This is a genomic window from Stenotrophomonas sp. 115C5, assembly GCF_056861055.1.
The window spans coordinates 54915-112585 of record NZ_JBSPUQ010000012.1 but is presented as its reverse complement, the minus strand read 5'-3'; the positions used below and the strand labels follow the sequence as shown (position 1 = coordinate 112585).

The following is a 57671-nucleotide window of genomic DNA, read 5'->3' as shown; positions in this document are numbered from 1 at the left end:
ACCCGTTGTCGTCTTCCCCGAGCCCATTTCACCCGTAAACAGGGTGAGTCCACGCGAGTCAGGTGCCAGGACGTGCGCAAGCACATCCGGAGGCAACCCAAGGCTCTCGATGGGGAAGATCTTGTCAGCGATCCGCCGAAGGAAATACAGCGGCTTCTCAACGAGGTCGAACATTCGCGTGACACGGTAGTTCACGCCTTCGTGCTCAACGGTGCACTCGCTCCCACTCTCACCGAGGCGATTGTCAATCAACTGCACCAGGGCGGTGACTTCGCCCTGTGCACTATCGGGAACCGGCTCCCGCTTGGAATGGGCGCCCGGCTCAGCCTTCAGGTCTGCATACCCTGAGCCGATGTAAAGGTCCACGAACTGAAGGTCTTTCAGGGCCACGTGATTGCCTTAGCTGACGGCGCCGAAGACCAGGGTGTTCGCAGTCGCGTTCGCACAGCCAGCGGTGGCGACGGCGTTGGTAACCTCGCCCGTCACGACCGCGCCGGTACCTGCCTTGGTCGTCACGGCACCACCCTTGGAAATCTTCGTGGCAAGCTCGACGCAAGCAGCTTTGGGCACGTTCGTATACGTGAGGTTGTACCCCGGACCGGTGCTCACGAGCGTCACCGACCCGCCCCACGCATTGGACAGCGTGCCACCCGAGTACGACATGGAGTTGGGAATGCCATCGATCGCGTCCAGAGACGCGAGCAGACTGCTCCCCGACGTCCCGTAGCCGGCAACCGACTTGAGGTTCTTCGTCTTGGTGTACATGTCCATGATGTTGCTGGTCTCGGTGCTCACTTCGCTCGCCCCGAACAACTTGCCCGATCGCGATGCGGCCAGCGCAAGGCCCACCACAATGATGATCAGGACCACGGAAAGTTCGAGGAAGCTGAAGCCACGCTGGCTCTTGGCGAACTTGGGGGTGCGGCGCTGCATGCTGTTTTTCATTGCAAATCTCCAGGTGGTTGATTGGTTACACGTACATCTTTCTTGAAGCCAGGCCGAACCGAGCGACCATCTCTGAACTACTGGTTCATGCTTGCGTTTACGGCGTCCTGGATATCCTGGCCGCCCATGAGGATCGTGATGAATATCACGCCTACGAAAAGCAGCACGATCGTGCCCATGACGACGAACGTTCGGATGACATTCTTGACGCATTTGTCGATCCACTTCGTGGCGTATCGTGAGAGGTTGATCTCAAATCCATCTCCAGTTCCGAAGCCCTTGATTAGCCGAATGGCGTGTCGATCCGGGAAATCATGCCCAGCGATCAAAAGCGACTGACCCAGAGTTTTACCGCCGGTCGAGCCGGTAATCGCACCATCGATCCGCTCTGCCAGGTACGGGTTTGCACTATCGCGAAGCCTGATCAAGGCATCGTGCAGTTTGACGCCGTTGCGGATTAGAACCGCAACGTTCAATAGGAAGATGGAGCCTTGCATCAGACGGTAGGTGGAGTATCCGGGCAGCTTGTCCAGCCGATCACGCAAGGGACCAGTCAACCTGGGCAGGCTGTATACAAAGAAGCACACGCCCAACACCATCGCCACCGCGAATGGGATACCCGCGCCGGTAGTGAACTCGGAGATGTAGTAGAGCGCCTTCGCGAAACCGCCCCAGTATTTGGGGTCAGCAGCAGACTTCAGGGCCGGCACGAGCTTGAAGGAGATGACGCAGAACATGATGACGACCATGGCGATGAGAACCAATGGGTAGAACATCGCACCCATTGCCTTGAACATGCTTCCCTTCGCATCGGCAACACGGGTTGCGTCCTCGAACGCCTGAGCCAAGTTCCCCGCCTGTTCGCCCGCGAGTAGTGTCTGGTACTCCTCAGTCGAGATGTAGGGCCCGAGCGCCTCCGCGAAGGAGGAACCATTTGTGACCTGGTCGCGAACGTGCTGCAGTACCACCGCCATCGTCGCCTTGGGGCGAGCCCCATCGTCGCTATGAATCTCATACAGGTCGCCCACTGCATCGCGAAGCAACTTGCCCGTGCTCATCTGGAACAGCAGGGACTCGTAAAGCTCCTTTCGGGTCTCAGCCGTGAACTGAAGCTTGTAGGTGAGCTTGCTTCCCCATTCGTTGATTGCATCGAGAGCGCTCAATGGTCGTCCTCCGCATCCAGGCGATCAACCATCGACTCACCGATGGCCGGGTCAATCACGCCGTCGTTGATCTTGGTGATCATGTGCCCGAGCTTTGTCATCCCCTTCATGGTTTTCCGCCAGTACGCTCTCGCCGCGCTTGGGCCAGACTGACCATAGACCTCCATGAATCGCTCATCCGGCGTGCACACCTCCGCGCAGATGGTCAACCCACGGATGCCTCCGTTGCAGCGCTCACAGCCCGTACCGCGCACGCGTACGCCACCAAGATCGCAATGGCTTTCAACCCGTGCCACGAAGGCTGCGTCCATCGCCACCTTGTCAGCCGATGTCCACGGTACGCTGCAGTCGGGACAGAGCTTTCTCACCAACGTCTGGTTGAAAAGCCCGGTAACCGTCTTGTGATCGAGAATGACGTCGCGATCAAGCCCCCACAGCAGCAGCCGCTGAATGATGGCGACAGCGTCATTGGAATGAAGTGTGGTCCAGACACCGTGACCGGTCAGCGACGCCTGGACACCGATCATCGCCGAAGCCGCATCTCGCATTTCGCCGATGAGAAGCACGTCAGGGTCGACGCGCAGCAGCGCCTTGAGCATCCGCGGCCAATCATCATGGTGAACTGGCACCTGGCTTGCGCCACGGATGCGCTGCTCCGGCGGGTTCTCCGCGGTGTAGACCTTGAGCTCGTTCTGGAAGTTCGCGATCAACCGCTCCATCATGACCTTCAACGAGCTGCTCTTGCCAGATCCGGTCGGACCTGAGAAGAAGTTCAATCCCGTCTGCTTGGTTGTGAGCCGCCGAATCGTTTCGGCCTGGGTGTGGTGCCACCCGAGGCCCTCCAGGGTCTTTTCCTCGTTCGAGCGTTCCAGCAAGCGAAGCACCATGTCGAAGCCCTGGTCGGTCGGGATGGTTGCGAGACGGCAACCATCCATACCGACAAGATCAAGGAATTCGAGCTTGATGCGTCCATCCTGCGGCTTTGAGGGCTCGAACACCGGCGACGCTACGTCGGTCATGGACTGATACGCCGTGCGACATAGCGTCGTGCCCTGATCGGATTTCATCCGCCGCATGATGCGAAGAGCCTTATCCACGCGCATGAGAACTGTGCACTCGCCGCGCGTGATCACGAAATGGATGTCCGTGGCGCCCAGCTTCATCCCGGTACCCAACAGCGCCAGAATTTCTTGCTGTCGAAGACTGGTCTCTTCACTATCGACGGTTGCAGACGCAGCGGCCTCTGGCAAGCCGTGAGCTGCGATCTCGTGAAATTCAGAGGGTCTCAGATCGTCAACCACCACGTACCGATAGCCCGCCTTATCGAGCTCGGCCATGAATTCCAGCACGTCGTGTGCAAACCGGTGCTCCTGCAGCACCAGGAGCTCGTGGTTCTCAAGCAAACAGAGCTTGTGTGACAGCTCCTCGCTGACGGCGAACACGCCCTCAGCCCCCACGCCCGTGAGTACCCGCACGTCGCGCCTACGTGGCACCACTGCGGTGGGCAGGCTTGCATCGAGTTCGTCGCCGCTCATTTGGGCGGGCTTGGACTGAGCTGGAAATGAAAGGACCTGGCTCACAGTTGACCTCAGTTGGTCATCGCCGGCGGCGCCGGCATGGTGGGCAACGTAGGCAGCGGACGGCTGCCGGCCGAGGGAACCCCCACCCTTGCCGAATCATTCGCATCCCCACCAGCACCGGGCATTCGCAGCGTCCAACGCCTTCCCCCCTTGCTCAGAACTACATCGTTGATGCTCAACTGTTCGACCCGATACCCGCCGAAGAACGACTCTCCTTTGCGCACGTCAATTCCGGAGGAACCGTCCACCGAGAACCTCGCATAGATCTTGTCGTGGGAGCCAAAGACCCCGAGCAAGGTCGGCGGCCCTGAGCTCTCCAAGGTTCCCTTGGACGCTCCGGCACCCGAGGCCTCCTGGAGCTCACCCAGTGCTTTTTCACGCTCTGCGCGTGCGCGAAGCATGATGGTCTCTCCCTGCACACTGCCCAGGTCAGCGACCGACTGCGCCATTGCCGGCGTCGCCGTGAGCAGCACCAGGATCGACGCAAGCATTTTCCGGCGCGTGTTATCAGCGACCATAAATTTCACCTTTGAGAGTCCAGACAAGCTGGGCAGGATTGGTTGACAGCCGGGCATCGAGGTTCGTCACATAAAGGCCCGTCGCATCAAGGCCAGCGATCAGCTCGGACGGCGGCAAGCTCGTAGTCACGCTGAAGCTGCTTGTGCGCCAGTCCGGCTTTGGCTTGCCAGAACCCGCCTCTGAGAGGTCCAGAGCGACCTCCTCGAACTGAAACGAAACCTGCGCGGCGCGTGGAAGGCCCTGCAAACGGCTAGTGAGTTCAACCAAGATCGGGTTGGTCTCTCGAAGCTGTTCGGGAGGATTCATGGCCACATCCAGCACCAGGTTGATCGTTGCCGACTCGCCAGATTGCTCGATGGTGGGCGGTTGACCGAACTGCGCGTTAGCGGCGCCTGCAAAGTCTGCGACCGTAGCGCCTAGGCTGGCGTCTCGCCGGTACGTGGCACTGATGCCCGACGGTGAGCAGTTGTACTTCTCAAACGTCCAACCAGCAATCGCCAAAGGAAGTTTGCGCTCCGCATTCGCACACGCCGCAACTACATCAATGCCGGCCGGACTCGTAAGCCAGGGCCGGACGAGTTGCTGGACTTCTTCGGTAGCCAAAGCGGCCTCGCGCGCCTTTGCTGCCTCCTGGAGCTGCTTTGCATGAAGGACTTCGGCTGCGAAGGCAGCCGCGGCGGCCGCCTTCTTCTGATGGTTCTCCCACACATACCAACTGGTGCAACCGATGACCAGCGCCGCTACAGCAGCCATGCGGAGCAGGCTTGATCGCGCCATGCCGATGCTGATGGGGCGAAGCTTGAAGTCGCGCTTGAGGGCCTTGGGCCTAAGCAGCTTGCCGAGGTCCTGTTCCAACCCACCAAGACCAAAATCGTCCGGGGCGTAGAGACGACCATCGGAATCAACGAACGCTTTGCTGTTACGCAGGGTCGAGTACTGCGTGCGAACTTTCTTGATGGCTTCGTCTTTCGACAGCACCAGGTCCATGCCGGGCATGATCGAGCCGTCAGCGAGTACCGCGATGACCGCGTAGGTTTCATCTTCAAGCTCAAAGGCACCCACCCAGGCGACGCCAAGCAGCGACGCCAAGGTGATGGCAAGCGAATAGTTGCCCTTCAGCCCTTTCAAACCCTTAGGAGCGAACCCACCCTGCGTGATGGTGCCATGGTGACGTACTGCCACCATGTCGCTATGCAACTGCCGCCCGAGCTTGATTGATTCCTGCTTCTGCCTGCCCTTGGGACCATCGAACATCTTCCACTGCAGTCCAGAGGCGAACCTATGGCCATTGATGGTTGCGATCGTGATGCTGCCGGTGCGTATGACGCTCGTCATGTCAGTTCGTCAGAATCGGAGTGATCAGCACAACAAGGATTTCCCTGGTCTTCTTCGAGTTCGCTCCGCCACCGAAAAGCCAGTTCTTCGGCGTGCCAACACCGCTGCGACCTACGTTATCCATGTTCTGCTCAAAGCCACTCAGAACAAGTGTCTCGCCAGTCTTGATGCGCACCTTCTGCGAGAAGATGCGGTTGTCGATCTCAGGCAGGTCGATTGCAGACCCGTTGGTCTCGTAACGCTGGATGCCCTTCAGCGAGCTCAGGTTCAAGCTGTACTGCATCAGGATTGTCTGGTTGTCCGGCAGGATGTAGGGCAGGACCATCATGTTGAAACCGGTCGTGATTGTTCCGCCTTGCAGCGACGAGGTGGCGCCTACGTCCGACGTCAGCGTGGTCTGGGAACTTTCGATGTATCGCGTCTGCGTGGCAACCTGCACCGGCGTCGGGTCCAGGTTCAACGACGGCACACTCAGCTGTGTGAGCATCCGCACGTTGCCTTGTTGAGATAGCGCATCGATGATCAGCTTGGTGCCGGAGAAGGGACTGCCCTCAAGGATGTTCACCGTCCCCGTAATCGCCTCACCACTCGACGCCAGACTGTTGCTCAGATTGACGCCAAATTTCTGCGAGAGACTCTTCCACACCACTGCCCAGTTGATACCGAACGAATCACTGTCGTTCAAGTTGACGCTCATGACTTTGAAGTTGAGCAGCACCTGTTTCATCTGGAAGTCGTTTTTGACTCCGATGAGGTCACCGATCGAGTCCAAGACCTCGGGGCGGTCGGTAACGACGAAACCGCCGGCAGAAGCCTGCACGCGACCAAGCTTCGGCGTGAGCATGCTCTCAATGGCCTTGGTCAGGTCACCGTACGAATCAAAATTCAGGGTCGTCTCTGAAGACTGGTTGCTTGTTCCATTCCCCATGCCGCCACCGCTACTACCTCCGCCGCTGGAGCCGCTTCCCGTGGAAGTGGTGCCGTACGACATGCTGCTACCTGAGCTGACCTGGGCAGCCATCTTCGTCTGGCTTGGGAGCTGCCAGCTCTCGAAGAAGCGGGTTTCCATGAAGAAGATCGTGACCGCACCATCGCGATACCGCCAGGCTAAGCCCAGACGTGCTGTCACTGCATCGAGCAGGCCGGAATAGTCTCCGCTGTATCGAAGATCGATGGTCGCCGGCGCCGGCGGCGCCAACGACACGCCGAGTGGGACTGACCCACCCTGGCCGGGTAGTGCGGGCAGCGCAGGCAGCACGTTCGATGAAGACAGAGGAGGCTGCACCTGCCCACCGTCACGTAGAAGCGACGCACCGAACAAGCCGTCGTTGAGTGCGGTGAGCGCATCTTGGGAGACGCGCACGGGCACTCCGCACTCGCTGCTGACATGCTGCGCGAAGGCAAGCAGTTGCATGGGCTTGGTCGGCGCAAAGATGATCGGGCAGCTGCGTGGCAGTGTTTTGCCGCGGTCGATCGGCTTGGGCGCGCTTGCGGCGAAGTACCCATCCTGGATCACACTTACCGTGGGCCGGGGGACGCTGCTCTGTCCATCCCTCGCCCTTGCAAGCAGCTCCGACGCGGCCTCGGCATCGCCACGCACGCGCTGTTCGCCGTCGCGGATGTTTCGCGAGGTAGTGCAACCCGCCACCAAGGTGACGGCGAGTATTGCAGACATCAGGCGCATCGGTTTACTCCGTGATTTGAATCAGCTTCTGGCTGACGTAGGCGTTGCCGTAAAGCGGCGTTTTTGACTTCTTGTAGACCTCAAGAAGTTGAGCGACGGAATCCGTGAACCCGCCCCGGAAGCTCATGATGGCTTCCACCGGATAGTCGACCTGGGCATCCCACACGACGATCCAGTTCTCCTTTGCGGCCCACTCTTCCACCACACGCCTCAGCGACGGGCCACTGCGGGCAACCCAAGCGGAATTCGTGCTTGCGACAGGGACCGACTTGCTTATCGGAGCCTGCTCAGATGCCGCAGGTGCTGGGGAGCTGCTGCCCGCCAGGGGCGATGAGGCGACAGCCTGCTTCGGCGCAGTAAAAGTGACTTTGTGCCGGTCCCAGTCCACGTCTGCGTAGATGCTCTCTTGCACCGCAAGGTCGCCGAGAACTTCCGTCCACGACTTTCCACCCTTCCACGAGACGAATTTGCTCTCGGAGACCGACTCTGCAATGACCGTTTCCCATCCCTGCGGAACGATCTGCTTTACGACTAGCGAAAGGGGAAGCTCCTTACCGAAACCCTGGCGGACCTCGGCGACGTCTGACTGTCCGTACTGCTGCACAGCCGGGCGGCCCTTCGAGAAGCCGCCGACCTGGCTTGGGGAAGTGATCGACGCCGCTGGTTTCGTCTCAGACACGACACGAAAGCCGGCAAAGGCGGTGTATGGCGCCGATGCCAGTATCAGAAGCGCAGCAAGTCGAGTTGGAATCATCATCACCGCGTATTCCCTTGTCCCAGCAAACCGGTCACCAGTCTTTGCCCGAGCCCCACGCCGCCAGGAGCAGCCGAGGTACTTGAAGAATGTGCGACAGCCTGCCCCTGATCATTACTTTCAGCGCCATTACGGGGCAAACTTTCATTGTTGGATGATAACTCGTTATCCGCACTTTGTGTATCTGGTATCGCATCGTGTTCGCCACCTGCCGGCGCATCCTCAGCTGAACGACAGACTTTGTCCTGAGCAGCCACCTTTGGAACGTGCTGCAGATTACGTTCGCTTAGGGCATCGCGATCCTGTGCGGCATGAAGAAGGCCAATGGCGTCTGGTTGCGATTGCCAGCTACGAATGAGCTCGCTATGTCCAGCGAGAATGCAACGTCGGAGAAAATCCCCAGCACCGTTGGTGCCGACAGATTGCAGGAGCTCGTCGTAAGTCGTCAGAAATGCCCGGTCGCAATGGAACCCTGACATCATCCGTACCGTCAGTCGTCGACGCTCACTCGCAGGCGATGTACGCCGTCCGTTCATGCCCCCCGCGTCATCGGGGTCTACTGCACTCATAGCCCCTCCTTCCACACAAGCACGGCGAACTTCGCCATCCCACGTGCGTTCGCATGCTCTGGCGTCTCAGGGACGCGTACGGTCAAACCCTTGCCGGCGAGAAGCTCGGCAATCGGCTTAGCACCGATTCCTACAACCACGACTTGCGCCGTTGGCGCCCTCTCCGATATCAGAGCGAGCACCCACTCGGCATGGGTGGCGAGCAGTGGCTGCAGCGCGCCGGTGATGGAGAAGGAGCGCCCCCGATAGCGATAGATCCCGTCAGCCATCGCCTGAAGCAGTGCATTGCCTGGCGGCGTCTCCACACCGTGGGCCGAGCTTAGGAGCCTCGCTGCTTCCGCGAGCGGCTGAGCCAAACCATCTGCGTGTGTTTCCATCAAACCGTGGTCGATCGCATGGCTGGTCGCATCAAATGCCACTACGCTGGTTGCAGCCATTCCGACGTCGACTATGACCAGCTGCTTCACATCACCGGCGTCCCTGGGCATGCCTTGGTCGTCGAACGCCCAGTCCATGAAAGCGCCAACCGTGCGTGGCACCAGCTTGAACCTGGAGATGTTCATCGCCGTTGGTGCTGGGTGGCGGGTAACAGCCTCGGCCAACTTGAGCTCCATATCTTGCACTGCTTCCGACGCCTGACCTTCAGCCTGGAAGTAGTCCTTTAACGGAATGCTGGCGACCAACACCGACGCCTGCGGCCCAGCAGCTCCAATTCGCAACGCGGCGTCAACCTGTCTCACCCGGCGTGCTGCGACGTCCATATCCACTTCACTGGAAATGGACGTTTGTGCTCGTACCACAAAGCGGCGTCGATCTGTCTCATACACTGTGACCCCCGGCGGATTCGGCACCCGCAGTTCAATGGCACTGCTTGCCTCAAGGACTGAGCGCGACGAATGCTCGCCGTGGGCGATACAGGAAAGAACGGGGCCGTCCAGATCGATGGCGATCAAGAGGGGTCTAGAGGACTGGCTCATCGCAACCTCTCCTGGTGCTTACGCCACCAGGCGTGGCCGTGCCTCACAGGGCCAGCCATCGCGCTCCGCAATCGGCGCAAAGCCACCCTCACGCCGAAACCAAGCTTTTCAAGTATTCCAAACAGCAGGAATGCCAGAAAAGCAACCGCGATTGTCCAAGCCCGGATATGGGCCAAGGTCAGGATGAGTGGGATGCCAGACAGCGCATCGAAGAACCAAAGCCGCGTTGTCTCGGCGCTCGATCGCCACACGTTAGGCCGCGGCATCCAGCACCTCCGCTCGGGTCTTATCTGCCATACCGGCGAGAAGGCTCTTGATCTCCGGCAACTCTCCTTCGTCGGCCGTCGCTAGTCGTCGGTGCAGGTAGTTCTGCATGGCTTGATTCTGCGCAAGGATCTGGTCGTAGGTGAATCGGGCGGCCGTGGTGCTCGCCCCTGCTTCGGCCTTCATGAGATCGACATAGACGGCATCAAGCCGCCCCTGCTCGGCAAGGGCTTCCGCATGTCGCCACATAGGCGTTCCCGCCTCCCGCACGATCCCGGTCAGCGCATTGGGTAGTTCAGACAGACTTCTGGAAGCGGCAAGAAGAATCTCCTTCCGGATGTCTTGATCCAGAATCAGCGACTCGCGGACAGCAACGCGCCGGCCGTCGGTGGACCGCAACAGCTTCTGGCAGATGATCAGGCGGCTTGCCTCGATAACGCTGCCAAGCTCGGAAGCTACTTCCTCACTGGGTAACGACTGCATCAGACGGAGGAACACACCTGGTACTGAGTTGGCGTGAACGGTGGAATACAGCGCATGGCCGGTCTGCGCGGCGAGCGTTGATGCTTTGATAGTGGCCGCGTCACGCGACTCACCAATGATGATTCGATCAGGGTCGCAACGGAGGAAGTTCGGGATAGCGGCCGCGAACGACGGCAGGTGCCCGGGCACAGATGACTGGGATATGGTCGAGGTGCAGTTCGGATTCGCCAGGATCTTCGTATAGACGAACTCGATAGGCGAGGACGCTTCAAGAATGTTCTCGTGCGCGTCCGGGTCTTCGAGGCGGTTCCGGATCATGCCGGCGAGCAGCGTGCTCTTGCCGGAGCCGGTCGCGCCGCAAACGAGTATCAGCCCCTCGTCCGGGTAGAGAGCGTTGACGATCGCCGTCCCGAGCTCGCCCTTTTGAAGCTCCGGCGGGATTTCCGGGAGTTCACGCAAGGTGAACTTTATTCCGAACCCGCCACGGATCTCGCAACCGGTCGCGTTCCAGCGGAAGCGCAACGATGAGTCTCGATTCACCTTAAGACTGTAGGCGTTGTCCAGCGGCTTGCCGGTGCGCAGCTGCAGCTCGCCATTGTCGCCGTCGTACAACACACGGCAAATTTCGCTCATCTCCGAATCGTCGATGCGGCGCCTGGTGATGGGCTGCATGTCACCCTGCACCCGCATCAGAATTCTGCTGCCGGTTTGAACATGGATGTCCGATGCATTGATCTGCTTCGCGTACATCAGGAGACTATTGAACTCGTCCCGGCCGAATCGGGCCGGCTCCTGGCTCACAAAAAAATCGTCAGAGGAGCTCATGGCAGGTCACCACCCGGGTTCGAGGCCGGCCCGTTCTCGGGGGCCGCCGGAAGTAATGGCGCATTCCACCGCTCCGACCGAACATCCAATTCCGGTAGCGCGGTGATTCTCAGAACTCGGTCATTGATCGACATGCTGTTGGCGTCACCGGTGACGCCGAGATTGGACTGGGCGACGTACGGGAGGCTGACCATCTTTCGAGTCAGCAGATGTCGGTACAGGACCATGCCCTTGTAGTCCTGGTTGAGCCGGGCCAGGTCGGCGGCAAAGACTTGGTCGGCCTGTTGGACACCGAGCGTCCAGCCTTCTTGAACCTGAGCTTTCCAGTACCTCTCTTCGGCATCGTTTCGCGGCACCAGCCCTGAATCCGTTTTCCCGGCGCCATTGATGGTCACCGACCGGAGCAAGTACTCCTGCCAGGTTGGCGGCTTGACCGAGAACCGGGCCTGCTTGATGACCTGGTAGGTCCTGTCGGCCAACCTGATGGCGGTGTCGCCATTCGCTTGATATGTGTCCCGCGCCTCCTGGAGTACCGGCGGCACGACGTTGCGTTCCAGCAGCAGACCCTGAAAGTTGTAGATCTGGTCCAGCTGCTTGGCCTTCGCTTTTGTGACCTCAGCGATCTCGTAGGTGCGCCGCTGAAACCCGGCCTGCGTGCCAAACGAAAGCGCTCCCGATTTGAGAGCATCCAGGCGCAGCTGATTGATGTCCTGCTCCAGACGGTACTCGACCGCCGCCTTGTCCTGCCCCGCAAGGACCTGTTCAAGGGTCGGTGGGGTATCAGAGACCGGCATCGGAATAGCCCAGTTCGACGACTTTCGTGTCCGGATAGACAACCACGTCTGCCCTTGAGCCAGCTTGCAGACCCACATTCCGGAGATGGTCAGACACAGTGGCCGGCGCATCGGTCAGTCTCACCAATACCGGAATGACCGGCGGACGACCGACCACTTTGAGTGCATAGCCCGCTTCGCTGGCCAAGCGCCGCGCCGCCGCTTCGATAGGCCCGTCCCAGGGCATCGCGACGACCTGGTTCATATCGGCCACTTGCGTGTAGACCCGCGGTCGCCCGGGCATCTGCTTGAAGCGGTCGTACTGCTCGACTTCTGCCAGGGTGGTGATGGACCGGCTTACCTCGGCTGCAGAGCGCTCAAGCGCCAAGGCCGCCGGGTCCGGTGATTGAACCTGTGGTCCGGACGCGCAACCACCTGCACAGAGCATCAGGAGTAGGGGAACATATCGGGGCATCGTCATACCTGTCGCGAGGAAGAGCCAATGTGGCCGGCGTCGCGATTGTATAACGAAAGTATGGCCCGGTGTCAGCTACGTGGCGTCGTCTGTTATAGAGGTGACAGTTCACGGCGATGTGGCAACGAGCGTCAGTCAAGCTCTCCCTGGGCTCCTTCCAGGGCTCGCGGCCAGGCATCAGTCGCGGTCAAGCAACGCATATATATAAGGAGTCGGCACAGCTCCGAAACATCACCCAACACCATCAGCTCGGGAGCTCTTTTTTCTTTGCCGTGAGCTGCCGACAGACGCGCCGTGCCTGGCGGATCGGGTTGATCCCGACAGCAGCGGTGTCCCGGCAGGAATTTATAGGCCCCCTTTTATGGGGAGGTAGCCGCCGGGGTGGTCCAGAAGAGCCCCATTATTTGGGGCGTATTCATCACACAGCACATCACGTGATGTGCTGTGTGATGCCTGCCCGCATGGTGACAACGTAGCGAACACCTCACCAGCTGGGGGCCTGTGGCTACTCGAACAGCCGCAATCACGAACACCCTGGTGCGATCGACCCCACGTTATGGGACCATTCCCGGCACATCACATCACGTGATATGTACGGTGTCCAGCGTGCTCGGGTCAGGGCGAGACCGTTGCCAAAATAACCGCCGCGCAGCGTTCGTTCTCCAAATACCCATATTGGTGCCTAAACACCCTTCCTGGCATCGGAGAAGGCGAAAAACATTAGTTCCAAGCGCTTTTTGATTGGAACTAATGTACGGTTACCAAATACCCCGCTTGTTCGATGCCCCCCAAATGCCCACTCGCGAGAACCAGACAGGTCGTACGGCAAAAACAGAAGCGTTCTACGTCAAAACGTATGAGCAGTTGCGGCGACGAGCTGGGATTGCTTCTGGCGCCCAAAACCCCGAACTCGTTGCCCCAATCACCATCGCCGAGCACCTGATTGGCCTGAAATCAGGCCTCTCAAAGCGGACATGGCAACTGTATAAGAGCGCCGTTGTCGCCCAGTTTGAGGTCGCGATCGCTGAAGCTCCCGATCGCATGGCCATCCAAGAGATTGAGTACGGGCTCGAACGCCTACTGTCTGAGCGCCAAACAGGGGCGTTGACGGTCGCCAAAAGGACCTCGGCGCTCAAGGCGAAGAACTTGACGCCGGCGGACTTCCAGCTCCTGAGCCAGTACATCCAGGCCAACGTCGGCAACCACAAGCGTGCACGCTCGTTGCTGGTTTACTGCAACGCGACCGCCCTACTCGGCCTGCGCCCGTCAGAGTGGGAATCCGCCAACCCGATGGACCAAGCCGGCCGGCCGGTCTTGGTCGTGCGCAATGCCAAGAACACCCATGGCCGGGGTAATGGCGAGTTCCGCACCCTAGATCTTTCAGGGCTGGACCAGGATCAGATGCTATGGGTGACAGAGATGCTGGAGCTGGTCGACGGCCACCGCGAACCAGGTGCCTATGAAGACCTGCAGAAGAAGCTCGGCCAGTACATCTGCTGGGCGGCACGCAAGGCGCTCCCCCGCCGGCGAAAGTATCCGAGCCTCTACACCTTCCGGCACATGTTCGCGTCCGACGCGAAGGTCACCTCAATGGAAGCTGGCCAAGACAAAGCCTGGGTGGGTGCCCTGATGGGGCACGCCTCCGACGCCACCGCAGAGCGGAGCTATGGATTGGCCCGCTTCGGCCGGGGAAGCCTGGCAGTCCGACCAGTCGCGGCGCAGGTCGCGTCCGTACGGCGCCGCGCATCCCCGGCCACCCGAACGCCCCAAAAATAACATCACGTGATGTTACCTTTTTGGGCCGTTATGCCCCATCTTTTGGGACCTGTGCCGCCACTACGCTAGCACCGCCTTTCAGGCCACCCTTTCAAGCAATCGCGCCCGGTGGCGTTAGCGTAGATACCACCATCGCCGCAGACACAATGGCGCTTATTAAGTTGACACGTGTCAAAAGAACCAGCATTACAACAGCGCTTACGCGGCCTTTTTTTTGACACGTGTCAAAACCACTTGCCCCCGCGACCGCTCTGCGCCATGATTTATTGACACGTGTCAAATGGCAGGACCATGAGCAGACCCGATCAGAGGAAGCCCACGCGGCGCAGCAAAGCTATCGAGCTCGCGCCACAACAGGTCCTAAGCCCAGGGGCGGGGAGCGGGCGGACGGGCGGGGCAGGCGTCATCGTGGCGTGCGGGGAACCTCCCCTGCCCTACCACCTCGCGTTCGGGGCCCGCGCACTGGGACAGGCGGTACGACTTCAACGCTCCACGATCACCGCGTGGATCGTCCCGGAGGACTCGCTCGACTCCCTCCAGGCCGCTGACAGCCCCGAGGCAACCTGGACCCAACTGGCCATCGCCGTTGGGGTTCTCCGGGATGCAGGTGTCCCCTCCGTGGCGATCGCCCATCTGCTGCAGCTGCATGCAGCAGACATCACCCGGCTGGCTCGCCTCAACATTGCCTGCGAAAAGCTCAAGCACTTGGTTGCCGTAGGCAAGCTCAGTCCGGGGCATGCCAGGCAGATCGCGACGTTTCCTCACGCAGAGCAGATCTCTTGGTGCGAGTGGTGCCTGGCGCGCAAAGCGTCGGTCCGGCAACTTGAGATCGCGATCAGCGATGCTCGTCGAGGGAAGGTCGATCGAGAGGCCCCTGATCTTGGGCCGTTCCTTCGCCAGCTCTCTGAAGCGTTGGGTACGGAGGTTCATCTTGAAAATGGGGAACTCCGCTTGGCCTTCTACAGTGCCGACGAGGCGAAGGGACTCATGACTCGGTTGGCCGCGGGACCTTCTGGTGCCTGCCCCCCAAGCACTACGCCTTCCTGGCTTCGCATCCCGGTGCTCAACAATGATGACCTGCACGAACTGACCGGACACCTGGTACAGCTCTAACATCACGTGATGTCACGTGACTTTGGCTGGTTGTAAGCCTGTGCGCCAATGCATAGCCCGTTGCTCGATGTCAGGGGATGGGATCAGAAGACTCCAGGCGACGACGTGGCGCCGGATCGATTCCGGGTTCAGTTGTCGATTCACGTGATGTGATGTGGATCGTTTCAGCATTCTGCTGACGCAGGCTTCGGGTCCTCATCGCCCATCCGGGCCGCCGCGGGATTCCTTGCTCCCGCGTTCCTCCTACCTCGCTCCGAATCCGGCTGCCGTCTCACACATCAGGTGATGTGATGAGAGCCTGCGAGCCTGGGCTTGCATGCGCCTCAAGCCGGGGTCGGTGTGGGCACATCACATCACGTGGCCACGCCCGGCGCGATCACGGACGAGGCCCCTTACGTGGGGATGCCAACGAGCCGCCCCATCACGTGATGTGATTTTACCGGCGCTTGGAAGCCGGCGCGGCCGTGATGCAGGTCGCTCCGCTCTCAGTTTGAATTCACGTGACATCACGTGGTTGGCGCTCCGTTGCTCGCCCAGCGGGGGCGACAACCGGTAGCCCTCAGGACGCAGGCCCACACATCAAGTGATGTGAAGTGAGCCTTCGAGTCTGGTCTAGCCTACGCCTTAAGCGGAGGCTGGTGTGGGCATTTCACATCACGTGACCGTGCAAGCCGACCCCGCAGCGTGATCGCAACCGAGGCCCCTGGACGCGGGGGTGCCAACGAGCCACCGCATCACGTGATGTGACACCCTTCTTGGGGCCGGCGCGGCCATCATGCAGGTCGCTCCGCTCTCCGCGTCGATTCACGAGGTCCTGGACCAGGATGCCCGCGACTGCCGATGCCTGCTCGCGGCTTCCGGACTACACATCATGTGATGTGACGCGAGCCTTCGAGCCTGGTCTAGCCTGCGCCTCAAGCGAAGGGTGGTGTGGGCACTTCACATCGCGTGACCGGGCCTGCTGACGGCGCAGCGTGATCGCAGCAAAGGCCCCTGACCGTGGGGATTCCAGGCCACCGCATCACGTGATGTGATTTGACCGTGCGCGGGGAGCCGGCGCGGCCGTCATGCAGCTCGCTCCGTCCCCGCTTCAAATCACGTGACATCACGCGATTTGTTTTTCGATGCTCGACCAGCGGCGGCCACAACCGGGGCTCCCCAATCTGGATACCCCTTAGTCACGTCACGTCACGTGACCACGCCAACGGCCCCCAGCTATCGCGGGCGATAACCCTGTATGTGGGATGCCAACGAGCGAGTGCATCACGTGATGTGATTTGATTCGCAACTGGAGCCGCTCCCGCCAGCAAGCACGTCGCTTCGTTATCGTTTGAAATCACGTGACATCACGTGATTTGGCGGGCAGCCGCCCATCGTCATCACGGGCTCCTTCGCACACGATCGCGTGAGCATGGCACGGCGCCAAACCCCGGGACCGTGGGAGTGACATCACGTGATTCGATGTGACTCTGCGCCGATCCGGCCGCAACGCGAATGTAATGTGACGTGATGTGGATCGATGTGAAACGACGTGATGTGATTCCCTGTCCCAGGGCACGTTCCAACACGGTCACGGATGACGGAGTCGCCTGCATCACATCACATCACATCAATTCAAATGACGTGTGGTCATGCCGGGCAGGCCTACGGTGCCATCCTTGGCACCAGTTCCTCTTGCCATTCGGCAGCGAGTTCTCGTCCGCTCGTGATGAGTGACGCCGCACTGGCACCCAACAGCTCTTCCACCAACTCCCGAGCAATCGCCTTCCCCGATCGGCCGATGCCGGACCCATCAGAGTGCTCCGCCTCAAATGGACTCACAGTGCTGCACGCCGGCAGCGCATCAAAAACACGAAGAGCCTCAGCAGCGTCCGCGAAGCCAGCGCGGCCCAAGGCAACCCTCTCACCTCGGATTTCGTCTCGAAACACCAGATCGATGTAACCGTTCCACATAACCAGGTTCCAATGGCAAATAGAGGACACCCCTTAGGTGCCCAAGAGAGAGCCCGTAAAACAGGACTGGGCGCCTTTCGGCACCCAGTCAAGGAGCACATCACATCAAGCCACATCACACCACACCGAATCACGTCACATCACGCCACATCACGTGATCTAAGGTCACATCATTTGGGGTCGCCGAACTCGACGTCCTCATTGATGAGTTCCTTGATGTCCGCTTGCAATGCTCGCTGCAGGACGTCAAGCATGTAGGAGTGCTTCGATTTGACCCCCGGCTTCGTCGACACCACAAACTCGATCATTGCCTGCTCTGCAAGAGTCAGTCGAAGAGGCTGGATCGGGGTACGCCTGCTGTCAGGCTTGCCTTCCCAAGGCAACGCCGTGCTGGGGACGGCAGCCGCCGCTGCAGCAGAGTCAGCCGAGGCTGCTGCCGCAGCTTGGCTGTCGCGTCTATCCGGGGCCTGATCCAGGAATCGTTGAAGATCAGCATCCGTTTTCGGGGCCGGGGCAGGGGGCATGCGAAAAGTGTTATTACCGGCCATTTCCGAAGATCTCCTCAAACAAGGCTTTCATCTCGGCCTGAGCCTTGGGGTCGTCCCACTCGTCAACCACACGCCCGTTGCCAGTGGCACGGCGGTAGCTGGTTCGCTCATGCAGCTCGGTCCTGAAGACCTCCAGGTTCTCGAAGTCTGCGATCACCTCACCAGCTGCTTGAGCGTCGCGCGAGAACGCATTGGTCGGTGCACGATTGATTAACACCTTGACCTGGAGATTGGGATTGAAACCCTCCGCCTGAGCGACCAGATCGATCAGCGGCCGGAGAGTCCAAATGTCCAGGGACGAAGCCTGCAACGGGCTGATCATCAGATCGGCAACACTCATCCCGCCGCGCAGTTCAACAGAATCTCGGCCGCCGGCATCCACGATGATGTCGTCATAGCGATTTGCCAGCTCTTTCAGCTCGAACGGCAAGCCTTTGCCGAGCTTCTGAACGCTGGAAATGCGAGGTTCCACTTGCGCTTCATCGCGGAACAGACACCAGGAAGAGGCGCTTGACTGGGGATCGGCATCGACAAGCAGGACATCACGCCCTTGCTTGGCGAGCATCACGCACAGATTGGTGGCCAGGGTGGTCTTCCCGGTGCCGCCTTTTTCCCCTCCGACCAATACAACACGAGCCCGGCGATCACTGCGCCAGCGCGGGGGGGTGAACGGGGAAGGGGTAGGCGGGTTTTCATTAGCAGCCGGCTGCTGGGTCATGCAAAATTCCTCTGGGTTGAGAACACAGCGGCATCAAACCATGTCACATCACGTGATGTCAAGCGATGTGATGTGCATTTATTTGGTCCCTAAAATTGGGGGTGTTCGGGCCCAAGCCACGCAACGAGCACCTCAAATTGCGCGAGAACATCACCTCACGTGACATGATGTGGAGTGATTCCACAACAGGTAGTGCCTCAGGATTACAAGAGGCCCCAAATATGGGGACGAAATAAGAAAGGCGCCCCACAAATTGGGGCCATACCCCCCATGATTTGGGTCCTCAGCAGGCGCTCAGACCCCAGAAGCTGGGGCCTATCACCCCACGAAATGGGGCTTAAGCCTCGATATTTCCTTGACAAATCAATGACTTGAAGTAGTCTAAACGCTCTGAAACGCTTGTACTTAAACAAGAACAACAAACGGGCCCTACTGGCGCTGGCAAGCTGCCAGTTGCAAGTCGTCTGTCTGTCTGTTTTCATTTGAATACTTTCATTGGTATAAGCCCTGCGCGGCACCTGGAGATCCCGATGCCATCACAAGTTCAGCGAAGTGCGGGAAAGCTCCGCGCGGTTGAGCGGCAGCGCAAGAGACAGGCGAGCTTTGAGGTCTTCCAGCAGGGTGACCTACTCGGTGTAGGGTTGAACCAAGACCAAGAGTTCCTACCGGCTGCTGTGCTCAAGAAGAGCACCGGCGCTGTCCACATGAAGAACACGGTGTCGGGCTTGCAGCGCAAGGTCTACAACGTTCTTCTGGAGCATGCTTACGAAGAGCTCCCCAATCCGGAAGTCAAACTCCACAAGATTCCTCTCCAAGACCTCATGGTCATGGTGGGGTTCGACTCAAAGAACACCGGTCATCTGAAGACTGCCGTCAAGGGGCTGATGACCAATTTGATCGAGTGGAACTACACCAAGGAAGAGGGCACCGAGGACTGGGAAGCCTCAACCGCGCTTGCGGGCGTGCGGTTCCGGGACGGCGTCTGCTACTACGAGTTTTCGGAGATCCTCCGGCAGCGGATGTATCACCCAGGAAGGTTTGCCAAGCTCGACTTGATGGAAATGCGCGAGCTCTCCAGCGCTACGGCGGTGGCGCTTTACGAGAACACCACGCGATTTGTAAACGTCGGCCGCACGCCTTGGTGGCCGATCGAAACATGGCGCGCCGTGCTCGGCAACACCGCGCCGACTTACGACGAGTTCAAGCGGCTGAAAGAAAAGGCCCTGATCCCTGCGCTTTCCCAGATTCACGGGCACACACGCTTGGAACTCACGCCCGAGTACCAGAAGTTGGGGCGTAAGGTCACACACATGAGGTTCCTGGTAGGTCGGGAAGCTCTGTCGTTGGGTAGCGTGTCCACGCCGACCGCAGCGGGAAGCGACGTTGATCAGGCTGCAGATGCGGGCGCGGAACTGAGCGAGGCCCAGCGGACGCTCATGGACGATTTCTGCTTGTCCGTCGACCAAATCCGCAAGCTGACCGCTGACCATGGCGAAGAAAAGCTCAAAGATGTGGCGGCGTACACTCGACGCCGATACCTTGCCGGCGAGATCAAAACTTCAGTCCCGGGGTATTTCCTGGTGACTTTGTCAAAGTTCGACACAGCGACAAAGACTTCCGCCCTGGTGGGAGCAAAGAGCCAGGCAGAGCAGGAGGTTCAAGAACGTGCGCGAGCGGCACGTGATGAGTCGCTCGATAAAGCAGAGTTCACCAAAATCTACCGTGGCCTGTCCTATCAAGTCGTTGAATCGATGAGTCCTGAGGAGCAGGCACAGCTCTACAGTGAATTTGAGGAACACCTGAATGCCGAGAACCCCGCAATGGCGGCCACATGGCGCGATCCGGCCCGCCGCAGCGAAATGGTCTGTCAAGCGTTGCTAAGAAGCTATATCGCTCGCCGCTACCTGCCTGAAAAGGACGATGCAATGGCTGGTTGGATTTCCGTCGGGAAAGATCCCAAGGCCTTTGCCGCATGGCTGCGAGCCCAGGCAGTCGAGTTGGACAAAAATCCGCTGGAATCGGCGCCTCGGCCGTAAACTTTCATTGCATTAAGAGGATAATTCGCGCGATACTTAAGCGTGCCTCCTTCAGATGGTTTGGATATGCAAACCCAGCCGCTCCCGTTTTTCCCCGTATCCAAGCATGCGAGCGGTGCCATGGTGGGTGCTTTGGCCGCACCCGCGTCAGCAGCAAAGCATCCCTTAGCACCAACCTTGGACCTCAACGATCTTCCGACCCCGCCGGCGTCCACGCCGCGCCCGCGCTGAGTCCAAAGTGACTTCCTCCGCCATGAGTGCAGTCAAGCCGCAGGTGTTCTGCTTTTCAGGATGCGCCGGGGTTGAAGGTGGGATCAATCGCGGATATGCACTCGCCGATTCCCATGATCAGGTCATCGCCAGCTTTGCGAGCTGGGGATTCCAGGTAGGAGCTGTATCGTCGCTCCAGGAGTTACAGTCAGCAGTTGAAGCGATGGAAGAGATCGTGTGCACCGTGCCGGGAACGGATACGAGCGATTACGCGAATCTCTTCGCATCCCCACCGGCTGCATACGCTGAAGAGCACGTCTTCATGTTGCAAGGTCACTACGCCCTCAGCGACATTGCGTTGGGTGGGTTCGCAGTTGCCCCCAGTGCAGAGGATCTCGCAGCAGGCTTGCACGCAGCTGGGTTTGAGCTCAAGTCGCAGCTCTCGCTGTCCGAGGCGAAAGCGATCGCAGTCGAGATGATCGCTTTGGAGCCTGGCGATCCTGAGCTGGTCGACCTGACCGACCTCGACGCCTAAGCGGCGCCGCTCTTCTGCACAGAAGCTGCAGGAGCGAGCTCATTCTGCAGCTACCCAAACCCGCCGAACTACCCGTCTCATGACGTCACTGAACGTTTGACAGGGCGCGTATGACCGCGTATCTTGCGTTTGTATACTGCAACCAAAGTTATCCCGGGGATCACAATGACAGTTCGTTCCGATGTAGCGACGAACGCTGATAAGGCGCTGTTGGAGGAAATGTCTGCCCAGCATCTAGCCACCAAGCTGACCCAGCTGGGTTTCTACAAAACCTACTTCGGCAGGCTCATTTGGATCATCGTCGGATTGTTGCTCGTTGTAGCAGCACTCGCCAGCGGCCTGGTCTACATGGGCAACCTTCTTGCTCATGGCAAACGCGACTATTTCACGGTTGATCCGCATGGGCGAATGACGAAGATCCAGCCGATATCTCAGCCATTGGTCACCCAGGGCCAGCTGCTGGAACGGTTCAATGTTTGCGTAAGTTCCGCAAACAACTACAACTTCGTCGACTATCAAAAGCAACTCACCCAAGCCCAAGAGTGCTTCACAGAAGACGGCTGGAACCAGTTTGCTACTGCGCTCAACAAGTCCGGGACGCTCAAGACCGTGCGTGAGCAGCGCCTGATCGTTAGTGCCCACGCGACGGGCGCGCCCGTAATCTCGCAGAAGGGGCTGCGCAAGGGTGTGTATAGCTGGGACGTGCAGATCCCGATTCAGATCACATACCAAGGTGGTCAAGCCGGGCGCAACGTAGTGTCGCGCAATCAGCTTGTCACCGCGCGACTTGAGCGAACCAACGAGAACGAGTACGCCGTTGGGATCGCGCAGTACGTCGTGGAGGAGAAATAACCCATGACCAGGTCGCTGCTCGCCATCGCGCTGGCGCTGTTCTCACTGGACTCTTTCGCTCAAGGCGCCCCTGTCGTTCCCAAGCCGGAGCAGGCTCCTGCGGCGACCGGTGGGGCTATCCCGCCGCTGCCCCCTTTGCCCGATGTCAACCAAGAAGCATTTCGCCGCGTGCAGCAGGACGCAGGTCCGCTGACGGAAGCGCAGATCCAGAAGCTGGGACGCATGCTCGACGCAACCGAGCGGGCAGCCGCCGAGCCACCGCGCTTCACCCCAAAGGCGGTTTCTTCGGGCGTTGTAGCCAGCCTTTCACCAGGAGCCACGCCGCCTGTTGCGCGCCTGTTCGTCAATCATGTGACGACCGTTGTTTTCCTGGATCAGCTTGGAAATCCGTTGAGCGTCAGGGCCGTAGACCTGGGCGCGCCGGACAGCTTCACCATGACGTACGCACCTCAGGCGGACGGCACCACCAACTACGTGTCGCTCTCGCCCAAGAGCATCTACGCAACGGGCAACATCGTTGTCACGCTGGAAGGGGTGTCTGCACCTGTCTCACTAACGCTGATCTCGGGTCAGCGAGAGGTGGACTACCGCGTCGACGTGCGGGTCAAGGGCATCACTGCGAAGGGAGTTGTTTCAATGAGCGGGCTCCCCTCAACACTTGATCCAGGCGCACTGACGATGCTGGGTGGGCTTACGCCCGCTGACGCAAAGCAGCTTTCAACCGACAGTGCCTCGGTGCCGGTCTGGGCTAAAGGACAGCTCTTCTACGTCCGCACTCCTGCAGGCGCTGAGCTTCTTTCTCCCGCCTACATCGGCATGGCGAGAGCTCCAGACGGTTCGACTGTCTATGAGATCCCGCCAACACCGGTAGTCGTGGTGCGGGCAGGGAGCGATCGATCCTACGTGAAGATCTCCGGGTACTGAGTACACATCATGAACAGTAAAGCAGCGAACCTGGCAGCCAACCTCAAAAATCCCCGCACTCGCATGGTCTATCTTGGCGGGCTCGTGCTATGCGTGCTCATCGCCGGGGTCGCGTTCTTGTTGTTCCGGGGCAAAGGCGGCCAGGTAGAAACAAGCAAGGTGCAGAATGTACCCGTCGTTGCAACGGATTACTCAAAGGCCCAGGTGGCCAGTCCGGAGTACGACGCGCTGCTCGGTCAGAGCAACGCCAGCCAGGCGCAAACTGCGCTAAAAGCCGGCGAAAGCTCCATTCCCGTGCCTCGCTTATCCGCTGCGCCCACTGTTGATTCCGACGCGCTTCCCCCGGCTTCTGCAGCGCCGCAGCCAGCCGCGGACGTACAGCCTCCTGTTGCTCCCGCCCCAAGCTATTCAGCAGAGCAGCTGCAGGCACACGAGGCTGATGTTCAGGCGCGCATGAAGTCGATGCAAAGTCAGCTCGGGAAAATCACCAACTATTGGGCGGTGCAGTCCCACACCACCACCATGATTGCCGACGACAAAGCCAAGATCTCCGCACAGAATGATGTTGGCGGAGCTGTGGTGGGCCGCGACTCTGCATCGATCCCGTCTGCTGCAACTCTCCCGAGTCTGCGAGTCGGTGACATGCTCTACGCAACCCTGGATACGGCAATCAATAGCGACATGCCGGGCCCAGTATTGGCGACAGTCCGCCAGCCTGGGCCCTACCAAGGAGCCAAGCTCATTGGTCAGATGCAGCAAAGCGGGCAGGCCAAAGCCATAGGGATTCAGTTCTCTGCCATGGCTGTTCCAGGCGAGGCAACCTCGCGCCCAATCAGTGCCTGGGCTGTTGATCCGAACAAAGACTATCGTGCCGCGCTCGCGAGCGATGTAAACAACCACTACTTCATCCGCGGCTTGAGTACCTTCGCCGGCTCATTTGTCTCTGGATTTGCTGACGCGCTTATTGCAGGCGGCCAGAGGCAGCAGGTGATTCAGAACGACGGCTATGCGGTAGTCCAGCAAGACGCCTACACAACCAAGCAGCTGAACCAGATTGGCCTGGGAAACGTCGGTCGGAAATGGGCACAGGAAATGGACAAGAGCTCGGATCTAAAGCCCACGATCAAGGTCAACGCGGGCATTGACGTCGGCATTCTCTTCACACAAGACATGTCCTCAGAAGGTTGAGGCTCGGAGCAGCTATGTCAAAAGATCTCAACCAGGACGACGTGTTCAACGGTGCCGGTGCGCCTGAAGGCGTTTTTTCGGCGCAACAAGAAGAAGCGACGCGCGGTGGTAAAGGGAAGCCCGACGCAGGCCCTGCGGTTGCCAAGAAGGGACTGTCAACAAAGACCTACTTTATTGGCGGCATGGTGCTGCTCGCGGTTGTGCTGGTCTGGCTCAAGATGCCCCGCAGTAGTGATGCCGGTGGTGAAATTGACCAGATGACTGGCACGGAGGTGGCAGCCGAAGCGGCAAGCGAGAACGTCCCTGAGCCGGGCGTCCGGCCCATGCCAAGTGAGATCCTCCCGGTGCCGGCTCAGCAGCAGCCCCAGGTGGAAGTCACCCACGCCGGGAGCCCTGAGCTTGAGACCGGTCTGCCCGTATCCAAGCAGGTGACGGAGCCGGCGGCGACGTCGGTAGCTGCGCCCAACCCGGACGCAGCCGATCTGCTGAGGCCGGATACGACAGGGATGCCGGTGGCGGCACAAATGCCGGCTGCGGCGCCGGCTGCAGCACCGGGTCCCATGCCGATCGCAAACGTGACCACGCCGCTGGCCGTGGATGGCAGCGAGCTTGCGCGGGTGAGTCGGGACGTTGCGACCTTGAAAGCACAGGTGGCGGCACTCCTGGCGCACAAAGATGATCGGTCGGCGCCTTCGGTCGGCCCAGGTGCGGCCACGGGAGCAGCCGCTAAGCCGGCCCCGCGCCGAGCAAGCGCTGGCAGTCGATCAGCGAGGGCGGCTGCAAAGCCTGAGCCAGCGACCAAGCCCGAACTTCCTCCCGTCACGGGCGTAAGCCTGCGGGCAGTGGTCGGGGACAGCGCTTGGGTGATGACGAGCTCCGGTGAGAGCAAGCAAGTTTCTGCCGGAGACGTCATTCCTGGTGCAGGAGTCGTCAAGTCGGTGAACGCAGCTTCGGGGACGGTGAACCTCGCGGACGGTCGCGTACTTCGCTGAGGACTGAAGATGAGCGCTAGCGTGACCATGGTGCAGAACCTCAAAGCGTTGATGCCGGCTTTAACCCTCGGCCTCAACGCCGCGGTGTCTCTGATGGCCATCTACCTGTGTGGTGCGGCAGTGTTGAAGTTCATCGCCCACGCCAAGCAGCGCGGCGACGGCATGGTGAAGCCGATCACGCCAGTGTTGATGCTTCTGTCGGGGGCAATGCTCTGGAACCTCGGCGCATCTGCGACCGCGTTTCTTCAGACCGTCTACGGGGCTGATACCACCACGCAGAACCTCATCGGCTACACGGCGAGCAGTGCGATGCCCGCTGAGAGCAGCGCGATGCTCGGTGTGTTGGTGATGGTAATTCGATTTATCGGGTACTTCTTCTTTGCCAGCGGCTGGTATGCGGTGACAAAGATTGGGTCCGGTGGGCAATCCGCTGACGGCGCATTCGCACGATCACTGTGGCGGATCATCGGTGGGGTTGCTGCTATCAACATAGTCGGATCAGTGAATCTTTTCTCTGAATTTTTGGGCTTTGGTGAGGTGTTGTAAGTGTTACACGAAGTAGATGTGCATCCTTCAGGAACTAACAGGAGTAGTAACGTGACGATCAACAAGACTGACAAAATGGGTACGAAGCGGCGCAAGAAGCTGATCGGAAGCACCAGCATCATCCTCTTGGGTGTAGCCATGGTGCTGGTAATGCCGGCAGCTCATGCGGCCGGCCTCGATGCGATCGCCGAGCGACTCTCGAAGACGGCCGGTAGCCTCGCCTGGTTGATGCAGGTCATCTTCGTGCTTATCGGCATCGGCCTCATCGCTGGCGGAATCCTCGGTTTCATTACCGACGCAAAGCAGAAGGGCAATGGACCGGTCAGCAAAGGTGCCGCAGCTATCATGGTACTCGGCGGGGGCCTTTTGGCGTTCATGGGTAGCCTGGTGGAAACCACCGGTGACACCGTCTGGGGTGACGGCAAAGGCGACCGCGGCCGCATCGAAATCTCCGAGTAAACCAGGCGGGCACTGCACGTGGATAACGAAATTTCACTGTCTGTCACGCGTGACGTCCGCCGCTCCCCCCAGCCCGGGCACACCCGGGCTGGCGCGGGTGCCGACGAGCTTCGCGACCGTGTAATTCGCCAAGGCCGCTTTGGCAGACGGTGCTATTTCTGCCATCTGCCGTTTGGCGACAGTTCCGAGTTTGAGGTGCACCACCTTGACCACGATCACTCAAACGATTCAGCTGACAATGTTGTCCCGATCTGCTCTCTCTGCCATCTTCCCTTCCACCTTGACCTGGCGCTTCGCGAGATGCCCAGTGACCCAGGAAGGATCATCTATTGCCCAGAGATAAGTCAGGCGCATCTCTCATCCCTGCTGTACGCCATCGGAGCCCACAGCACACGCGTAGACCCGGCGGAGCGCAGCGAGCACTATGCTGGCCAGATATATGATGTGTTGATTCGTCGCGCAGATGCGGTAGAGCGGGTCGATGGGCGAGAAGTTCGTCCAAAGTTGTCGCAGGTGCACGTTGTGGTCCGTCTTCTGCAGGATGCATCAGCAGATCGCTACGCAGAGCGCTCAAAGTGGCTTTCAGGGTGCGTCTACCTGCCTCCGCTGGTGCTGTTGATGCAGCACGCTGAGAAGTGGCGCGCAGCCGGTTTTGCCACGCTGGACCTGTCCTCTTGGGATGACATCGCGGGGAAGGTCTAACCGTGGGCCTTAAGCGATGCGGCGTTGTTCGATTCGATTCGCTTGATCCCCATCAGGGTGGTTGGGTGTCAGTGGACGGTGAGAAGGCTCGCCGAATCAACGGAGTCGGTGCACTGGATAACGAGACACTCTGGTGGTCCAACCTGACTTTCAATGCGATGTTCGAGACCCAGCTGCACAGGACCCCGTACATCAAGCGTACAACCTACTTGACCTCATGGAATCCATCGGGCGATCTAGTCGGTCAGGACGAAATCTGCTTAGCCTGGGGGCTTCTCCCGCGCCATTTCCCGGAACAGCTAATCACCGAGGCGCTCAGCGGTATATTCACTCGTACCATCCGCTACGCGGAACAGAGCTATGGCCTGGATATCGGTGACGAGGTTCCGAAGTATGACAACCTTGCTGACGAAATTAGGGCGCTTCTTCTGCCGTCGAAAGATAAGCATCTGACACCGGAAGTTGACGCCGCGTTGAGCTCCGCCCACCAGTACTATGCTAATTGCATTACATCACGCTACCTGGAAGAAGATCACGTCGCGGTCAACTTTGTCGCGCCGGCGGTGTCCTACGCCAAAGAAATGCTGGATCTTGTCGTACCAGCTGACCAGTTTGACTTTCTTGCGTCATCGCAGCTACCTGTTCCTACACGCAGACTTGATTGGATCTTGTGTCAGGAAAGGCCGGTCCTGGCGAGCGTACGCGTCTCCGATGTGAATCCAGAGTACTCAAGCGTTATTGCATACGGGAACGGTGCACGCTCCGGTACGAACAGGCGATGGGCTACTCACCCGGAACTCTTGCTGCTGTCCAAATACGCAAATGTGGAAGTTGACTCGGTCTTCCTGTTCGGTGAGTACGAGAGCCTGAAGCCGCATCTTCGACTTCCAGCGTTTACCAGGCTGCAGGCCATGACCCCTACCGCCGAGATCATCGCGAGCAATCATTGGATCAGCTTGGCCCGGGAAAACCCGTACAACCTGGAGCAGGTTAAAAGCCCTCACGACCGTGCGCTGTCGCCTCGCGCAGCTTGGCTGAATGCAATGGATCGTTTCATGATGTACACCTACGCCATCCAGCTGTATAGAGCAGGAATTACCGTCCGCCGCTATGGCGCTGGCCGGGTCACTGTCGTAGTCCCCAAGTACAACTATCGTGACTCGTACGAGATCGCATCCGCCGTTGGACTGCTCGCGCCGCCTACGGTATCCACAGACATTCGCATCCAGGAAGGACTGCACCGCTATGGATGATCACGCCCTGCTGGTTGAGATTGCTCTTCGTGATTCGAGAAACATTGACGTCATCATGTCGATGGACCGGTTGGTGATCCTCCCGCACGGGGTGAGCGAAATGCAAGGAGCGCTGCAGGACATGGAGCGCGTCAAGGATTTTGCTGCCGCCAAAGTCGCACCAGCGCTGCGGGACTGTGCGAAAGAACTATTCATGGAGCATGCCACGCGGCTTCGTGATCATTTGTCTCAGAAGAAGGACGTTAAGCCATGACGCTTATGTGGGGTTTCATTGCAGCGGTTCTCGCCCTGATCACTATGATTGGGTGGTATGGACCCACAAAGATTGTGGACAACGTCGAGGCGCTGCTCGCCTACATGTCTCGCAGTGTAAAGATGTCACTAGCCGACTATGTTGACGTTGAGAACGTCGACTTGGGTGACAACTTCACGTTCACGATGAGGGACGGAAGCCTGCTGACAATTGTCCGGCACGATGGGTCGATGCGAATGGTGGGAAAAGAGGAATTTGAGGCCGTGGACGCTGCCATTAACGGCGCGTTGGCGGCGTACCTGGGCGGAGGAGGGCACGCCTTCCAGGTGGTGTTTACCGTCGACCCCGAGGTGACCGAGCGCGTTGCGCGGGAGGCTCAGTCTGGTTCGCGAGCGACTGCCGAGCGGCTTGGTCTTTCGTTTGCGGATCTCTTCGAGGAAGACATCCGCCAGACGGTGGAGGCATGCAACCACGAAACGTGCTTCATCGCGCTGTTCACTCGCCCGTCTGCTATGGCTGGCAGCGATCGTAAGCACGATCAGAAGCTTCGGCAGGAGTTGATGAAGGCTAATCCGCTTCCGACGATGAGTGATGCTCCGAGTCTGTTCAGTGCGGTTCGCGGTCTTCGCGCCAGACACGAAGCGTACGTCGATGCCGTCGTCGCAGATCTGCGAGAGCAGCGCTTGGACTGTTACAAGCTCGACACCCACGTTGCCTCGCGTGAGATGCGGGTCGCGATTGACCCGGACTGGACCGCAGAGGACTGGTCGCCGTGTCTTTTCGGCGACCGCATTCCCATGCGAGATTCGCGCCGTGATCCGATGGATGTAAGCGGTGCTGTGTGGCCTGAGTTGGCGCCGCAGCTCGCGCCTCGCGATGCCGAGGTCGTGAGCCTACGTCATGTGAAGATCGGAGCACGCTATTACGCGCCGATGTTCGTCCACCTCGCCCCCCAGGATATCCAGAACTTCCAACGGCTCTTTGCCAAGACCGCTGAAACCGATTTGCCGTGGAGGTTCTCGTTGCTGATTGAGTCCGGCGGCGGCGGACTGTGGGACTTCAAGAACCTTGGTTCCATGATTTTCGGCTGGACGAATTCGATCAACGCGCAGATCAGGCGTGCTATCGAGGCGGTGAAAGAGGCCGAAGTCAATGACGGCCGCACGAGAGTGCGCCTTCGCATGGATCTTTGCACTTGGGCCACCGACATCAAGACCCTTGAGCGACGAGCTGCCCAGCTTGCTCGGGCAGTTGAATCCTGGGGAACTGCCGAGGTGAAGGAGATCTCCGGTGACCCTGTTCAAGGTTTCATCTCCAGCTCCCTCGGCGTCTCCTTGAACAGCGTAGCCACGCCCTCGCTTGCCTTGCTTGACGACGTGACCCATTTCCTGCCGCTCTACCGTCCCTCCTCACCTTGGAAGTCGGGTGGTCTGCTGTTCAAGAGTCCGGACGGTAAGATGTGGCCATATGCTCATCACTCTCGGCTTCAGGAGAGCTGCATAACCGTTGCTTACGCCGAGCCGCGGTCCGGCAAGTCGGTATTGTGTAACGCCATCAACCTATCGCTTTGTCTGGCGGAGGGCATCAGCCGCCTTCCGCTCATTTCGATCATTGACGTGGGTCGATCGAGCGCGGGTTTGATCTCGCTGCTCGAACATGCGTTGCCGCCCAGCGAGAAGCATAAGGCGGCTATCGTGCGGATGCGCATGACCAGCGAATTTGCGATCAACCCGTGTGATACGCAGCTTGGGATGCGCGTGCTACTGGAGGCGGAGTTCGCGTTCTTGCTGAATTTCCTGCTCACGCTTGTTACACCGCATGGCGCAAGCAAGCCCGACTCTGCGATGTCGCCGCTGTGCCGTATGGCGGTGGAGGCGGCATATCGGAATTGTAGTGATTCGGGTCAGCCAAAGATCTACTCCCCTAACATCAGGGATGCAGAAGATGTTGATTCGGCGATCCGCGACCACGCTCTCCATGTTGACGACAACACAACGTGGTGGGAGGTAGTGGATGCTTTGTTCCAGGTGGGCGCGATCCGCGAGGCGTACCTGGCTCAGCGATTTGCGGTGCCGCTGCTGAGCGATATTGCGGCAGTGTCTCAAGGGCCGAAATTTCAGGACATGTACGGCACTAAGAAGATGGATGCCGGCGATGAGAGGGTGCTTGACGCATTCTCTCGCATGCTAAGTGAGGCTGTCAGCGCTTATCCTGTGCTTGGGCGGCCAACAAAGTTCGACCTCGGCGAGGCCCGCGTGGTCGCCATTGATCTTGCCGAAGTTGCGAAGAGCGGGAGCGCTGCTGCAGATCACCAGACTGCCGTTTGCTACATGCTGGCACGCCAGGCTTCCTCCAAGAATTTCTATCTGCATGAAGATGACGTACCTCATTTCCCTGAGCTGTACCGGCCTTACCAGGAACGCCGGATCAAGGAGATTCGCCAGGACAAGAAGCACATCCAGTACGACGAGTTCCATCGGACCAAGAAGGTCTCCAACGTGCAGGAGCAGGTCGTGGCGGACATGCGCGAGGGCGGTAAGTATGGTGTGGCCATCACCTTGATCTCGCAGCAGCTTGGCGACTTCACGACCGAAATGCTGAACTTCACAACGTGCAAGTTCGTGCTATCCAAGGCGAACGAGGCGACGGTGACGGACATGAAGGCGATCTTCGGGTTGACCAAGACCATGGAGTACAACATCAAGTACACCATCCGACCGCCCGGACCCCAAGGCTCTACGTTTGTCGGCATCTTCGACGTCAAAAGCGGCCAGGTCTCACAGGCCCTGCGTAACAAAATGGGTGGCATCAGGCTCTGGGCGTTCTCAACCACGAATGAGGACGCGATCGTGCGTGATGAGCTGTACCAGAAGATCGGTCCGGAGCACACGCGCCGTCTTCTGGCGACCCACTACCCGAAGGGGTCGGTGCTGGAAGAATTCGAGCGCAGGAAGTCTCGGCTTGGAAAAGAGGGGGACGCCGATGGTGTGCTCAACAGCATCATCGAGGACTTGGTGGCGCTGCATTACACGGAACGAGCACAGGAGGCGAGGGCAGCATGACAAATAACATCAAACGATGTGACATCACATCACGTGACTTACGTGCACCCCAATTATTGGGGCTTTTCGGGGTGGCCTTGCTGGTCATCGCGCCAGCGTGGAGCCAGTCGCTGCTGAACCTAGACTTCGGGCAAGTCCGAGAGGCAGCTCCTGCGAGCGCGACCTACGCGCCTGCGGAACCCCCGGCAGCCTCTGTGCCAGGGACCCTGTACGTCCCTCCGGCCTACGAGCGAAAGCTGAATGAGACCGACCAAGCCTTCATAGCGCGGATGAAGGTTCAGCAGGACGTCGTGAACCGGCAACAGGCCGAAGCTCTCGCCGCTCATCGCTCAGCTATGGAGGCTCTGGCGCGGGACGCAGGCCCGCGGATGAGAACGGCCGAGGATGATGCTCGCTTGGCCGCGTACGAGGCCAAGGTAGAAGCACTGCGAGGCGAATCCGAGATGTTGTCGAAACGAGTCCACGCAACGGCCGCGGCCGGGGTGACGGTGGACCGAGCGGAAATGATGAGCCCGCCCGCGGCGCCGGCTCAGGGGCGATAGCCTACGTCCGCTCCTGGCCGTCTGGCGTCAACCTGACACCGTACCTGGTGGACAGGAGCGTGACATCCAAGGTCCACGTGTGTAGCGACCTTGCTCGATGTACAGCGAAAGCCACTCTCACGTGCTCCAGCGCTGCAGCTGGTGTGATCTCATTGACCAGGGCAAGCCATGCAAGCGCCTCGCGCCCGCGCCCCATAGAAAGGGACCGCCCCATGTGCTTCACAGCATGGCACTCCGGGCAAAGGGCTACCAACTCGTTCAACTGCTGTTGTCGAGCATGGTCGTTGTAACCCCAGACCTCGTGGCACTCCAGCGCGTGAACAACGCCCACGCGGGCGCAGATGCTGCAGCGGCGGCCTGCGTCCATTGAGACTTCGCGGCTGATTCGCGCCCATGTGGGTGCGGAGACGTTGGAGCGGACATTGCTGTACCAACAGGATGTAGGGACCAGCTCCACGGTGAGGCGCATTGGAAACCTTGTGCATAGCGTGCTATACGCGGTAGCATACTGCAACGAAAGTAGGCGTGTTACATAAATGAAAGTTTGCGCATCCGCTCGCGGCCAGGAGTGCGCCGAGACTTCGCTCGAAACGGCGAAGCTCCCGGTGCTCAACGTTGAGCGCGTGGCCGACTGGCTCCAGATGCTCATCTATGCGCAGCGGCACCGCGGAGTCACGATCAAGTCCGTCGCTAAAGCCGCTTCTGCGGCCGGGCCGAACTTATCGGTTTTCCTGGCGCGGCGCGGGAAATCGAAGAACGTCAAGGTGGACAAGCTTGAGCAGATGCTGCTGAAGCTCGGGGTCCATCGCGACGGCCTGCTCACCCCCGGCCTGCATCGCTGGGACATGATCAGGCAGGCCGAGGAAAATCTGCCGCCCGGAATGACCCTCAGGCCTGAGCTTGCCACGCTCGTAGAGCTGATACGGATCAACTGTCAGGACCTGCCAAAGTCAGTTTGTGCATGCCTCACCTGGAAGGGCGGCGAGCCGGATGATGCCGTTGCTTTCATTATGCTTCGCCCCTCACAGAGCACCTCCGTGATCATCCGTGTCGATCGCAGTGAGGTGATCGAGCTTGGTAGCAGGCTTCGTCATTGCATGGCCGACCTCCAGGTCTCGGATGCAGAGGGCGCTGAGCTGCAGTCCGTGTGGCACACACCGGGGCATGAATGGATCGTAGGACGAAAGATTGAACACTTCTTACAACTTGCGGAGCCACGCTCCGTTCTGACCGCGTGAGCACCAAAGGAGCCAGCTTTGAGTAACAATCGCCCCCTTAAGGCCAACGAAATCGTTGGACTGTTTGCCGCCCTCTTGGGCATCGACGTCACGACCATTGCCAATCTGGTTGGGAACATCCCGCGTGCCAATATCATGGCCTGGATGGCTGGCAAGAAAGAGAACCTGCGCCACGAGTCGGTATTGAGGCTCATGGATCTCGTAGGCCTTAAAGTGGACAACGGCGTCCAGCTCGATAGCAACCGGGTGCACATCTGGCACGTCAAAGATAGCGTGTTCGGATCGAGCCGCAAGGCATACACCGCAGTTCGTCAGATTGCACGGTTGATGGACGGATGCGCGATCACACGCGTGGAGCCGCCGGCGCGAAGCGCCTGGGCGAAAGCGCGTAGGCACATCTATCTCATCAGTGGCGCTGGCGTACGTGTAGTGATCGAATTGGACAAGAGTCCGCACAAGAAAGCACGCATTACGCCAGACAATCTGGTTGGAACGCTTTGGCGGGATGAGTCTGACCCGGACGAGCGGATGCCGCACACGATCAAGACAACCCGCGAAAAGTGGGAGCTTCTCATGTCGCATGATCTTGCGCCCTTCGAGTTTGACCAGATCTTCGAGTTGAACGAACCGAAGATGGCCTGGCTCGACGTCGCGATGCTGGCGCGCGAGTTCGGCGTGACGCCTGACGCGGTGCACCGGCACATCCTGCAAACGTACGAGCGCAGCAACAAAGCGCCCGCGCCAGTACGGCGTGGAGGGCTCCAGGTCGATGCTTCTGTCATCCTGCTGGCGGACCACAATCGTAGCTCCAGCGCGGCATGACTCTGCCGGCGGCGGCAGAGTCGCCGGCAGGCAGCGCCTGAGGCAAGATCGGCCGGTGGCGCATACTTTGGTTGTGGAATACGCCAAACTTTCATTGTAGTATCAGGCTCATCTAACCCATGGGCCTTTTTTATGACCGCGTTCCAGCCAACCCCTGAGCAAGAGCAGATACGTGCCTCTACGGGTCGCGTGATCAAAGTCAGTGCCTTCGCTGGAACCGGTAAGTCATCGACCTTCAAGTACCTTGCGCGTGAACAGCCGCGCCAGAAAATGCTCTACCTGGCGTTCAACAAGGCCATCAAGGAAGAGGCAATCGGGTCCTTCCCTGGCAACGTCAAAGCGATGACCGGTCACGGTTTGGCCTACGCATCCAAGGGCCGAATCTATGGCGACGTGCCTCAGAAGCTGCAGCCTGACATCAAGCCATACCACGTGCTGCCGGACCTGTCCCGCACGGTCAACCAGATCCCGAAGGAGGCACACAATCTCTATGGCGGCCGCGTCATTGAGACTGTGAAAGCTTTCCTTGTATCCGGGGACCCCGAGCTTCTTCCCAAGCACGTGGCGCTGGGCGATTCGCCGAGCGAAACGCGGCATATGAGCTCCGCGCAGGTGCTGCTGGACGCGAAGCGTACGTGGGAGCAGATGTGCAATCCCGAAAGCCGCGTTCCGATGCTGCATGACGGCTATCTGAAGCTGTACCAGCTCAGCAATCCACGGCTGCACTATGACGCCATCCTCCTTGACGAGGCGCAGGACACCAATCCGGTTCTGCAGGCCATCGTAAGTGCCCAGCATGGCCGTACGTTCTACGTGGGCGATCAGCACCAGGCCATCTATCTTTTCCGCGGCGCCTCCAATGCAATGGAGCGGATCAAGGCGGATGAATCCTTTGGGCTCACGGGTTCGTTCCGGTTCGGCGAAACAGTGGCTGACGTTGCCAACGACATCCTGTGGCTGAAGGGGGAGCAGATGAAGCTCCGTGGCTTGGGAAGCCACAAGGGCGAGCTACGTGAGATCGACCACGCCCGCGAAGGCCACGCTCTGATCTCCAGGGGAAATGCGACGCTCTTCCGCGAAGCAGTACTCGCCGTCACGGCCGAGCGCCCCTTTGCTTTCGTGGGACCGCTCCAGAACTATCGCTTCGACCAGATCGTCGACACCTTCTGCCTGAGCACGGGCGATTCGGTGCGCGACCCGTTCATCAAGTCCTTTGCCAGTTTCGACCAGCTTGCAGAGTACGCCGAATCGATGGATGACAAGGAGCTGAAGGCCCGCGTCAAGCTCGTCGGTGAGTACGGAGAGGACATCCCCCGGCTTGTCGAGCTGATCAGCCGCAAGGCACTGCCCTGGACTGAGGGCATCCAAGAGCGGCTGCCGCAGAACGCCCAGGTATTCACCACTGCGCACAAGTCTAAGGGGCTTGAGTTCGATCAGGTACGCCTTTCGGATGACTACCAGTCGTTGATTGACGAGGACGACAACCTGGTCGAGGTGGGCAAGATGTCCGACGCCGACATCGAAGAAATCAACCTGCAGTACGTCGCAGTAACCCGCGCCAAGAAGGTGCTCCAGCCGTCCGAATCTCTGCTGAAGTTCTTCGACAAGAAACGGCAGATCGAACAATCCATGCAGCCGCGAGCCTACGGCTGAGCACGATCCATATCCACGACAAGAGAAAGGACATACCCATGGGACTGATGAATAGCCTGGAGCAGCAGCCGCAGGCGCAGAACGCTCGCAAGCCCAACAATACGTTCGGCCTGGTGTTGCGCGTCGCCACCGCCGAAAAGGTTGCTGACGGCGAAACCGAGACGCTCAAGCTCACGGGCCAGATTGTGAGCGCGGGCAGTCCGCTGCCGGCCGAGACCCCTGTTGAGATCGAGTTCCGCACCCAAGGCGACAAGGCAGTTACCAACTTCCTCAAGGGCAACGGCAAGAAGTCGCTGAACACGATCGATGCGGCGGCAGGTAGTTTTGTGACGCTTGAGAACTGCTACACGACGGACCAGGTCAACGACGAAGGGCGGCCCATCATCTCCTCGCGCTGGCTCAACACGCTGTCCAGCGCCGGTGACCAGGACCACATCAACCGATCGTTCTCGGAGGATGTCTTCGCCTCCGCGCCCCGACTGTCCTTCAAAAACCCGTCGAAAGCGGCCGGCGAGCCGGACTCGATCACCTTGCCGGTGAGTGCCAAGCGCATTCTGGCGCGTGTTGAAGAGGATGGGGTCCGTGGGGTCCGCGAGTTCAGCCAGGCCTGGGCTGTCGGCAAGCTCAACGAGCTCCCGGCCAACGCCAAGATTGGCGTCACCATCGACCAGATCGAGCCCAAGGCTGCGGTTCGTGTCAACGACGAGGCCGGGTTCTACAGTGCGGTTGCTTCCGCGCTTGGCACCGGCACGAAGTCGCTTGCCGTCGTGCGCATCTCCGACGGCGAGTCTGTCCGAGCGCGCCAGGTGTACGTCAGTTTCAAGCGCAATGAAGCTGGTGAGTACGTGCCCGACGTCGACAAGGCCATCGCCGATCTCAAAGACAGGAACGTCATCAAGAATATTCCGAACCAGGCTCTCTTCGGCGCAATCGAGAAGGGCTTGATCATTGAGGTGATCCCGGGCTACCGGCTCACCTTCGCAGGCGATCCCTCCAAGGACAACAACGCGGCCTACAAGCTGGTCAACGACGTGAAGAAGGGCGCGGCTGGGCGATACGAGATGATGTTCGGCGATGACCCGAACAAGTTCACCAAGGTGATTCTGCCGGGCATTGCGCGCAACGAAACCTCGGATGGTTTCAGCCCCATCAACGTGATCACCGACACGGTGGGCAACTTCGACCTGACCGAGCTGTCGACCGAGCACATCCAGCCGGCGCGGCCCGCTCTGGGCACCGCCGACGAACTTGCCGATGCACCGGTGAACTCGGCCGAGGTCGGTGCAGAAGAAGCCGAGGCGAGCGGCCCGCGGCCGTAAGCAATGCGCCCGTAAACGATGGCGGCGGCTTGTCGGAGCGCCGCCATCGTCATTTCTATCTCGTTGAAAATTTCCAGGCAGTGAACATGGCAGACGGCAACCGCACATCCCCCAAGCTGGTCAACTGGGTTTCCCTCAATGCACAAGACGCAGCACTGCGCCTGATCGCCTGCAGGAAGGCCTGGGGGGCGGTCCGGCTTGAGATCGTCGGAGCACAGCATCTCACTTCGGAGCAACGCGAGGGGTTGATGCGGCTCGGCTTCTATCGGCCCAGGCTAGGCATGGCCAGCCAACTAGTTCGCAAGGATCTGCGGATCTCGCTGCAGGAGCTGAGGCAGGTGTTCCCTGATGCCGCGCAGATGTTGATGCCCCAGGAGGACGCTGCGCATGCGGCGCCAGTTCGCAGCGGCGCACGCCGCGACGACGAGGCGGCCTCAGTGGAACATGTGGCCGCGAACAAAGTGTCTGTCGTAGGCGCAAACCCATCTGGCCATCTCGTCCTTGAGGGGGATGAAGGCAGATACCTTGTCCAACCTGACGGCGTCTCGGTGCTGGAGACAAGCGACGCAGGGGCATCGTTCCTTCGGGCAACCAATGACGCCGAGCTTGCTGCGTGCGCGGACGCCTTTACTGCTGAAATCAGCGGCGGGAGAGTGATGCGCCGTCAGGATTTGCGCACCTTCGCATCCACAGTCACGGGCGTGCCGCTAGACAAGATCGAGACATCGCCCGAGCTGCGCCGGGTGCAGGAGGCCGTTGAAGCGTCACTTGTCCGTCGGCTGGCTGCGTTCGCAGATCAGGGCGCTGCTGTGGATGAGATCTATGCCTTCGCGGCCAAGCTGCTTGACGGACAGCCGTCCATGGACGCCAGGACCAGCTCGTCGGTCATGCTGCAGCAGTACTCCAGCCCGTTGCCGATGGGCGTAGCGGCACAGGTCATTGTTGGGGACATGCAGGGCAGGACGGTGCTTGAGCCGACGATAGGTAACGGCTCCCTGGTGTCCATGACCAGGGCGCGCCACATCGCAGGTGTTGACCTTGATGCACGACGTGTAGCGAGCATCATTCACGGTCGGCCAGACATTGCAGTCGAACTGGGTGATGCGACTGCAATGGACTTCACAACTCTAAATTCCGGTGCGAGGTTTGATGCGGTCATCTCCAACCCGCCGTTCGGGAAGCTGCCGTCCGCAGTAATGATCAATGGTTTGAAGACGAATCGCCTTGATCATCTCGTATTGATGAAGTCGCTTGATGCACGGAAGCCGGACGGTATCAGCGTCTTCATTATTGGCGGCGATACCTATGTGGACACGCGTGCGGGAAAGGTTAGCGGTGGATCACGATACCTCTTCAACTGGCTGGCGGACCACTACCAGGTCGACGCAGTAGAAATCCCGGGGCGGGTCTATGCGAAGCAGGGTGCAACTTTCCCGGTGCGCATGGTTGTGGTTGGCAGGCGATCGGGCGACGCCGTGCAAGTGCCTGACGAGATCCCTGTGGTCCAGGACGCGGAGTCGCTGCTTACCTGGGCGAAGTTGATGGCCGTGAAGTACGAGATCCGGCTAGATCCGCAAGAACATAGCGCTCCGACGGCGCCACAGGCAATTGCCGGCGCCGGGACGTCACAGTCGGCTGTAGCCATGAAGGGCCCTGAGGCGCAGCATGGTGAGAGCCACGCGCACTCTTCACCGAACATCTCGTCAGCGGCCGAGAACAGCTACCAATCCCCTTACGTCTCGGCGAGCAGGGTTGGCGAGGCAACGGCCATGATCCCGCGGAACATGCAGACGGCTACGATGCTCGCGCTTCAGTCGGTAGCCGAAGCCAACGGGGACATCGATGACTTCGTCGCCGAACGCCTCGGCTGGAGTGTTCACGAGCTCGGTAGCTATCTGTCGCCAGAACAGGTGGACTCCGTCGCCCTGAACATCCACGCGCATGAGAGCTCAGAGGGACGCCTGGGATTCCTGATGGGCGACCAGACGGGAATGGGCAAGGGCAGGCACCTGGCCGCTATGGCCAGGTATCACAACCTGCAGGGCAGGCAGGTGATCTTCTTGACCGAAACGCCGATCCTGTTTACCGACTTCTGGCGGGATCTGCGCGGTATCGGATCTGAAGGCCTGTTTGCACCGTTGATCATCAACAACGGCGTTTCGATCATTGACGACGTCTCGGGCGAGCGACTTGTGGATGCCACGCCCCAGTCTGTCGTGTCGGGGATCGTCGCTGGGGACGTCATACCACCTGACTACAACCTCGTAATGGGGACGTACAGCCAGTTCAACCGTGATAGGAACAAGGCCGGGGCTGCGAAGTCAGGATGGATCACCAGGGTGACAGCGGGTGCAGCATTGCTGTTGGACGAGAGCCACAACGCCGCTGGTGCATCCAACACGAATGCCAACATTGCCCTTGCGGTGCAAGGGGCCGCCTCCGTCAGCTATAGCTCGGCCACGTCGATCAAGGAGCCAAAGAACCTCTCTGTCTACTCGCGTCTGTTCCCGCCCACAGTGGACCTGGGTGGACTTCCAGAGACACTTCAAACTGGAGGCGAGGTCCTGCAGGAAGTGCTGACTGGAATGCTGGCGCGTGACGGCGTATTCGTTCGACGTGAGCACGATCTAAGCTCCCTCACATTCAAGGTCGTCAGCGACAGTGAGAGTCGGCAGGCGCGCAACCGCACACTGTCCGACCACTTGGCTCAGATCCTGGAGTCGATGAACTTCCTGGCTGGCGACATCAATCGGCATGTCTCTGAGTACAACAAGGAGGTCAAGAAGGCGCTCGATGCAATGCCTGCGCATGAGCGTGCCGGAAACAGGATGGGCGCTGTCTCTATCAATTACTTTTCACGCCTCTTCAACATCTACCGGCAGTTCCTGCTGGCACTTCAAGTCGACCTTGCCGCTGAGCGCGCCCTGGCAGCGTTGGCGAACGGCCAAAAGCCCGTGATTGTCTTGGAAAGCACCATGGAGCAACTGCTGCGGGAAGTAATAGCGGAGTACTCCCTGGACGACACTTCAGACGACGGTGATGAGCTCAGTGCGGAGGGAGCAGCAGCGATTAGAAGTCGTGGCCCGATCGAGCTCGGCGAAGGACTGTCATTCAAGATGGTGCTGCATCGCACGCTGGATCGTCTGTCCTTCATGCAGACTACTGACCGATACGGAGTACGCGAGCGGCAGGCGCTTACGTCCAAGGAATCTCACGCCGCGATCGCCAGCATTCGCGGCCTCATTGAAGCAATGCCGGACCTTCCTGTCTCGCCGATTGATTCGGTACGACAGGCCATCACCTCGGGCGGATACGTTTGCAGCGAGTTGTCTGGTCGTAAGCTGAGCATCACGCTGCAGGGTGATACCTGGACTGCCGATGTCAGGGCCGAGATGCAGAAGGCCGAGATCGTGCGAGGATTCAACGTCGGCCGGGACGATGCGGTGATCCTGTCGCGTGCTGGCAGCACCGGCGTTAGCCTGCATTCTTCAAGCCAATTCCCGGATCAGAGACAGCGCGTGTTGATCGAGCTCCAGTTGCCGTTGGATATCGTCAAACGCATGCAGTTCTTCGGTCGAGTGAACCGACGTGGTCAGGTCAACTCGCCGATCATCGAGACCTTGTCGACGGGGCTCGTCGGCCAAGCCCGCCCAATCGCGATGGCAAATGCCAAGCTGCGCAAGCTCTCAGCCAACACCACAGCAAACCAGGACAACGCATCCCTTGATGTGAACGTCCCGGACTTCTTGAACGAGGTCGGTGACCAAGTCGCTGCAAGGTACTTGGAGTCTAATCCGGACGTCGCACGACGACTGGATATTGACTTGGAGAAGGATGAGGACCGGGAGGTGTCCTACTTCATCAACAAGTTGACGTCGCGTCTTGTGATGTTGAGCGTGGATGAGCAGGAGAACATCTATGCAGCGCTCACGTCGGAGTACTCGCGGCTGATCCAAGAGATGGACGAGAAGGGGATCAACCCGCTCAAGTCCAGAGAGCTCGACATTCGGGCCGTGGAGATAGGACGGTCAGTGTATGAGACCGGCGATGCGGCGAGTCTGTCCGTATTCAATCAGCCGGTATTCTTGAAGACGATGACGTACCAGGTGGTTCGCGATCCATTGCGTAGCGATACCGTGCGTGCTGTCGTGGAGGCGAGTTCGCAAATGATGGTTGCCGGCGCGGACGGCGAGGACGCCACAGAAGTACCGATGTCGGAGGTATTGCGTAGGATCTCGGACCGCTTGGCCGACCAATTGCAAAGCGCCCTCTGGCGCGCCTTGCCTGAGAAATTCAAGGACGTTGAGGCGGCGTTGAACGATGCCGAACCCAATGCTGTCAAGAAGACCAAGAGTCGTTACGACTTCATTGCGGGCATGCTTCGTGAGCTGGATGTTGGGCTCCTGACGCGTTTCACTGATAACCATGGTGAGGCAAAGTTAGGCGTCATATGTGGCATTCGGCTACCACAAAAAGCTACTCAGGCATCGCAGCTCAGTGCCTACAGCCTGCGTATTGCCGTGCCGGGGCAAGACCGATTGATTGAACGCAGCTTCTTCGGTCTTCGGGAAGATGGTGAATTTCGACTGATGCCACGGTCGTATCAAACGACGACTGTAATGGAGGAGTTTGACGCTTCCCCGGCAGGCGTAGAGACGGTGGTGCGCCATGTGCTGGACGGCAATCTCTTTAAAGCGGCACAGCTCGCCGCGCAGCATCGGCTCGGATCGTCGGTCGTCTACACCGACAGCGAGGGAATGCGCCACCGGGGCGTCCTGCTGTCTCAAGGGGTGGATCTCCGTGCCCTTCAGACGCTGCCCATTCGCCTGGATACACCGAGGCTTGTCAGGGAGGTCCTTGAGCGAGATGCCGGGCTTCGTCTGTCCAGCTCAAGTGGTGCAGAGGCGACAGGCGAACACGACACCATGTTGTACCGGAATGGACCAGAGATGGTCATTCAGTGCCCGGGGACGCGCTCCAGGGGTGGGTCTGTATTTGCCAATGAAGCCGTGACAAGCGTCGTGGGCGAGTTCTCCGGTAGTCGCAGTGTAATGGTTGCGCGCTTCAGGCCGGAGAGGCTGGAGGAGCTGGTCGATGTCCTGTATCGGAACGGTCTCTCCTTCTACGCCCCAGCCCGCAACCGGGAGCTCGTGAACCAGGTCCGTCAGGAGACTTACAACAATGAAAGTTCTGTGCGAAAATCTAATGAAAGCGACTATGTGTCGCTGTCCGCGTAGGGAGGCGACATGAATCACTTTCATCTGTTGGAAGAGCGCGTGCCCTCCCTTGCCGCCTGGGGGCAGGAAAGGCCATATCTCCGCCTGACCTCGCGAATCGCCGGGGGACCTGGCGCGGACGCGGATGTGGCTCTGGAAGATGACGGCGACCTTACGGTGGCCGTCACCGAGTATGACGCGGGAGGCGGGCGCGCCGCCGTATGCGGCGCCCGTTTCGACCAGGGCGGGCGAATGACGGCTTGGGGGCAGACCCTTTCACAGGCACAGGAGCCCCAAGCCGTGACAGAGCACCTGGCTTTGCTAGCCGAGTGCTTGACCGGCATGGAAGAGACCGGCCCGTGAAGCTGGCTCTATCTAGCAGGCCTCGGCTGTCAAAGCACTCAGGACTTCGCCTTCCGACTGGCCTTCTTGGTGCTTTTCCCTGCCGCCGGCGCGGCTGCCGGTGCCGGCGGCGACTTCCCGCCTGGACCGGGCGGGTAACCAAATTCCTGCTTCATGTACTTCCGGAACAGCGCAGCGCTGATCTTGATCTGCATGGTTTTGGCGAAGCGATCGTTGATTTCCCGGAAGGGGACCTTCGCCTCGACAAGCTTTTCCAGTGCCGGCCTGACGCGCGTCAGCTCCTGCAGGACACGGGGAGGGAAGCCCGCGGATCGTTCAGAAATCATGTTGTTGACGATGCTCCACTCGGCCGGAGTAGGGCCTTGGGGGTCATGTGCGGCCATGGCGTTGTGCTCTATTTGAATGATCAAAAGGAACCTCGCAATCGCTTGCCAGGCCTGCGGATGATATCAAAACGAAAGTGCCTTCAACCTGACAGGTGGAACAATGGCTGAACTCGAATACACGTTTGTTGCCGAAAAGCCCAAGCTCGGGCGCGCTATCGCAGAAGAGCTGGCGATCCGGTCGCCCGTCATCGAGCGCGGCGAGAACTTCATGAAGGGGCGGGACTGGGCCGTATGTTGGGCCCGGGGCCACATCTACGAGTTGGAAGAGCCGGAGTACTACATCAAGAAGGCGCATCCGAACCTGGTCCTCGGTGCCAACGGCAAGCCTCGTTGGGACCGGGCCCACCTTCCTGTTTTGCCCGGGCCCACTGAGTTCAAGCTGCGCCCAACTGAAAGGCAGTTCCTGCCTGCGATCAGAAAGCTGCTTGGCGCGTGCCGCACCGTGGTGCATGCCGGTGACCCGGACCGAGAGGGTCAACTTGTAGTTGACGAGATCCTTGAGGAAATGGGCAATCGCAAACCAGTGAAGCGCTTCCTCAGCTCAGGGCTTGATGAGATTTCAGTTCGGGCGGGCTTGGCGGCCATGCGTGACAACTCCGAGTTCGCGCGACAGTCGAGTGCGGCTAGGGCACGTTCCCGTGCCGACTGGGTCGTGGGTATGAACATGACCAGGGGTCTCACCCTGCGCGCTCAGGACTGTGGCTTCAAGGGATTCATCCCATTCGGTCGAGTACAAACGGCCGTACTCAGCCTGATCGCGATGCGAGAGCGCGAAATTCAGGCCTTCAGGCCGACCGACTACTTCGCGCTTACTGCTTCCATTGGCGTTGCTGGCGGCCAGTTCACGGCCAAATGGCAGCCTTCGGCCTCGCAGGCTGGACTTGATGCGGACGGTCGCTTGCTGGACCACAACATTGCACGGGTCCTTCAGCAGAAGGTGAACGGGCAGACAGGGACCATTGCGGCATACGAGGACGTGGAAAAGCAGCAAAAAGCGCCTTTGCCATTCTCGCTTGCTCAGCTCCAGATGCGTGCGTCGAAAAGGTTCGGCTACAAGTCGGAAGAGACGCTTAAGGCGGTCCAATCGCTTTACGATCAGAAGTTCGTGTCGTATCCCCGCACCGGGTCGCAGCACCTTCCTTCAGGGCTGCTTGAGCACGCTCCGGCCACTCTCGCGATCGCGCAAAAGGCGCTGGGTTTGTCCCAGGATGTCATTGATCAAGTAAACCCGCGCATGAAGTCGCAAGCATGGAACGACGGGAAGGTGAAAGGGCATCATGGGCTCGTGCCATTGACCAAGGAGCCTGAGCTCAGCGCTCTTTCGCGCATTGAACGTGACATTTACCAGGAGATCTGCCGACGGTACGTCGCGCAGTTCTTGCCCGAGCGCACCCTCCGTAGCGTGACAGCTACGGCGGAAGTGGCTGGTGAGTACTTCAAAGCCACCGGGAGCACGACAATCGTCCCTGGCTGGAAGGCTCTCTATGGCGATGAGCGGGAGCCAGGCGAAGAGAATAGCATCCTCCCTGCGATGAAAAAGGGTGAGCCGGCGAAGTGCAGTGGGCTGGACATCGTGGCGAAGAAGACGGAGCCGCCCAAGCGCTTTACGGACTCCTCGTTGACCTACGCCATGCTTCACGTTGAAGAGTACGTCAGCGATCCACGCTTGAAGGAGGTTTTCAAGAGGATGCGACTGGACAAGTCGACGGATGAGGATGTCGGCGGCATCGGCACCCCTGCGACCAGGCACACGTTCGTTCCCAAGCTTGAATCGAGTGGCTTGGTGACCGTGCAGAAGCCGGTTGGAAAGTCGAAAGAGAATACCTATCACCCAACAGCAACGGCTATGGCGCTTGTCGACGCATTGCCGCCGGATCTTGGCCGTCCTGATACGACCGCGATGTGGGAGTCGGTATTTGAGAAGATCGAGCAAGGTGGGACTACGGAAAACGACTTCCTCAAGGTGCTCGGCAACTGGGTCGGGAAACGACTGGGGGATCTGGATGTCGCGCAGCTGGAGCTTCCGCCGCTGGATCGGCCCCAGGGTAAGGTCACCAGCTCGCGTGGCGGATCGAGAAGCGGCGGGCGAACTAGCTCTGGTGTAGGCGCGAGCCGGCCTTCCCACCGCGCTTAAGAGCCGGCGCCATGACGCTTTCCGAACTCCAGAGCCTCGTGATATGGCCCTCATTTCTACCTGTGTTGCCGGTGTCAGCGGGCGGGGGGTACCACGAGGCATTGTTGAGGACGTCCCACCCGGCCGGCCACATTGCCGTAATCCAAGCCGCTGAGTGGGCCGAGACCATCTGGCAATTGGATGTCCGAATGCTACGGGTTGCACTGGGTGTCCTGGCGCAAACGCGACCTGCGCTTCGGATCGGGGTAAACGTGAGTGCAGTGACGGTGCAAAGGCACTCTGATGTGTGGTTAGCCGAGCTGGCGCGGTGGCGACAGCACGCCACCAGGATTGTTGTCGAGTTGACCGAGACTGCGGAGCATACAATTCCTGGCGAGACGATTCGGTTTGTGGCTGCGTGCCGAGCTATGGGCGCCAAAATTGCCATTGATGACTACGACACTGGATCTTTCGATGACGAGCTGGTGGCGGCGCTGCGACCAGACTTCATCAAGCTGGGGAACGTGTGGAAAGGTTCCTCGGGGGGCCAGGAAGAGCGTGTTCTGTTGGCGGCGGTCCGATGTCTGGACAGGATGCATTGCGGCAACGTGGTGGTGGAATGGGTTGATAGCGAGGAGAAACGTTCTGCTGCCAAGGTGGTCGGTGTCACCCATATGCAAGGGTCTTGTGTGGCCAGACATATGGATCTGGATGGCATAAAGCGTCTATTTGGAGACACGAAGGCCCATCATTCGGCGGCGTAGTGGGGGGGATTGGGACTTGTGTAGGTGATGGGTGATGTTGGCGAGGAGCGAGAGGTGCCCGGCAGTGGAGCGCTCGTTTGGCTGTCGAAAGGACGTTCCTTTTGTGACGTCAGGACTGGCGATCATCTGGGTGGCGGGTGTTTATTCGTCGGCGGGTAGTTTCTGGCGACCGTGCATCTTTCATCGGGAGATATCTGTTCTGTTGGTGCCGTGATACGTGCCATTTGGTTCGCACGACTGTGGTTTGTAGTGGTCAGTTTCCTATTCGGGTGGCAAAAAGCAGGAGCCTGATGGTGATGGGTGTTGTGGTCGATAAGCGAGAAAAGCATCCAGCAGGAGCCCAGCTCACTTCGTTCTGCCACCGAAATGCGGGGATCTGGTTGGCAAAGAGATTTGGTGGCGAATAGCTCTTATCTGGCCGCCAAGAGCGTGGCCCATGTGGCACTGCACGTGTGGCGGCGAAATAACTTGCTTTGAGGTCGTGCGAGGGAGGTATCGTGCTCGGTATCAGTAGTTGTTTGCCGAACAAATACCGATGTTTCGCGACCTGAATTCATGAGTGCGTCCACGAGCAACGCAGTGTGGCGCCGTGAGGTAAAGCCCCGCAGGTTTGGGGCGGGAACAGGTGGTTCTATCCAGGCGCCAAAATGGCTTTTGGGGCAGGTGGAGCTTACGTGTCGGGTGATGTTTGAGGTGATTGGATGACCAAGTTGGATACGCTGGAATCGGTAAGTGCTGCCCTTCGAGACGGCGAAAAATTGGTTCTTGTTTCGTCAGCGATGGGAGGTGGTTGTTGGCATCTAGAGCCATCGCTGCGGGAAGTCGAAATGGGGGCGGCTGAGCTGGCGGTACAGCAGGATTTTGTTGTCACAGATGATGACCAAGTCGGGCGGCTGTATTGGGTATTCCGTGATCGTATGGCCTGCGATGAAGCCAACTCTGATGCTTCGATCAACAAGTCGCCCTTCATTGCGCCGCCCAGAGCGCGCCTCTCAAAAGCTGAACGAGACGCAAGGCGTGCGTCGCGGCGATTGGAGCGGGAGTTGGCCAGGGAGGAGGGCAGGCGGATTGGACCCGTGCCCATCTAGGGCGCCGTCCCGGGACCTCGCGCACCTCCCAGTCGTCACGTTTAGTTTGGAATAAGAGCGGTGAGTTGCGGCGGTAGTCGGAAAATGTTGCCGATACTGCAATGAAAGTCATATCATGATGCCTCTCCTGAGGGTACACCGCGATCATGAGCACGATTACCCAGCTGCACCCCAAGCCTCCCGTGGCAGTGAGCCCCCGCCCCAGCCCCACGGAAACCGCGCCCACCGGTGAAGCGGCGCCTGAGTGGATTTCATCGCCGCCGGCACAGGCCGGATTGTTGGCTAGTCTGGTTGTGGAAGACGCGGATGACAAAGATGTCGTCGAGTTCCAGGACATGCCGCCGGAGCCCCCCGCCGATTCGGGCGAGGCTCATGCCGACACCTGGATCGTTGAACGGTACCTTGGGAATAGCAAGTGGGAGGAGGTGCTTCGATGCGACACGGCGCTTGAAGCGGATGCTGCCTTCTCTGTAGATCAACAGCGTCGAATTCGTGGTGTTTCCGATGGCGAAGTCGCCGCGCAGTACACGGCTTCTGAAGGATATGCGGCGGGCAAGTTGTTCTCCCCCCGGTTCGAGGCTGAGCTGGCCGTTGAGGCTGCTGATCGCGCCGCGGTCAATCAAAGCGATTTGGACGGCGTTCCGTTGCCGGATGCGGTGAAGAAGGATGTCCCTGCCGCTCTTGCAGCGTGGGAGGCTCAAGTGTCGGCCTTCCGGTCGTCCGACTTGGTGAGCGAAGACAAGAGCCTGGCCCGGTCGGCTGCTGAGCAGTGGACACAGTTGGTGCTGCGTGCGACACAGCTTGATGCGGTCTATGACGGCGTCGAGGAAATTGCCAAGGAGCGCCTGCCGCGGAAGCTTGCGAGCAAGATGCAGTTGGAGCTCGAAGTGGCGCGGGCAAAAGACGAGGTAGCGACGAAAGTGGCGGCCATGGGTGGCGCCGAGGTCAGCGGGGGCGATGCTGGCGAGCCAACGTGGCACGGTGCGGGCGGTGGCGGTGGCGGTGGCGTAATCGATGCGCTCGTCAAGGCGCCGTTCACTGCACTGAGCGCTGGTGGAAGCATGGTGCTTCAGGGCCTGCGCGCCGCCCAGAGCGCAGCCGGAAGCGTTGTCGACCGCCGGCGTCGTAACGCCTTCGATGTACTTGGCACGCAGGTGCATTCGGTCGAGCAGACCATTGCTGACGACGCTACTTGGCTTCGTAGCCACGGACTGGGCCAGATCGCTGACGAACTGAAGGCGAGCGGCCTGGCGCCGTCTGCAGCAGTCGGTGAAATGAAGCGCGGCGGCAAGCTTGAGCGCTTGGGCCTGCAGCTGAATGGCATGATGCTCGAACCCGAAGTGAATGAGCGCGTCCAACGCCTGCAGAAGGGTCTGGCTGAGCTTCATGAGAAGGCAGATCGCTACGCGAAGGCGGGAGCAGCGATCGACAGAGACCCTTCCGATCTGCTGGACCCGGTGATGGATCGCCTGAAGGACAGCGTTGGTGATCTGCCAGTGGCCGACAAGGATGGGGCGTTCAGCCATATGGGTGAAAAGCTCCAGGAAATCACCGAGAAGATCCGTGAGCTGGTCGAGCGGTTGATGAGCAAGTTCATGCCGCGTGGACCGTAGCGGGAGGGATGGTGGCCGGTGAGGATCGTGCATCCGCTGTGACTTCCTTGGAGGTCATTGAGGTCAATTCCAGGGTAGCCAACCGCATCTGCGCCGCGGTATGCGCATGGGACCGTGAGGTTGATGCACGGCGCGGCTCAATTTTTGTAGGGGGCCGCAAATGAAAGATCTGTACGTGATCGAAGCAGTCGGCAAGATCAAGGCCTTGGCAGCAACATTGCGGGGCTTGGGTATCGATGCAGAGGTTGTGGCCACCCTGGGACATCTGTATGAGAATCCGCGCCAGCTACATCCTGTGGGCGTCGAAATCGATGGGTCCGGCGCGTATGCAGAGACCCTGCGATATCCCGGCAAGCCAGCTGCCCGTGCGTTCCTAGAGAAGGCAATACGCCGAGCCAATCGGTTGGTACTGGCTACAGATATCGACCAGGAGGGCCATGCAATCGCCAACGATGTGGCTGACTTGGCACACCGTTTGGGGTTCGCCGGCCCCATCTTGCGCTTGACCGTGGCCGCTCTTGACTCTGTAAGTGTGGCCCATGGTCTCAGGGAGCTAAGGCCGTGGACGCCTGGCGCGGGTATCGCCGGCATAGGCCGTCGCATCGCCGACAGGCTTATCGCCTCATCCTGCAGTGATCCCGGGAACGGTGTGTTTGTAGGAAGAGTTCAGACCGCCCTCCTAAGCCTGTGCTATCAGGGCGCTGTCAGGCGCCGGGTATTGACCATGTCGGTTGGGGCAGAGGATGGCGGAAGGCCCTTCAGCGTGTCGCTGGAAGCGCCCGCAGGTGTTGCGGATGCTGAGCTGCGGTCGCTTCATCAGACTGTTGGCCTGGCAACGGTTGTCGATACTGCCATTGAGCCGGTGTCTCTTCCCTTGAATGGGGCGGCGGCGCTTCTTGATATTGAAGCTGAGTTGGGCATATCGATCGCAGATGCGGCCGAGCTACTCCAGGATCTTTATGAAGGAGGCGAACTTAGCTATCCACGTACGGCAATGCGTGCGTTCACTGGCCTCGGGGCGGATGCAGTGCATAGACTCGCGTCGCTACGAGGGGTCATCAGCTTCCAACGAAACAGTGTCCCCTTGCTGCAGCCGGGAGAGGGCCCGCACGAGGCTTTGCGGGTACTTGAGGAACGTTTGCAGCTGCAAAAGCCTATTCAGCTGCGTGCAACCGTTTCGGAGCAGGTGCTGGCATTGGTCGGCCGCCGCAGCGTTGAGTCCGGCATTACGGTGCCAGTGCAGACAGGCTTTGTGCCTGGACTGCCTTCCTGGGCAACGAATGTAAGGGTGGCCAGAGCCTCGCCAGGTGCGCGTGTCCCCTGGGCGGTTCGGGCGAGCGACGCTGTTCGCATCAGGGAGCGATCGCCTCAGGGGGCGCTTGTGGCGGCCATGGTGGAGCACGGCATAGGCCGGCCGAGCACGTACGCCCCCCACGCGGTACGGCTCGTGGAATCTGGGTTGGTGGATGCCAGGATGGGGCCGACAGCCGCCGGCCTTAAGGTGCTGGAGGCGGCGCCAGCGGGGCTGCGAGATGTGCGGCGCGCACCTGAGGTGGAACTGTGCCTGGACCGCGCAAAGTCAGTTGCAGAAGCGGTAACGAACGTATTCAAGGTGCTGGGGCTGCAGGACCCCGCGCTCGTGGTCGCTAACAAGAACATGCCTGGAAACGCAGCTGCGGCTCCCGATCGACGTCAGGAAGGGCACGTAGAGCAAATCGATCAGGAGGATGAGGATGTTCCGGCATATCGATTGCCCTCCTAAGGTCAGGTCAGCGCTGACCAGGTGCACAGGCGTCAGCGGGCGGCTGATGCAGGCGGTGGTTGCACTGACGCCACGCCAGCGGCTGGCGTGTGTTGCTGCGCTGGTGGTGTGTGGCGGGCTGGCAATCTGGGCGGTATGCGCTGACCATTCCCGAGCGCTTACCAAGACTGAGATTGCACGGGTGATTGAGTGGGTAGGGTCGACCCAGTCAGAGGCAGTAAGAGCAGCCTTTGAGCGCCGGTACGCCGACGGGCAGCTGACCCTAGACGAGCTTGGAGAGATCTCGGAGCTCTCGAAAGGCGCTTCGCTTCCGCGCGGGCTGTATCAACCCGTTGTTCTGGACCGCTGAACCGGGGCAGGCCGATGTAGTGGGAGCAAGCGGGCAGAGACGTATCGGCTGCCCGTTGCACTATGGGGCGCACGATATGTTGTGGTATCAGGACCGACTATTGTTGTACTATGAGCACACAATAGGAGCGTGACATGACGACCGAGCTTACCCGCTACTCCCATTTTGAAAGCCTGATGATCACCATCGCGGGTCTGACGGGATGGCAGTTTCGAGATGGCGGTGACGTAGTACCCGCCGAGCTGGTGTTCAACAGTGAGACGTACGCTCCGGGTCTGCTTCGGGTGGCTCAGCAAGAGCTGGAGTCCCGTGGCATGGCCCTTGACCTGGGCCTGAGTTTCCAGCGAGACCCGGACGCCGTGTTGGGTGCGTCGGTTGTCTTTGCCGAAGCAGGTCAGGAAAGCGATATCGCTGCGCAGATGTGGCGCCTGCTCTTGACGCAACAGGTGGTAGAGAGTCTCACCTTGGTTGACGGGGCATTCGACCTGGCGCTGTTGCATCACGTATTCGAGGCCGACCTCATCCCCGAGGTGGCTTGATCATGTCAAAGATTCGCAGGCTGGCCGCTCTAGATAATGCCGCGCACGGCTCTTCGCCGGCGCAGACTGCTGGCTCTGCTGAAACGACGGTTGTCACTGCGGCCCCTGGCGCCTTCGACGACGCGAGTGATCCGAGCGTTTTTCTGGACATGGGCAGCCCGTTGCCGGATTCGGCTGCAATGGCCCCGGATGCCAGCGCAGACCGTGAAGAGCATCCCCCAGAGCAGCAGGTGACCATTACCGGTGACTCGTTCGAGCCGCCGGCAGCAGAGGCCGCCGGCGAGCAGGGGGATAACGCTCAATCTGCTGAGCCCCTGGTGGTAGCGCAGAGGGCGGAACTGCTCGATACGCTCGCCTCGCTCGGGCCCATTTTCCGGGCAGCTGCCATCTTTCCTGGACCAGATGCCCCCCAGGAGCGAACGCTGCAGGTCATCCAGTTGTTGTCGCGCGATGCCGTGATGCTCGCGAACATGGTGGCGAGCGAGACTGATCCTCTGGAAATCGACCAACGGTGGCGCCGGAGGCGTGCTGGGACGCTGACGAGCGAGCTGGTAGCCAACCATTGGATCTCCACAATCATCAGTCAAGGCGGAATGTCGTCGGTTGACGCGTGGCCGCTGCAGTGGCGTCCCAAGCTGGCCGCTGCAATCTCCACTGTCATTGACCAGGTCAGCAGCGCACCCATCGCAGACGCGACGACTGCTTCGGCGTCGGCCGCGATCTTCGCCTTGGCGCCGCTGGTTCTGGACCTGCAGCGCTTCGCTGATGTGATCCATGCCAGCGTCCCGAGCTTCATGGTGGATGCTGACACCGCCGCTGCGCTGGTTGGCGCGGTAGTGGGTGAGGAGGTTCAAGCCGCCACGTTGCGCCTTGAACCGCTACTGCCGGGCCTTACCCGGCTGGAAATTGGCTGCGAGCTGATGGCGCAGGTGGGGCCAATGGCCTTAGCCGCGTGGGAAGGCGCTCGCGGCGAGGTGCTGGACCGGTTGAAGGATGTTGTGACACCTGAAGAAGCCCACGAGCTGCTGGCGGACCCCTCGCTTTGCAACGGCGTCCCAGTCGATCGGGTCATCGAGCGCTTGCGCCCCATGGTCCGGAGGCTGGTCGGTGCAACGGTCTACTCGGCAAAGATGGTGGGAGGGAGCCAGTGACAGATAAGGATCAGGAGAAGGCCGGTCGCCGATTCGGCCGTACGCGGACCGCGTTGCGCAAGGTGGGCGGACTCTACGTCTATAGCTTGCTGGGAGACGTTCCGGGGGAGATCAATCGCAAGCGCGCATTGTGGAAAGCTCTGCACGACATGGCGACGGGCAAGCGTCGTACGCGCTCGGAGTCCTTCGAGCACGCCGTACGACGCAAGGGCGCCGATTCAGAAGCGCTCGCGGCGCGGGCCAGTACGTTGGGTTGGATGTCCGCCCTGTACTTTACGGTTGCCGTTGTCGCATTCGTGATGCTCCTGGCCTCGCCTTGGGTGGCAAAGCCGTTTTCCCAGTTCTTGATGTCGCTCGGCGTGTTTGCGATGTGCCTTGCAAAGGGCCTTGCGGCGCGATTCAGGATGTTCCAGATCCGCGAGCGGAAGTTGATCGGATTCCGTGACTGGCTTGAGCGGGGCCGGCAGTGATCGACGCCGCTTACGTGATTGAGACGCAGGCAACGTGCATTGCTCAGGCGTCCCAGGCCTATGGCGTGGAACGGTCAGATATTGTTGCCGAAATCAGGCTTCGCGCTGGCGGAAGAGGCAAGATCGTGCAGCTGCCAAATGGCAGTTATGAAGTCGGCGTAATGCGCATTCCCAGTGAAGCTCTGCCGGCGCTAACCGGGTATGGGATTGATCCCAGCCGTCTGCTAGTGGATGACTGCCTCGGCATCCAGGTGGGCACCTACATGCTCCGGTTGCGACAGATCCAGATGGCGAGTCAGTCGCTCACTTCGGGTGTCCGTGAGCTTGGCGATAGGGCCGCATGCGTTCGTACCGCCGCTACACGCTACAAGGTTCCTGAGGACCTGATCTGGACGATCCTGAAGACCGAGGGCGGCACCACGGGGAAGGTGTCCCGCAACAGCAACGGCACTTTCGATATGGGCGAGATGCAGATCAACACTGTGCACCTGCGGAGCCCGCCATATCAGTTCGAGAGCCGTGGAATCACCCGGGAGATGCTGGTGAACAACCAGTGCCTCAACATCCAAGTGGGCACGTACATGCTGGCCTATGAGATCGCTCGGGCGCCGTCGTTCTGGAAGGGAGTTACCAACTACCACTCCCGTACGCCGCACAAGGCCGCGGCATATTTGGGCAAGGTTCTCAGGAATCTTGCGTCCGTGCAGCAGGAGACGCAACGTTGAGCGCGAAGAATATTCGCCCTGAGAACCAAGATCTATGGCCGGTCGGTTGGATGGCTGCTATCGGTCTCTGCGTCCTCGCGTGGTGGAAGTTTCATGCCGAGATTTCGATGGCGGTAATGTGGTTGCGGTATGCCGAGGGTCACCTCCTTTGGTTCGACCCCGAAGGACGGGAGATGCTCTCGCGGTGGCTGACGAAGACGGCAGCCGAGGATGCAACGCTGGGTGAGCTGTTCCGGAGCGGGGACGTGGTCGGGTACACGTTGCGTTGGCCTACCCTCGCGATTGTTGTAGCAATCTTTGGTTGGCTGGTCCTCAAGTCTCCTGCTCGGACATCCAGATACGCCCACAAGTACGACATGAAGGGGCTGGCCGACGCCGAGGCAGACTCGTATCCAGCGATCAAGCCAGCCATCTCCCTGGACCTGATCAGCATCCCCCTGGACGACCCGATCAACGGCATGCGCCAGGACGGTCGAATGTACTGCAGGCGATACGGTCTGGTCCTTCCGTCGTGGACTGAGATCAAGTCGGTGCCGGATGAAGCGAGGGCGCTTGATGACGGGCGATATCTGCTTGCTGAGAAGACCGAAGCGGTGTTGGCAAAGCAGCTTGGAAAACCGTGGCGAGGTACATCTGAACTTCTTGCCTACGAACGAGCGCTATTTGCTGCCTTCGTCGCACAGTTGAATCACGATGCTGAGACCGCGCTAACGATCATTGAGGGACTTGCTGAAGCGTGGGCGAATGCGTACGCAAAGAAGGACCCGTCCTTGCTCACAACACCCCAGGTCGATGAGGTGCTGGCGCAGCACGGCGATGGAGAAGGGCTGCGAAAGCTGGTAGGCCAGCATCACCACGTGCGATGCGTACTGATGCGCATCCTCGATGAGTGTCGCAAGAACGGCTCGCTGCCGCCGGGCTGGTTCCGCTGGCTGAAGATGGCGGATCGAGTGACTTGGTACGCGCTCAATGACATGGGATTGGATGTTGCCAGCGTTGAAGCGTGCGGCATCCGATCGCACTACCAGGCAGAGCGGATGGCAAACCAGGCCATCGAGACGCCAATGGTAGGTCCCGCAGTTGACGGGCTGATCGACTATCTCAATACATATGCCGACGATGAGGCGCCTTGACATGCTCGAAGAAGTAAACAACGGAAAGCTCGCGGCACAGCTGTTGCGAAAGCACATCGCGCTGCACATGACCTTCCCCAGCCCGCATTGGGAGGTCGCCCCTGATGAAGTGTCGTTTAACGTAGGCGCCTTCACTGCAGCTCTTCTTCCAGCCATTGAGTGGCTGGTCGACACGTCGACCTACGACAAGTACTTTCTGCCCGCAGACACCGGCACTCAACGCGCTGACGAAGGTCCCAACCTGGATGCAGCGAGAGCAGTTCTTGATGCTCTGTTCTGTGGCAGGCGTCTGGACAAGCTTGTCTCGGAAGATGTACTTCCGGAAGCGGCTGGCTGTGATCTTAAGCGCGAGCTGTCGAGAATGGGTTCGACGGGACACGATGCGCTGGACAGATGTCTGGCGGCGATGCTTGAACGCGTGCTGAGTGACCTAAGCTTGGGCTCGCTCGATAGTACGATGTCCTCGTTGAGCGATTTGGTGGAGAGCCATGTTCATCACGCATCGCTATCTGATTCGCATGCTGGTCCTACTGTCGGGGGAGATCCTTGGGTCAACTTGAAGCGCAAGCTGGCGAAAACGGGCTCAGCGGGACACGTACCAACGGACCATCTGAGCCCACGGGGTAAAGCGGTTCTGCCGCGGGGCAAGGTCGCGATGAAGTTCGGGATATGGAAGCATGCTGTTGGAGTTGCCGCCCTTGCTGGTCTTCGGTGGCTTGTCCATCAAGCCGCCGAGATCCGCGGCGAACTTCAGCGCGCTACACGGCCTCCAGTCAAAGTGCGCTGGATGGAGGGTAATGCCCTTGGCATCCAGTTGAGCGCCCAGCACGGTGGTGGGTTCGTCGTGGTGCCGATGGCCAGTGGCGCGATGGCGGATGTGATGTCCGTAGAGTCTGGCCGGAGCGGGCACTCGCACACCGTCAACATCTTCCGCCAGTCCTCAAGAGGCGGGCAGCTGCTGCGTGATCGCGCCTGGTCAATTGACGTGAAGGATGCATCCACAGCGAAATTCGTGATGGCTAGGCTGGTGGCCGGCTACACGCGAGGTAGAAGCGGGAGTCGTGCGTTGCGCAACATGATGCTGGCGGCAGTGGCACTGGTCGCAATCCTGGCTGCGGTGACAGCCTCCCGGCCGGGCCAGTCTTCGTCGCCGGTCCCTGAGGCGCAGGCGAGCGCGCAAGACCCCATGGCTGCCGCCTTGGCGGCGACCTCCTTCAATGCGGAGGGCGGCCTGCCGCCGGAGCTCATGGCGCAGATCCTCGCCGGTGCGCAGCAGGCGCAGGCGGGCACGGAGAGCACGGAGAGCACGGGCGGGGTTGCGTCGGATATCGAGCATGAGTCAGCAAGCATGTTCCAGAGCAGGATGCATGCAGGTGGGCCGCCTCAAGTGCCGGAGGAGGACGTGGATATGAACTCATTCGGGCTCGGACGAACCATTGCTGGATGCGATCCCAGTTTGAAGTTCAAGGTCGGTGCCGAGCAATGAGCGCCGGGCGTAGTCGCGAGCACGCCTTTCAGGTCGCCCCACAGACAGGGGAGAAGTAACGATGGCTGGTGATCAGATCCAGGGCGTATCACGCAAGCAGGAGGTGCAGCGCGCTCGCATCATGCGTGACACGCGTCAGCTAAGCGAGCAGATACTGGATCTGCTGGGCCGGTTAGAGGTTACCTTAGGGCTCGCGCTCCTTGTCATCGCATTTACCATCGCTATCCCGGCTCTCTTCGATGTCATGCTCCTTGTGACCGTCGCATACGTGCCGATCGTGTTTCGTCGCAGAGTCGACATTCCGTTTCGGAAAAGAAAAGCGCTTGGTGAGATCGATCATGCTGATCTGCATCCTGGCACTGGCAAGCCGCAGCGCGGCCGCGGCATTGCCTTCATCGGCAATCGGAAAGAGGACGGGCTTGAAATCTGGGGCGCGAACGAAGACATGCGTACGCATGTCTTCGTGCTCGGCTCGACTGGCGCGGGCAAGACGGAGGGCCTGACCTCCCTTGCCATGAACGCTCTGAACTGGTGCTCCGGCTTTGCCTATACGGATGGCAAGGGTGATGTGAACCTCTGGGGCAAGATCTTCAGCTGCGTTCGCCAGTACGGCCGCGAAGACGACCTGCTGGTCATCAACTACATGACCGGCAACTCTGACACCAAGCTCAAGCGGACTGACAAGCTCAGCAACACCTACAACCCCTTCATGGTGGGTAACGCCGAGAGCCTCATCCAGCTGCTGGTTAGCCTCATGGACGCGTCTGACGGCAAGGGCGACATGTGGAAGGGCCGAGCCATCAGCTTCATTTCGGTGATCATGCCTGCCTTGGTCGACCTGCGTGACCAGGATCGGTTGATGCTGCATATCGGTGCAATTCGTGCGGCCATGCCGTTCCCGAAGTACTGGGAGCTGATGATGGACCCGCATATCAGCGACCGCTCGCGAGACCAGATGCGGGCCTTCCTCTACGACGTGCCAGGCTTCAAGCCTGACAAGGCCGAGGCTCAGGCCGGCACGTTCCTGGAGCAGTTCGGCTACCAGCAGATGCAGTTCACGCGCATCCTTTCGTCGCTGGCCGATACGTATGGCCACATCTATCAGACGCCAGCGGGTGAAATCAACTTCAAGGATGTCGTCACGAATCGGCGCATCCTGCTTGTGCTGCTGCCTGCACTGGAAAAGTCCCGCCCTGAGCTTGCGAACCTGGGCAAAATCATCGTCGCTGCCATGAAGGGGATGATGGGTGGCGAGCTGGGCAGCAAGCTTGAAGGTACGAAACGAGAGCTCCTGGACTCGCGAACCACCAACGCCCCGACGCCATTCATCGCGATCTTCGACGAGTTCGGCTACTACATGCCAGAGGATGCCGCTCTGATGTGGGCGCAGGCCCGATCGCTTGGCTTCTGCCTGATCGCCGCCGGCCAGGATTTGCAGGCGTTCTACCGGACGTCAAAGGAGGAGACGCTCGC

Annotated in this window: 49 protein-coding genes (2 of these 49 cut by a window edge); 32 read left to right on the top strand and 17 right to left on the bottom strand. The window is 59.8% G+C overall.

Annotated elements, in window-relative coordinates; translation table 11 throughout:
• From AC13FN_RS14750 to AC13FN_RS14685, 14 genes are all read right to left on the bottom strand, one after another.
• Positions 1–390, bottom strand: the beginning of a protein-coding gene (locus tag AC13FN_RS14750) for a GspE family protein (RefSeq protein ID WP_263934855.1). 564 nt of this gene lie to the left of the window's left edge; only the first 390 of its 954 coding nucleotides appear in the window; the start codon lies at positions 388–390; the stop codon falls past the left edge of the window.
• Positions 391–399: 9 nt separating this feature from the next.
• On the bottom strand, positions 400–945 hold the full coding sequence (locus tag AC13FN_RS14745) for a type 4 pilus major pilin (RefSeq protein WP_263934856.1): 546 nt from the start codon (positions 943–945) through the stop codon (positions 400–402).
• Between the two features lie 77 nt (positions 946–1022).
• Positions 1023–2108: a type II secretion system F family protein gene (locus tag AC13FN_RS14740; RefSeq protein WP_263934857.1), complete on the bottom strand. Its 1086-nt coding sequence runs from the start codon at positions 2106–2108 to the stop codon at positions 1023–1025.
• Positions 2105–3643 carry a GspE/PulE family protein gene (locus tag AC13FN_RS14735; protein ID WP_482985103.1) on the bottom strand — a complete coding sequence of 513 codons (1539 nt, stop codon included), beginning with the start codon at positions 3641–3643 and terminating at the stop codon, positions 2105–2107. Before AC13FN_RS14735 ends, AC13FN_RS14740 begins: the two co-directional genes overlap by 4 nt.
• Before the next feature lie 53 nt (positions 3644–3696).
• Positions 3697–4206, bottom strand: a complete 510-nt coding sequence (gene pilP / locus AC13FN_RS14730) for a type IV pilus biogenesis protein PilP (RefSeq protein WP_263934859.1) — start codon at positions 4204–4206, stop codon at positions 3697–3699.
• On the bottom strand, positions 4196–5542 hold the full coding sequence (gene pilO2 / locus AC13FN_RS14725; protein ID WP_263934860.1) for a type 4b pilus protein PilO2: 1347 nt from the start codon (positions 5540–5542) through the stop codon (positions 4196–4198). Before pilO2 ends, pilP begins: the two co-directional genes overlap by 11 nt.
• Position 5543: 1 nt before the next feature.
• Positions 5544–7226 carry a PilN family type IVB pilus formation outer membrane protein gene (pilN, locus tag AC13FN_RS14720; protein WP_263934861.1) on the bottom strand — a complete coding sequence of 561 codons (1683 nt, stop codon included), beginning with the start codon at positions 7224–7226 and terminating at the stop codon, positions 5544–5546.
• A gap of 4 nt (positions 7227–7230) precedes the next feature.
• Positions 7231–7983: a toxin co-regulated pilus biosynthesis Q family protein gene (locus AC13FN_RS14715; RefSeq protein ID WP_263934862.1), complete on the bottom strand. Its 753-nt coding sequence runs from the start codon at positions 7981–7983 to the stop codon at positions 7231–7233.
• Entirely contained in the window at positions 7983–8549 is a 567-nt protein-coding gene (locus tag AC13FN_RS14710) for a hypothetical protein (protein ID WP_263934863.1), read from the bottom strand. Before AC13FN_RS14710 ends, AC13FN_RS14715 begins: the two co-directional genes overlap by 1 nt.
• The gene (locus AC13FN_RS14705) at positions 8546–9526 is read right to left on the bottom strand and encodes a hypothetical protein (RefSeq protein WP_263934864.1); all 981 of its coding nucleotides are present in this window, start codon (positions 9524–9526) and stop codon (positions 8546–8548) included. The genes AC13FN_RS14710 and AC13FN_RS14705 overlap by 4 nt, the downstream gene beginning before the upstream one ends.
• Positions 9523–9792 carry an IcmT/TraK family protein gene (gene icmT / locus AC13FN_RS14700; protein WP_482985104.1) on the bottom strand — a complete coding sequence of 90 codons (270 nt, stop codon included), beginning with the start codon at positions 9790–9792 and terminating at the stop codon, positions 9523–9525. Before icmT ends, AC13FN_RS14705 begins: the two co-directional genes overlap by 4 nt.
• The gene (locus tag AC13FN_RS14695) at positions 9779–11098 is read right to left on the bottom strand and encodes an ATPase, T2SS/T4P/T4SS family (RefSeq protein WP_263934865.1); all 1320 of its coding nucleotides are present in this window, start codon (positions 11096–11098) and stop codon (positions 9779–9781) included. Before AC13FN_RS14695 ends, icmT begins: the two co-directional genes overlap by 14 nt.
• Positions 11095–11892, bottom strand: coding sequence for a type IV secretion system DotC family protein (locus AC13FN_RS14690; RefSeq protein ID WP_263934867.1), 798 nt, complete (start codon positions 11890–11892; stop codon positions 11095–11097). Before AC13FN_RS14690 ends, AC13FN_RS14695 begins: the two co-directional genes overlap by 4 nt.
• On the bottom strand, positions 11879–12259 hold the full coding sequence (locus AC13FN_RS14685) for a DotD/TraH family lipoprotein (RefSeq protein WP_263934868.1): 381 nt from the start codon (positions 12257–12259) through the stop codon (positions 11879–11881). Before AC13FN_RS14685 ends, AC13FN_RS14690 begins: the two co-directional genes overlap by 14 nt.
• Before the next feature lie 879 nt (positions 12260–13138).
• Between AC13FN_RS14685 and AC13FN_RS14680 the strand changes: the two genes are divergently transcribed.
• Both AC13FN_RS14680 and AC13FN_RS14675 read left to right on the top strand, forming a co-directional pair.
• Positions 13139–14122 (top strand): hypothetical protein, encoded by a 984-nt coding sequence (locus tag AC13FN_RS14680; protein WP_263934869.1) that lies wholly within the window; start codon positions 13139–13141, stop codon positions 14120–14122.
• A 618-nt stretch (positions 14123–14740) separates the two neighbouring features.
• Positions 14741–15235 carry a hypothetical protein gene (locus tag AC13FN_RS14675; protein ID WP_263934870.1) on the top strand — a complete coding sequence of 165 codons (495 nt, stop codon included), beginning with the start codon at positions 14741–14743 and terminating at the stop codon, positions 15233–15235.
• Positions 15236–17358: 2123 nt separating this feature from the next.
• On the opposite strand, the gene AC13FN_RS14670 is transcribed toward AC13FN_RS14675, so the two are convergent.
• The gene (locus tag AC13FN_RS14670) at positions 17359–17736 is read right to left on the bottom strand and encodes a hypothetical protein (protein WP_263934872.1); all 378 of its coding nucleotides are present in this window, start codon (positions 17734–17736) and stop codon (positions 17359–17361) included.
• On the bottom strand, positions 17726–18454 hold the full coding sequence (locus AC13FN_RS14665) for a nucleotide-binding protein (RefSeq protein WP_263934874.1): 729 nt from the start codon (positions 18452–18454) through the stop codon (positions 17726–17728). The genes AC13FN_RS14670 and AC13FN_RS14665 overlap by 11 nt, the downstream gene beginning before the upstream one ends.
• A gap of 530 nt (positions 18455–18984) precedes the next feature.
• On the opposite strand from AC13FN_RS14665, the gene AC13FN_RS14660 reads away from it, so the two are divergent.
• The 18 genes from AC13FN_RS14660 (at position 18985) to AC13FN_RS14575 (ending at position 42619) form a co-directional block, all read left to right on the top strand.
• Entirely contained in the window at positions 18985–20490 is a 1506-nt protein-coding gene (locus tag AC13FN_RS14660) for a replication initiation protein (RefSeq protein ID WP_263934875.1), read from the top strand.
• A gap of 253 nt (positions 20491–20743) precedes the next feature.
• Complete coding sequence (locus AC13FN_RS14655; protein WP_263934877.1) at positions 20744–21235, top strand: hypothetical protein; 492 nt, start codon at positions 20744–20746, stop codon at positions 21233–21235.
• A gap of 165 nt (positions 21236–21400) precedes the next feature.
• Positions 21401–22087, top strand: a complete 687-nt coding sequence (locus tag AC13FN_RS14650; protein ID WP_263934878.1) for a DotI/IcmL/TraM family protein — start codon at positions 21401–21403, stop codon at positions 22085–22087.
• 3 nt (positions 22088–22090) lie between these two features.
• Positions 22091–23011, top strand: coding sequence for a DotH/IcmK family type IV secretion protein (locus AC13FN_RS14645; RefSeq protein ID WP_263934879.1), 921 nt, complete (start codon positions 22091–22093; stop codon positions 23009–23011).
• A 9-nt stretch (positions 23012–23020) separates the two neighbouring features.
• The gene (locus AC13FN_RS14640) at positions 23021–24199 is read left to right on the top strand and encodes a TrbI/VirB10 family protein (protein ID WP_263934880.1); all 1179 of its coding nucleotides are present in this window, start codon (positions 23021–23023) and stop codon (positions 24197–24199) included.
• A gap of 14 nt (positions 24200–24213) precedes the next feature.
• Positions 24214–25191 (top strand): hypothetical protein, encoded by a 978-nt coding sequence (locus AC13FN_RS14635; protein ID WP_263934882.1) that lies wholly within the window; start codon positions 24214–24216, stop codon positions 25189–25191.
• A gap of 9 nt (positions 25192–25200) precedes the next feature.
• Entirely contained in the window at positions 25201–25737 is a 537-nt protein-coding gene (locus AC13FN_RS14630) for a hypothetical protein (protein WP_263934883.1), read from the top strand.
• A gap of 51 nt (positions 25738–25788) precedes the next feature.
• Positions 25789–26196 (top strand): hypothetical protein, encoded by a 408-nt coding sequence (locus AC13FN_RS14625; protein ID WP_263934884.1) that lies wholly within the window; start codon positions 25789–25791, stop codon positions 26194–26196.
• 18 nt (positions 26197–26214) lie between these two features.
• Entirely contained in the window at positions 26215–26898 is a 684-nt protein-coding gene (locus AC13FN_RS14620) for an HNH endonuclease (protein WP_263934885.1), read from the top strand.
• A gap of 71 nt (positions 26899–26969) precedes the next feature.
• The gene (locus tag AC13FN_RS14615) at positions 26970–28151 is read left to right on the top strand and encodes a hypothetical protein (protein WP_263934886.1); all 1182 of its coding nucleotides are present in this window, start codon (positions 26970–26972) and stop codon (positions 28149–28151) included.
• Positions 28144–28404 carry a hypothetical protein gene (locus tag AC13FN_RS14610; RefSeq protein WP_263934887.1) on the top strand — a complete coding sequence of 87 codons (261 nt, stop codon included), beginning with the start codon at positions 28144–28146 and terminating at the stop codon, positions 28402–28404. Before AC13FN_RS14615 ends, AC13FN_RS14610 begins: the two co-directional genes overlap by 8 nt.
• Complete coding sequence (locus AC13FN_RS14605) at positions 28401–31466, top strand: type IV secretion protein IcmB (RefSeq protein ID WP_263934888.1); 3066 nt, start codon at positions 28401–28403, stop codon at positions 31464–31466. Before AC13FN_RS14610 ends, AC13FN_RS14605 begins: the two co-directional genes overlap by 4 nt.
• Before the next feature lie 1078 nt (positions 31467–32544).
• Complete coding sequence (locus AC13FN_RS14600; RefSeq protein WP_482985106.1) at positions 32545–33246, top strand: hypothetical protein; 702 nt, start codon at positions 32545–32547, stop codon at positions 33244–33246.
• Positions 33247–33264: 18 nt separating this feature from the next.
• The gene (locus AC13FN_RS14595; protein WP_263934745.1) at positions 33265–34068 is read left to right on the top strand and encodes a hypothetical protein; all 804 of its coding nucleotides are present in this window, start codon (positions 33265–33267) and stop codon (positions 34066–34068) included.
• 132 nt (positions 34069–34200) lie between these two features.
• Complete coding sequence (locus tag AC13FN_RS14590) at positions 34201–35721, top strand: UvrD-helicase domain-containing protein (protein WP_263934746.1); 1521 nt, start codon at positions 34201–34203, stop codon at positions 35719–35721.
• Positions 35722–35759: 38 nt separating this feature from the next.
• On the top strand, positions 35760–37040 hold the full coding sequence (locus AC13FN_RS14585) for a hypothetical protein (protein WP_263934747.1): 1281 nt from the start codon (positions 35760–35762) through the stop codon (positions 37038–37040).
• A gap of 29 nt (positions 37041–37069) precedes the next feature.
• Complete coding sequence (locus AC13FN_RS14580) at positions 37070–42277, top strand: strawberry notch family protein (RefSeq protein ID WP_263934748.1); 5208 nt, start codon at positions 37070–37072, stop codon at positions 42275–42277.
• A gap of 9 nt (positions 42278–42286) precedes the next feature.
• On the top strand, positions 42287–42619 hold the full coding sequence (locus AC13FN_RS14575; RefSeq protein ID WP_263934749.1) for a hypothetical protein: 333 nt from the start codon (positions 42287–42289) through the stop codon (positions 42617–42619).
• A gap of 38 nt (positions 42620–42657) precedes the next feature.
• On the opposite strand, the gene AC13FN_RS14570 is transcribed toward AC13FN_RS14575, so the two are convergent.
• Entirely contained in the window at positions 42658–43002 is a 345-nt protein-coding gene (locus tag AC13FN_RS14570; protein ID WP_263934750.1) for a hypothetical protein, read from the bottom strand.
• 103 nt (positions 43003–43105) lie between these two features.
• Here AC13FN_RS14570 and AC13FN_RS14565 point away from each other — a divergent pair, with 103 nt between their 5' ends.
• The 12 genes from AC13FN_RS14565 to AC13FN_RS14510 form a co-directional block, all read left to right on the top strand.
• Positions 43106–45139, top strand: a complete 2034-nt coding sequence (locus tag AC13FN_RS14565) for a DNA topoisomerase (protein ID WP_263934751.1) — start codon at positions 43106–43108, stop codon at positions 45137–45139.
• Positions 45140–45150: 11 nt separating this feature from the next.
• Positions 45151–45882, top strand: a complete 732-nt coding sequence (locus AC13FN_RS14560; protein ID WP_263934753.1) for an EAL domain-containing protein — start codon at positions 45151–45153, stop codon at positions 45880–45882.
• Between the two features lie 701 nt (positions 45883–46583).
• Positions 46584–46970 (top strand): hypothetical protein, encoded by a 387-nt coding sequence (locus AC13FN_RS14555; RefSeq protein WP_263934754.1) that lies wholly within the window; start codon positions 46584–46586, stop codon positions 46968–46970.
• Between the two features lie 146 nt (positions 46971–47116).
• The gene (locus AC13FN_RS14550; protein WP_263934755.1) at positions 47117–48583 is read left to right on the top strand and encodes a hypothetical protein; all 1467 of its coding nucleotides are present in this window, start codon (positions 47117–47119) and stop codon (positions 48581–48583) included.
• Between the two features lie 160 nt (positions 48584–48743).
• On the top strand, positions 48744–50345 hold the full coding sequence (locus tag AC13FN_RS14545; RefSeq protein WP_263934756.1) for a toprim domain-containing protein: 1602 nt from the start codon (positions 48744–48746) through the stop codon (positions 50343–50345).
• Between the two features lie 483 nt (positions 50346–50828).
• The gene (locus AC13FN_RS14540) at positions 50829–51233 is read left to right on the top strand and encodes a hypothetical protein (protein WP_263934757.1); all 405 of its coding nucleotides are present in this window, start codon (positions 50829–50831) and stop codon (positions 51231–51233) included.
• A 2-nt stretch (positions 51234–51235) separates the two neighbouring features.
• Positions 51236–52384 carry a hypothetical protein gene (locus AC13FN_RS14535; protein ID WP_263934758.1) on the top strand — a complete coding sequence of 383 codons (1149 nt, stop codon included), beginning with the start codon at positions 51236–51238 and terminating at the stop codon, positions 52382–52384.
• The gene (locus AC13FN_RS14530) at positions 52381–52854 is read left to right on the top strand and encodes a hypothetical protein (protein ID WP_263934759.1); all 474 of its coding nucleotides are present in this window, start codon (positions 52381–52383) and stop codon (positions 52852–52854) included. Before AC13FN_RS14535 ends, AC13FN_RS14530 begins: the two co-directional genes overlap by 4 nt.
• Positions 52851–53579: a transglycosylase SLT domain-containing protein gene (locus AC13FN_RS14525; RefSeq protein WP_263934760.1), complete on the top strand. Its 729-nt coding sequence runs from the start codon at positions 52851–52853 to the stop codon at positions 53577–53579. The genes AC13FN_RS14530 and AC13FN_RS14525 overlap by 4 nt, the downstream gene beginning before the upstream one ends.
• A complete protein-coding gene (locus AC13FN_RS14520) occupies positions 53576–54712 on the top strand; it encodes a secretion/conjugation apparatus DotM-related subunit (protein ID WP_263934761.1) in 1137 nt (378 codons plus the stop codon). Before AC13FN_RS14525 ends, AC13FN_RS14520 begins: the two co-directional genes overlap by 4 nt.
• Before the next feature lies 1 nt (position 54713).
• Positions 54714–56198 (top strand): hypothetical protein, encoded by a 1485-nt coding sequence (locus tag AC13FN_RS14515; RefSeq protein ID WP_263934762.1) that lies wholly within the window; start codon positions 54714–54716, stop codon positions 56196–56198.
• Between the two features lie 61 nt (positions 56199–56259).
• Positions 56260–57671 carry the 5' portion of a TraM recognition domain-containing protein gene (locus tag AC13FN_RS14510; protein WP_263934763.1) on the top strand. 1099 nt of this gene lie beyond the right edge of the window, so only the first 1412 of its 2511 coding nucleotides appear in the window; its start codon is at positions 56260–56262; its stop codon lies off the right edge, out of view.

Coding starts and splice junctions, on each gene's coding strand:
- AC13FN_RS14745 (WP_263934856.1), bottom strand. CDS start 945: ATGAAAAACAGCATGCAGCGCCGCACCCCCAAGTTCGCCAAGAGCCAG.
- AC13FN_RS14735 (WP_482985103.1), bottom strand. CDS start 3,643: ATGAGCGGCGACGAACTCGATGCAAGCCTGCCCACCGCAGTGGTGCCA.
- pilP (WP_263934859.1), bottom strand. CDS start 4,206: ATGGTCGCTGATAACACGCGCCGGAAAATGCTTGCGTCGATCCTGGTG.
- pilO2 (WP_263934860.1), bottom strand. CDS start 5,542: ATGACGAGCGTCATACGCACCGGCAGCATCACGATCGCAACCATCAAT.
- pilN (WP_263934861.1), bottom strand. CDS start 7,226: ATGCGCCTGATGTCTGCAATACTCGCCGTCACCTTGGTGGCGGGTTGC.
- AC13FN_RS14715 (WP_263934862.1), bottom strand. CDS start 7,983: ATGATGATTCCAACTCGACTTGCTGCGCTTCTGATACTGGCATCGGCG.
- AC13FN_RS14710 (WP_263934863.1), bottom strand. CDS start 8,549: ATGAGTGCAGTAGACCCCGATGACGCGGGGGGCATGAACGGACGGCGT.
- AC13FN_RS14705 (WP_263934864.1), bottom strand. CDS start 9,526: ATGAGCCAGTCCTCTAGACCCCTCTTGATCGCCATCGATCTGGACGGC.
- icmT (WP_482985104.1), bottom strand. CDS start 9,792: ATGCCGCGGCCTAACGTGTGGCGATCGAGCGCCGAGACAACGCGGCTT.
- AC13FN_RS14695 (WP_263934865.1), bottom strand. CDS start 11,098: ATGAGCTCCTCTGACGATTTTTTTGTGAGCCAGGAGCCGGCCCGATTC.
- AC13FN_RS14690 (WP_263934867.1), bottom strand. CDS start 11,892: ATGCCGGTCTCTGATACCCCACCGACCCTTGAACAGGTCCTTGCGGGG.
- AC13FN_RS14680 (WP_263934869.1), top strand. CDS start 13,139: ATGCCCACTCGCGAGAACCAGACAGGTCGTACGGCAAAAACAGAAGCG.
- AC13FN_RS14670 (WP_263934872.1), bottom strand. CDS start 17,736: ATGGCCGGTAATAACACTTTTCGCATGCCCCCTGCCCCGGCCCCGAAA.
- AC13FN_RS14665 (WP_263934874.1), bottom strand. CDS start 18,454: ATGACCCAGCAGCCGGCTGCTAATGAAAACCCGCCTACCCCTTCCCCG.
- AC13FN_RS14660 (WP_263934875.1), top strand. CDS start 18,985: ATGCCATCACAAGTTCAGCGAAGTGCGGGAAAGCTCCGCGCGGTTGAG.
- AC13FN_RS14655 (WP_263934877.1), top strand. CDS start 20,744: ATGAGTGCAGTCAAGCCGCAGGTGTTCTGCTTTTCAGGATGCGCCGGG.
- AC13FN_RS14650 (WP_263934878.1), top strand. CDS start 21,401: ATGACAGTTCGTTCCGATGTAGCGACGAACGCTGATAAGGCGCTGTTG.
- AC13FN_RS14645 (WP_263934879.1), top strand. CDS start 22,091: ATGACCAGGTCGCTGCTCGCCATCGCGCTGGCGCTGTTCTCACTGGAC.
- AC13FN_RS14640 (WP_263934880.1), top strand. CDS start 23,021: ATGAACAGTAAAGCAGCGAACCTGGCAGCCAACCTCAAAAATCCCCGC.
- AC13FN_RS14635 (WP_263934882.1), top strand. CDS start 24,214: ATGTCAAAAGATCTCAACCAGGACGACGTGTTCAACGGTGCCGGTGCG.
- AC13FN_RS14630 (WP_263934883.1), top strand. CDS start 25,201: ATGAGCGCTAGCGTGACCATGGTGCAGAACCTCAAAGCGTTGATGCCG.
- AC13FN_RS14610 (WP_263934887.1), top strand. CDS start 28,144: ATGGATGATCACGCCCTGCTGGTTGAGATTGCTCTTCGTGATTCGAGA.
- AC13FN_RS14605 (WP_263934888.1), top strand. CDS start 28,401: ATGACGCTTATGTGGGGTTTCATTGCAGCGGTTCTCGCCCTGATCACT.
- AC13FN_RS14600 (WP_482985106.1), top strand. CDS start 32,545: ATGAAAGTTTGCGCATCCGCTCGCGGCCAGGAGTGCGCCGAGACTTCG.
- AC13FN_RS14590 (WP_263934746.1), top strand. CDS start 34,201: ATGACCGCGTTCCAGCCAACCCCTGAGCAAGAGCAGATACGTGCCTCT.
- AC13FN_RS14585 (WP_263934747.1), top strand. CDS start 35,760: ATGGGACTGATGAATAGCCTGGAGCAGCAGCCGCAGGCGCAGAACGCT.
- AC13FN_RS14575 (WP_263934749.1), top strand. CDS start 42,287: ATGAATCACTTTCATCTGTTGGAAGAGCGCGTGCCCTCCCTTGCCGCC.
- AC13FN_RS14570 (WP_263934750.1), bottom strand. CDS start 43,002: ATGGCCGCACATGACCCCCAAGGCCCTACTCCGGCCGAGTGGAGCATC.
- AC13FN_RS14565 (WP_263934751.1), top strand. CDS start 43,106: ATGGCTGAACTCGAATACACGTTTGTTGCCGAAAAGCCCAAGCTCGGG.
- AC13FN_RS14560 (WP_263934753.1), top strand. CDS start 45,151: ATGACGCTTTCCGAACTCCAGAGCCTCGTGATATGGCCCTCATTTCTA.
- AC13FN_RS14555 (WP_263934754.1), top strand. CDS start 46,584: ATGACCAAGTTGGATACGCTGGAATCGGTAAGTGCTGCCCTTCGAGAC.
- AC13FN_RS14550 (WP_263934755.1), top strand. CDS start 47,117: ATGAGCACGATTACCCAGCTGCACCCCAAGCCTCCCGTGGCAGTGAGC.
- AC13FN_RS14545 (WP_263934756.1), top strand. CDS start 48,744: ATGAAAGATCTGTACGTGATCGAAGCAGTCGGCAAGATCAAGGCCTTG.
- AC13FN_RS14540 (WP_263934757.1), top strand. CDS start 50,829: ATGACGACCGAGCTTACCCGCTACTCCCATTTTGAAAGCCTGATGATC.
- AC13FN_RS14535 (WP_263934758.1), top strand. CDS start 51,236: ATGTCAAAGATTCGCAGGCTGGCCGCTCTAGATAATGCCGCGCACGGC.
- AC13FN_RS14515 (WP_263934762.1), top strand. CDS start 54,714: ATGCTCGAAGAAGTAAACAACGGAAAGCTCGCGGCACAGCTGTTGCGA.